The organism is Asanoa siamensis (genome assembly GCF_016862555.1).
Taxonomy (GTDB): Bacteria; Actinomycetota; Actinomycetes; order Mycobacteriales; family Micromonosporaceae; genus Asanoa; species Asanoa siamensis.
This window is the reverse complement of sequence record NZ_BONE01000010.1, coordinates 1-55899: the sequence shown is the minus strand read 5'-3', so window position 1 is coordinate 55899 and position 55899 is coordinate 1. Positions and strand designations below refer to the sequence as shown.

The 55899-nt window shown below is 72.1% G+C and carries 55 protein-coding genes and 1 tRNA gene; 21 read left to right on the top strand and 35 right to left on the bottom strand.

What is annotated here, in order from left to right; translation table 11 throughout:
* Nucleotides 1-635 precede the first annotated feature (635 nt).
* The 6 genes from Asi02nite_RS08775 to pepN form a co-directional block, all read right to left on the bottom strand.
* Nucleotides 636-1469, bottom strand: coding sequence for a ComEA family DNA-binding protein (locus Asi02nite_RS08775; protein WP_239126575.1), 834 nt, complete (start codon nt 1467-1469; stop codon nt 636-638).
* A gap of 181 nt (nt 1470-1650) precedes the next feature.
* On the bottom strand, nt 1651-2493 hold the full coding sequence (locus Asi02nite_RS08770; protein WP_203711681.1) for a DegV family protein: 843 nt from the start codon (nt 2491-2493) through the stop codon (nt 1651-1653).
* A 253-nt stretch (nt 2494-2746) separates the two neighbouring features.
* The gene (locus Asi02nite_RS08765) at nt 2747-3370 is read right to left on the bottom strand and encodes a histidine phosphatase family protein (RefSeq protein ID WP_203711680.1); all 624 of its coding nucleotides are present in this window, start codon (nt 3368-3370) and stop codon (nt 2747-2749) included.
* Nucleotides 3367-3792, bottom strand: a complete 426-nt coding sequence (gene rsfS, locus Asi02nite_RS08760) for a ribosome silencing factor (RefSeq protein ID WP_203711679.1) — start codon at nt 3790-3792, stop codon at nt 3367-3369. Before rsfS ends, Asi02nite_RS08765 begins: the two co-directional genes overlap by 4 nt.
* A gap of 78 nt (nt 3793-3870) precedes the next feature.
* A complete protein-coding gene (gene nadD / locus Asi02nite_RS08755) occupies nt 3871-4476 on the bottom strand; it encodes a nicotinate-nucleotide adenylyltransferase (protein WP_203711678.1) in 606 nt (201 codons plus the stop codon).
* 18 nt (nt 4477-4494) lie between these two features.
* Nucleotides 4495-6963: an aminopeptidase N gene (gene pepN, locus Asi02nite_RS08750; RefSeq protein ID WP_203711677.1), complete on the bottom strand. Its 2469-nt coding sequence runs from the start codon at nt 6961-6963 to the stop codon at nt 4495-4497.
* A gap of 102 nt (nt 6964-7065) precedes the next feature.
* Between pepN and Asi02nite_RS08745 the strand changes: the two genes are divergently transcribed.
* On the top strand, nt 7066-7287 hold the full coding sequence (locus Asi02nite_RS08745; protein ID WP_203711676.1) for a DUF397 domain-containing protein: 222 nt from the start codon (nt 7066-7068) through the stop codon (nt 7285-7287).
* A gap of 34 nt (nt 7288-7321) precedes the next feature.
* Here Asi02nite_RS08745 and Asi02nite_RS08740 read toward each other — a convergent pair whose 3' ends face one another.
* Complete coding sequence (locus Asi02nite_RS08740; protein WP_203711675.1) at nt 7322-7843, bottom strand: hypothetical protein; 522 nt, start codon at nt 7841-7843, stop codon at nt 7322-7324.
* Nucleotides 7844-8137: 294 nt separating this feature from the next.
* Here Asi02nite_RS08740 and Asi02nite_RS08735 point away from each other — a divergent pair, with 294 nt between their 5' ends.
* A complete protein-coding gene (locus Asi02nite_RS08735) occupies nt 8138-9052 on the top strand; it encodes a tryptophan--tRNA ligase (protein WP_203711674.1) in 915 nt (304 codons plus the stop codon).
* A gap of 59 nt (nt 9053-9111) precedes the next feature.
* Nucleotides 9112-10764, top strand: a complete 1653-nt coding sequence (locus Asi02nite_RS08730; protein ID WP_203711673.1) for a DHA2 family efflux MFS transporter permease subunit — start codon at nt 9112-9114, stop codon at nt 10762-10764.
* A gap of 63 nt (nt 10765-10827) precedes the next feature.
* Here Asi02nite_RS08730 and Asi02nite_RS08725 read toward each other — a convergent pair whose 3' ends face one another.
* The 5 genes from Asi02nite_RS08725 to Asi02nite_RS08705 all read right to left on the bottom strand — a co-directional run bounded on the left by Asi02nite_RS08725 (nt 10828) and on the right by Asi02nite_RS08705 (nt 15672).
* Nucleotides 10828-11289 carry a GNAT family N-acetyltransferase gene (locus tag Asi02nite_RS08725; protein WP_203711672.1) on the bottom strand — a complete coding sequence of 154 codons (462 nt, stop codon included), beginning with the start codon at nt 11287-11289 and terminating at the stop codon, nt 10828-10830.
* A 34-nt stretch (nt 11290-11323) separates the two neighbouring features.
* Nucleotides 11324-12775, bottom strand: coding sequence for a GTPase ObgE (gene obgE / locus Asi02nite_RS08720; protein ID WP_203711671.1), 1452 nt, complete (start codon nt 12773-12775; stop codon nt 11324-11326).
* A gap of 187 nt (nt 12776-12962) precedes the next feature.
* Nucleotides 12963-13217 (bottom strand): 50S ribosomal protein L27, encoded by a 255-nt coding sequence (gene rpmA, locus Asi02nite_RS08715; RefSeq protein WP_203711670.1) that lies wholly within the window; start codon nt 13215-13217, stop codon nt 12963-12965.
* 10 nt (nt 13218-13227) lie between these two features.
* The gene (gene rplU, locus Asi02nite_RS08710) at nt 13228-13542 is read right to left on the bottom strand and encodes a 50S ribosomal protein L21 (RefSeq protein ID WP_203711669.1); all 315 of its coding nucleotides are present in this window, start codon (nt 13540-13542) and stop codon (nt 13228-13230) included.
* Nucleotides 13543-13899: 357 nt separating this feature from the next.
* Nucleotides 13900-15672: an ABC transporter ATP-binding protein gene (locus tag Asi02nite_RS08705; RefSeq protein ID WP_203711668.1), complete on the bottom strand. Its 1773-nt coding sequence runs from the start codon at nt 15670-15672 to the stop codon at nt 13900-13902.
* Between the two features lie 72 nt (nt 15673-15744).
* On the opposite strand from Asi02nite_RS08705, the gene Asi02nite_RS08700 reads away from it, so the two are divergent.
* The gene (locus Asi02nite_RS08700; protein WP_203711667.1) at nt 15745-16317 is read left to right on the top strand and encodes a TetR/AcrR family transcriptional regulator; all 573 of its coding nucleotides are present in this window, start codon (nt 15745-15747) and stop codon (nt 16315-16317) included.
* A 105-nt stretch (nt 16318-16422) separates the two neighbouring features.
* On the opposite strand, the gene Asi02nite_RS08695 is transcribed toward Asi02nite_RS08700, so the two are convergent.
* The 3 genes from Asi02nite_RS08695 to Asi02nite_RS08685 all read right to left on the bottom strand — a co-directional run bounded on the left by Asi02nite_RS08695 (nt 16423) and on the right by Asi02nite_RS08685 (nt 21095).
* Entirely contained in the window at nt 16423-16980 is a 558-nt protein-coding gene (locus tag Asi02nite_RS08695) for a hypothetical protein (protein WP_203711666.1), read from the bottom strand.
* Between the two features lie 281 nt (nt 16981-17261).
* Nucleotides 17262-20231: an Rne/Rng family ribonuclease gene (locus Asi02nite_RS08690; protein ID WP_203711665.1), complete on the bottom strand. Its 2970-nt coding sequence runs from the start codon at nt 20229-20231 to the stop codon at nt 17262-17264.
* Nucleotides 20232-20375: 144 nt separating this feature from the next.
* Nucleotides 20376-21095: a TIGR03936 family radical SAM-associated protein gene (locus tag Asi02nite_RS08685; RefSeq protein ID WP_275410296.1), complete on the bottom strand. Its 720-nt coding sequence runs from the start codon at nt 21093-21095 to the stop codon at nt 20376-20378.
* A 119-nt stretch (nt 21096-21214) separates the two neighbouring features.
* Between Asi02nite_RS08685 and Asi02nite_RS08680 the strand changes: the two genes are divergently transcribed.
* Nucleotides 21215-22054, top strand: a complete 840-nt coding sequence (locus Asi02nite_RS08680) for a class I SAM-dependent methyltransferase (RefSeq protein WP_203711664.1) — start codon at nt 21215-21217, stop codon at nt 22052-22054.
* On the opposite strand, the gene Asi02nite_RS08675 is transcribed toward Asi02nite_RS08680, so the two are convergent.
* From Asi02nite_RS08675 to Asi02nite_RS08665, 3 genes are read right to left on the bottom strand one after another with little or no spacing between them, the layout of a single operon-like run.
* Nucleotides 22029-22601 (bottom strand): TetR/AcrR family transcriptional regulator, encoded by a 573-nt coding sequence (locus Asi02nite_RS08675; protein WP_203711663.1) that lies wholly within the window; start codon nt 22599-22601, stop codon nt 22029-22031. The genes Asi02nite_RS08680 and Asi02nite_RS08675 overlap by 26 nt on opposite strands.
* Before the next feature lie 56 nt (nt 22602-22657).
* Complete coding sequence (locus Asi02nite_RS08670; protein ID WP_203711662.1) at nt 22658-23089, bottom strand: GNAT family N-acetyltransferase; 432 nt, start codon at nt 23087-23089, stop codon at nt 22658-22660.
* Nucleotides 23082-25019: a TIGR03960 family B12-binding radical SAM protein gene (locus Asi02nite_RS08665; protein WP_203711661.1), complete on the bottom strand. Its 1938-nt coding sequence runs from the start codon at nt 25017-25019 to the stop codon at nt 23082-23084. The genes Asi02nite_RS08670 and Asi02nite_RS08665 overlap by 8 nt, the downstream gene beginning before the upstream one ends.
* Before the next feature lie 110 nt (nt 25020-25129).
* Here Asi02nite_RS08665 and Asi02nite_RS08660 point away from each other — a divergent pair, with 110 nt between their 5' ends.
* Nucleotides 25130-26146, top strand: a complete 1017-nt coding sequence (locus tag Asi02nite_RS08660) for a prenyltransferase (protein WP_203711660.1) — start codon at nt 25130-25132, stop codon at nt 26144-26146.
* A gap of 51 nt (nt 26147-26197) precedes the next feature.
* On the opposite strand, the gene Asi02nite_RS08655 is transcribed toward Asi02nite_RS08660, so the two are convergent.
* Nucleotides 26198-26593, bottom strand: coding sequence for a VOC family protein (locus Asi02nite_RS08655; RefSeq protein ID WP_203711659.1), 396 nt, complete (start codon nt 26591-26593; stop codon nt 26198-26200).
* Nucleotides 26594-26659: 66 nt separating this feature from the next.
* Between Asi02nite_RS08655 and Asi02nite_RS08650 the strand changes: the two genes are divergently transcribed.
* From Asi02nite_RS08650 to Asi02nite_RS08640, 3 genes are read left to right on the top strand one after another with little or no spacing between them, the layout of a single operon-like run.
* Complete coding sequence (locus tag Asi02nite_RS08650; protein WP_203711658.1) at nt 26660-27682, top strand: hypothetical protein; 1023 nt, start codon at nt 26660-26662, stop codon at nt 27680-27682.
* 29 nt (nt 27683-27711) lie between these two features.
* Nucleotides 27712-29181: a cryptochrome/photolyase family protein gene (locus Asi02nite_RS08645; protein WP_203711657.1), complete on the top strand. Its 1470-nt coding sequence runs from the start codon at nt 27712-27714 to the stop codon at nt 29179-29181.
* Nucleotides 29178-29939 (top strand): SDR family NAD(P)-dependent oxidoreductase, encoded by a 762-nt coding sequence (locus tag Asi02nite_RS08640; RefSeq protein WP_203711656.1) that lies wholly within the window; start codon nt 29178-29180, stop codon nt 29937-29939. Before Asi02nite_RS08645 ends, Asi02nite_RS08640 begins: the two co-directional genes overlap by 4 nt.
* A gap of 334 nt (nt 29940-30273) precedes the next feature.
* Here the strand turns inward: Asi02nite_RS08640 and Asi02nite_RS08635 are convergent, their stop codons facing one another.
* On the bottom strand, nt 30274-30978 hold the full coding sequence (locus Asi02nite_RS08635) for an LPXTG cell wall anchor domain-containing protein (protein ID WP_203711655.1): 705 nt from the start codon (nt 30976-30978) through the stop codon (nt 30274-30276).
* 186 nt (nt 30979-31164) lie between these two features.
* On the opposite strand from Asi02nite_RS08635, the gene Asi02nite_RS08630 reads away from it, so the two are divergent.
* Complete coding sequence (locus Asi02nite_RS08630; RefSeq protein ID WP_203711654.1) at nt 31165-32400, top strand: PQQ-dependent sugar dehydrogenase; 1236 nt, start codon at nt 31165-31167, stop codon at nt 32398-32400.
* Nucleotides 32401-32457: 57 nt separating this feature from the next.
* Here the strand turns inward: Asi02nite_RS08630 and Asi02nite_RS08625 are convergent, their stop codons facing one another.
* Genes Asi02nite_RS08625 through Asi02nite_RS08590 form a run of 8 tightly spaced genes read right to left on the bottom strand, consistent with a single transcriptional unit; the run spans nt 32458 to nt 40369 of the window.
* The gene (locus tag Asi02nite_RS08625) at nt 32458-34203 is read right to left on the bottom strand and encodes a hypothetical protein (RefSeq protein WP_203711653.1); all 1746 of its coding nucleotides are present in this window, start codon (nt 34201-34203) and stop codon (nt 32458-32460) included.
* Nucleotides 34188-34943: an ABC transporter ATP-binding protein gene (locus Asi02nite_RS08620; RefSeq protein ID WP_203711652.1), complete on the bottom strand. Its 756-nt coding sequence runs from the start codon at nt 34941-34943 to the stop codon at nt 34188-34190. Before Asi02nite_RS08620 ends, Asi02nite_RS08625 begins: the two co-directional genes overlap by 16 nt.
* A gap of 54 nt (nt 34944-34997) precedes the next feature.
* Nucleotides 34998-36116: a hypothetical protein gene (locus Asi02nite_RS08615; RefSeq protein ID WP_203711651.1), complete on the bottom strand. Its 1119-nt coding sequence runs from the start codon at nt 36114-36116 to the stop codon at nt 34998-35000.
* Nucleotides 36113-36712, bottom strand: coding sequence for a SigE family RNA polymerase sigma factor (locus tag Asi02nite_RS08610; protein WP_203711650.1), 600 nt, complete (start codon nt 36710-36712; stop codon nt 36113-36115). Before Asi02nite_RS08610 ends, Asi02nite_RS08615 begins: the two co-directional genes overlap by 4 nt.
* 60 nt (nt 36713-36772) lie before the next feature.
* Entirely contained in the window at nt 36773-37549 is a 777-nt protein-coding gene (locus tag Asi02nite_RS08605) for an ABC transporter permease (protein WP_203711649.1), read from the bottom strand.
* 15 nt (nt 37550-37564) lie between these two features.
* Nucleotides 37565-38338, bottom strand: a complete 774-nt coding sequence (locus Asi02nite_RS08600; protein ID WP_239126574.1) for an ABC transporter permease — start codon at nt 38336-38338, stop codon at nt 37565-37567.
* Nucleotides 38335-39333: an ABC transporter ATP-binding protein gene (locus tag Asi02nite_RS08595; protein WP_203711648.1), complete on the bottom strand. Its 999-nt coding sequence runs from the start codon at nt 39331-39333 to the stop codon at nt 38335-38337. Before Asi02nite_RS08595 ends, Asi02nite_RS08600 begins: the two co-directional genes overlap by 4 nt.
* 46 nt (nt 39334-39379) lie before the next feature.
* Nucleotides 39380-40369 (bottom strand): helix-turn-helix domain-containing protein, encoded by a 990-nt coding sequence (locus Asi02nite_RS08590; RefSeq protein WP_203711647.1) that lies wholly within the window; start codon nt 40367-40369, stop codon nt 39380-39382.
* Between the two features lie 260 nt (nt 40370-40629).
* Between Asi02nite_RS08590 and ileS the strand changes: the two genes are divergently transcribed.
* Nucleotides 40630-43746, top strand: coding sequence for an isoleucine--tRNA ligase (ileS, locus tag Asi02nite_RS08585; protein WP_203711646.1), 3117 nt, complete (start codon nt 40630-40632; stop codon nt 43744-43746).
* A 77-nt stretch (nt 43747-43823) separates the two neighbouring features.
* Complete coding sequence (locus tag Asi02nite_RS08580; protein WP_203711645.1) at nt 43824-44510, top strand: lysophospholipid acyltransferase family protein; 687 nt, start codon at nt 43824-43826, stop codon at nt 44508-44510.
* Between the two features lie 24 nt (nt 44511-44534).
* On the opposite strand, the gene Asi02nite_RS08575 is transcribed toward Asi02nite_RS08580, so the two are convergent.
* The gene (locus tag Asi02nite_RS08575; protein WP_203711644.1) at nt 44535-44999 is read right to left on the bottom strand and encodes a peptidoglycan-binding domain-containing protein; all 465 of its coding nucleotides are present in this window, start codon (nt 44997-44999) and stop codon (nt 44535-44537) included.
* 317 nt (nt 45000-45316) lie between these two features.
* Nucleotides 45317-45781: a DIP1984 family protein gene (locus tag Asi02nite_RS08570; RefSeq protein WP_203711643.1), complete on the bottom strand. Its 465-nt coding sequence runs from the start codon at nt 45779-45781 to the stop codon at nt 45317-45319.
* Between the two features lie 101 nt (nt 45782-45882).
* On the opposite strand from Asi02nite_RS08570, the gene Asi02nite_RS08565 reads away from it, so the two are divergent.
* Nucleotides 45883-46458, top strand: coding sequence for a hypothetical protein (locus Asi02nite_RS08565; RefSeq protein WP_203711642.1), 576 nt, complete (start codon nt 45883-45885; stop codon nt 46456-46458).
* Here Asi02nite_RS08565 and Asi02nite_RS08560 read toward each other — a convergent pair whose 3' ends face one another.
* The 3 genes from Asi02nite_RS08560 to Asi02nite_RS08550 all read right to left on the bottom strand — a co-directional run bounded on the left by Asi02nite_RS08560 (nt 46459) and on the right by Asi02nite_RS08550 (nt 49604).
* Nucleotides 46459-46956, bottom strand: coding sequence for a YcxB family protein (locus Asi02nite_RS08560; RefSeq protein ID WP_203711641.1), 498 nt, complete (start codon nt 46954-46956; stop codon nt 46459-46461).
* Between the two features lie 171 nt (nt 46957-47127).
* Nucleotides 47128-48087 (bottom strand): DUF4034 domain-containing protein, encoded by a 960-nt coding sequence (locus tag Asi02nite_RS08555; protein WP_203711640.1) that lies wholly within the window; start codon nt 48085-48087, stop codon nt 47128-47130.
* A 74-nt stretch (nt 48088-48161) separates the two neighbouring features.
* Entirely contained in the window at nt 48162-49604 is a 1443-nt protein-coding gene (locus Asi02nite_RS08550) for a DEAD/DEAH box helicase (protein WP_203711639.1), read from the bottom strand.
* Nucleotides 49605-49798: 194 nt separating this feature from the next.
* On the opposite strand from Asi02nite_RS08550, the gene Asi02nite_RS08545 reads away from it, so the two are divergent.
* The 7 genes from Asi02nite_RS08545 (at nt 49799) to Asi02nite_RS08515 (ending at nt 54146) form a co-directional block, all read left to right on the top strand.
* A complete protein-coding gene (locus tag Asi02nite_RS08545) occupies nt 49799-50140 on the top strand; it encodes a PadR family transcriptional regulator (protein WP_203711638.1) in 342 nt (113 codons plus the stop codon).
* 2 nt (nt 50141-50142) lie between these two features.
* Nucleotides 50143-50574, top strand: coding sequence for a hypothetical protein (locus Asi02nite_RS08540; RefSeq protein ID WP_203711637.1), 432 nt, complete (start codon nt 50143-50145; stop codon nt 50572-50574).
* Nucleotides 50575-50650: 76 nt separating this feature from the next.
* Nucleotides 50651-51382, top strand: a complete 732-nt coding sequence (locus tag Asi02nite_RS08535) for a DUF7873 family protein (protein WP_203711636.1) — start codon at nt 50651-50653, stop codon at nt 51380-51382.
* An 86-nt stretch (nt 51383-51468) separates the two neighbouring features.
* Nucleotides 51469-51588 (top strand) — tRNA-Gly (locus Asi02nite_RS08530).
* A gap of 162 nt (nt 51589-51750) precedes the next feature.
* Nucleotides 51751-52284 (top strand): DUF488 domain-containing protein, encoded by a 534-nt coding sequence (locus Asi02nite_RS08525; protein WP_203711635.1) that lies wholly within the window; start codon nt 51751-51753, stop codon nt 52282-52284.
* Nucleotides 52285-52359: 75 nt separating this feature from the next.
* Nucleotides 52360-52941: a TetR/AcrR family transcriptional regulator gene (locus Asi02nite_RS08520; protein WP_203711634.1), complete on the top strand. Its 582-nt coding sequence runs from the start codon at nt 52360-52362 to the stop codon at nt 52939-52941.
* Nucleotides 52938-54146: an MFS transporter gene (locus tag Asi02nite_RS08515; protein WP_203711633.1), complete on the top strand. Its 1209-nt coding sequence runs from the start codon at nt 52938-52940 to the stop codon at nt 54144-54146. Before Asi02nite_RS08520 ends, Asi02nite_RS08515 begins: the two co-directional genes overlap by 4 nt.
* On the opposite strand, the gene Asi02nite_RS08510 is transcribed toward Asi02nite_RS08515, so the two are convergent.
* Together Asi02nite_RS08510 and Asi02nite_RS08505 are read right to left on the bottom strand one after the other, a co-directional pair.
* Complete coding sequence (locus Asi02nite_RS08510) at nt 54130-54699, bottom strand: sugar O-acetyltransferase (RefSeq protein ID WP_239126573.1); 570 nt, start codon at nt 54697-54699, stop codon at nt 54130-54132. The genes Asi02nite_RS08515 and Asi02nite_RS08510 overlap by 17 nt on opposite strands.
* Before the next feature lie 29 nt (nt 54700-54728).
* Entirely contained in the window at nt 54729-55136 is a 408-nt protein-coding gene (locus Asi02nite_RS08505) for a RidA family protein (protein ID WP_203711767.1), read from the bottom strand.
* 59 nt (nt 55137-55195) lie between these two features.
* On the opposite strand from Asi02nite_RS08505, the gene Asi02nite_RS08500 reads away from it, so the two are divergent.
* On the top strand, nt 55196-55807 hold the full coding sequence (locus tag Asi02nite_RS08500; RefSeq protein WP_203711632.1) for a TetR/AcrR family transcriptional regulator: 612 nt from the start codon (nt 55196-55198) through the stop codon (nt 55805-55807).
* Nucleotides 55808-55899 lie beyond the last annotated feature (92 nt).

Below are 55899 nucleotides of genomic sequence, written 5' to 3'. Positions count from 1 at the left end.
GCGCGCGTAGGACGTTGCGCGGTCCTCGTGGCACGTCACCAAGCCCCCGCGCGTCGCCTCCAAACCCCCGTGGGACGTTGCGCGGTCCTCGTGGCACGTCACCAAGCCCCGGCGCATCGCCCCCGAGCGCCCGTGGGACGTGGCCCAGCCCTTGGGTGTCCCGCAGCCACGGTGCAACGTCCGCCGCCTGCGGTGGGGTGCTGCGCCGACCGCTGAGCCTGCGGACTGAGCGAGCCGCATGCGATCGCACCGCCTTTGCTCGCAGGGCCAACCCGGACGGTCCTGCCTCGCCCGATCGGAATCGGGGCGGACGCTGCACCCAGCGAAACCCGAGGGCCTCCCGTAGACCTGCACGGCCAGCCAGCATCAGCAACAGGACGGTCAGCACGGCTGCTCCCGCCGCCACCAACGCGCCGGTGCGCGCGCTCACGTACAGCGCCGCCAGCGCGCTGAGCCAGGTGCCCAAGGCCATGCCCGCCAAGCGCAGGTCCGGCGGCGGACGATCCTGCCCGTCAGCAGCGCCCGACCGCCCCGCCGACTCTTCGGTCGTCACGGCGCCACCAACTCTCGCCAGCCGACCAGGGCAGCCACCCAAGCGCGTGTGCGGCCACGGTGGCGAGGCCCGTTGCTGGCGCTCATACCGTCACCAGCTCTTTAAGGTCCTCGTAGCGGCTGGCCCCGATGCCGTCGACGTTGCGGAGATCGCCGACCGATTTGAAGCCTCCCTTGGCTGTGCGGTGGTCGAGGATGCGTTGCGCGAGGACCGGTCCGACGCCGGGCAGGCCGTCGAGCTCGGCGAGCGTCGCAGTGTTGAGGTTGAGCTTGCCGCCGGGTTGTTGGTTCGGGCCCGCTGAGGCTTCGGCCGGCGCGCCGGGCGGCGGCGTGACGGCGACCAGCACCAGCTCGCCGTCGGTGAGGCGGCGGGCGAGGTTGACCGAGGTCAGGTCCGTGCCGGGCAGGGTGCCGCCGGCCGCTTCCACCGCGTCGGCCAGCCTGGCGCCGGCGGGGAGGCGTACCAGACCCGGTTTCTTGACCTTGCCCGCCACGGCGACCACGATCTCGGCCGAACCGCTGGTCGGCGGCGCGCCGACGTCTGCGGCGGTTGGCGCGGAGACCGGCGCGACCGGCTCCACCTTGGGCCGGGCCCGGTAGGCGAAGAAGGCCGCGACCAGCACCACCACGGCCGCGACGACCGCGAGCGCCTTGACGCCGCGCCGGCCGGGGTCGAACGGACCCGGGCCGCCCAGTAGGCGTTCGGGCTCCGGAGCTAGGTCCTCGGCCGGCAGTGGGTCGGCCCGTGGCGCGGGCGTCTCCGCGCGCGGGAACGTCGTCGCGAACGTCGCCGGGTCGTCGAGTCCTTCGAACGGCGACCGCAGAGGACGGGTCAGCGCCGTGTAGGGGTCGGCGGGGTTCGGCTCGGCGTTCAGCCGCGCCAACCGTTGGCGTACGAGGGCCTCGTCATCGGACACGCGAGCGACGCTATGGCCGCCCTGTCACCGGACGTGTGCCATTCATCGCGGCCTGTGGATAACTCCGGCCTGTGGATAACTCAAATGACCCTCGCGAGTCTCCTCGACACTGGAGCCCGGTCAACGCGAGGTGGAAGGAGCGAGCCATGACACCGACGGACAGGCGTCCGCGCGGCGGAGGCTACGGACGACGATGTACGACCACGGAAGCCAAGCCGGGGCCGACGTGCGCGGCCACGGCGGCGCCGATCTCCGTCACGTAACAGTCGCGGAGCCTGTCGCCGAGGCGCTCCTTCAGCGTCGTCGCGAGTTGGTCGGCGCGCTCCGCGCCGTCGAGGTGGTGCACCGCCACGTCGACGGTCGCGTCGCCGGCGGACTCGACGGCCAGGTCGACGAGTCGGGCGAGGCCACGGCTCGCGGTGCGGACCTTGTCGCGTACGACGATGGCGCCGTCGACGACGTTGAGGATCGGTTTCACCGACAGGGCGGTGCCGAGCAGCGCTGACGCGGCGTTGATCCGGCCGCCACGGCGGAGGAACTCCAGGGTGTCGACGTAGAACAGGGTGGCCGTGCGGTCCGCGGTCGCGACCGCCGCCAGCCTGACGGCCTCCGCGTCGGCGCCGTCGGCGGCGGCCGCGTTCGCGGCCAGCGCGGGAAAGCCGAGACCCATACCGGTGGACTTCGCGTCGACGACAGCTACCGCCGGGCCGATCTCGGCGGCGGCCAGCCGGGCGGCGTCGACGGTGCCCGAGAGCTGGGCCGACAGGTGTACGGAGACCACGGCGGACGCGCCCTGGTCGAGCAGGCGCTGGTAGACGGCCGCGAACACGGCCGGCGATGGACGGGAGGTGGTGACTGAGATCCGGCGGCCGCCGAGCGCGCGGGCTACCTCGGCAGGGGTGACGTCGACCCCTTCCGAGCCCTCGACGCCGTTGATCGCGACGGTCAACGGCACCACCGTCAGCGCCGCCTCCACGGACGGTGGCAGGTAGGCGGTGGAGTCGGTGACGACCGCTACGGACATGCGGGCACGGTAGCCGAGATCAGCCACCCCTGCCGCCGATGCGAGAAAGAAGGCCGCCGAGCAACCGATCACGAATACGACAAAGCTCAATCACCCGGGATGCCCTGTACCGGCCGCACCCACCAAGAAGGACCTGCAACGGAGGCGCGGGGCGAGCGCGGACGCGGGAGGCCGCGGACGCGGGAGGCCGCGGGCGCGGCCCGCGGAAGGCGCAGCGCGGACACGAAGACGCGCCGCAGGCGATCAGCGCGGTTCAGTGCTCGCCGATCACACCCACGTTGTGGGCCATCAGCTGCCAGCCCGTGCCCCCCGTGCGCTTGGTGCGGTCGCGGAGTTCCGTCCAGTGGCAGTTGTGCAGCGACCCCAGCGTCCGGATCGCCTCGTTGGGCCAGCCCAGCAGCGCGCCGCACCCCTGCCGGGCCGCGCCACCATGGGTGGTCACCACCACGGTGCCACCCGGGGCCAGGGTGGCCGCGTCCTGGAGGGCCGCCAGCATCCGCTTCGCGAGGTCGTCCAGGCTCTCGATGCCCGAGCCGGGCGATGGGTCGCCGGCGCGCCAGCGGGCGTACTCCGCGGGATACCGGGCCTCGATGTCCGTCAGCAGTTCGCCCTGCCACTCGCCGAAGTGGCGTTCGCGTAGGCGCGCGTCCGACTTGATCGACAGGCCGGTCAGGGCCGCCAACGCCGAGGCCGTGTCGTGGGCGCGGGACAGGTCGCTGCTGACCAGCACGTCAGGCTTCAGGGAGGCGAGCAACGCGGCGCCGGCGGCGGCCTGGTCGCGGCCCCGGGCGTTCAGGGGCGCGTCGGTCTGGCCCTGTACGCGGCCGCCCGCGTTGTAGTCGGTGTTGCCGTGCCGCCAGACGAGCAGTCTGGTCATTCGGCCGGGCTCGCCTCGCCACCCGGGGTGGAGGCGTCAGCGGTCGCCGGGACCAGGTCGCGGTCCACGAACGGGATGGTCGGGCAGTCCTTCCACAGCCGGTCGAGCGAGTAGAACTCCCGCTCCTCGCTGTGCTGGACGTGCACCACCAGGTCGACGTAGTCGAGCAGCACCCAGCGACCTGCCCGCTCACCCTCGCGGCGGACGGGCTTGGCCTTCTCGGGCAGGGTGAGCAGCCGCTCCTCGATCGCGTCGACGATGGCGAGGACCTGCCGCTCGTTGGGCGCGGAGGCGATCAGGAAGGCATCTGTGATCACCAACTGGTCGGCGACGTCGATGATGACGATGTCTTGCGCCTTCTTGTCGGCTGCGGCCTGCGCGGCGGCGAGCGCCAGCTCGCGCGTGCGGTCGGAAGCGGTCACCGTGCTCCTCTGGTCGACGGCATTTCCCTCCAAGCCTCTCACACGCCGCGCGATCGGCCGTGGTCAGCGGACAGGAGTTCACGCACGGTACAGGTGACGCTTCGCGATGTACTGGACGACGCCGTCGGGCACCAGGTACCAGACCGGTTTCCCCGCCGCGACCCGCTGTCGGCAGTCCGTCGACGAGATCGCCATCGCCGGGACCTGGATCATCGAGACCGCGTCCTCGGGCAGGTGGTCGTTACTCAGGGTGAATCCGGGGCGGGTGACGGCGACGAAATGGGCGAGCTCGAACATCTGATCGGTGTCTTTCCACGACAGGATCCGCGCCAGGGCGTCCGCGCCCGTGATGAAGAAGAGCTGCGTCTTCGTGCCGTACATGGCACGGATGTCGCGCAAGGTGTCGACGGTGTAGGTGGGGCCGTCGCGGTCGATGTCGACGCGGCTGACGTGGAACCGCGGGTTCGACGCCGTCGCGATCACGGTCATCAGGTAGCGGTCCTCCGCCGGGGACACCGCCGTGCTCTCCTTCTGCCACGGCTGGCCCGTGGGTACGAAGACGACCTCGTCCAGGGCGTAGTTGTCGGCCACCTCGCTGGCCGCGACCAGGTGACCGTGGTGAATCGGGTCGAACGTGCCGCCCATGATCCCAACCCGGCGAACCCCGCCTAGATCGTCGCTCATCACCGGATCGTAAGCCCGTCACCGAGCCCGGGCAGCCAGTGCGAGACGAAGGTCATCGTCGTTGTCGATCACTATGCGGCGCAGCCCGGGCGTCAGGTCGTCGCTCGCGAGCATCGCCGCCGCGAGGTCCCGGGTCTCCGCCGAGACGTGGTAACGGGGAAACGCCAGGTCCGCGAGGCGCTCGGCGGCGTACGGGTTGCGGCGCCGCGCGGCCCCCGGCATCTCCCGGAAGTAGCGCGCGACGTAGGGCGCCGTCAGCTCGATCTGCTCCGGCTGGAACAGACCCCGCCCGTTGGCCTCGAGCAGCCGGTTGGACAGCGCGTCGTCGTTGATCACCGCGTGCCAGGCCGCCGCCTTCGCCGCCGGGTCGGGGCGGGCCGCACGCGCCCGCGCCGCCCACTCGGTGCCCGCCGCGCTGCGGTCGCCCGCCAGCTCGGCCTCGATCCGGTCGGCGTCGATCGCCCCGAGCACCGCCAGCCGGTGGACGACCCGCCAGCGCAGGTCGGTGTCGACCTGGAGGCCGTCGGGCACGCCCGAACCGTCGAGCCAGCCGAGCAGCCGCGGCGCGTCGACGGTCGTGTCGACGAGCGCCCGCATCGCGGCCAGCCGGCGCGACGCACCGGCGGCGGCGTTGCCCACCAACGTCTCGCACACCGCCGCCACCCGGGCCAGCGCCGCCGCCCGCTCACCCGGCGCGAGATAGCGGTCGATCAGGCTGCGCCCCTGCAGCAGCGCGTCCACGACGACGATCACCTCGGTCTCCGCCGGCAGGGCGGCGACCAGCAGGTCGACGAGGTCACCGACCGGGCGCTCCGCGTCGCGTACGGCGTCGACCGTCGAGGTCCAGAGCACGGCGCGGCTCAGCGAGTCGCGCAAGGTCGGCAGCACGGTGGGCACCGCCGCCGCCGACGTCGGGTCGAGCCGGACCTTGGCGAAGGTCAGGTCGCCGTCGTTGAGCAGCAGCAGGTCGGCGGCCGGCTCGCCGCGCAGCCCGGCCACCTCGGTGCGGGCGCCGTCGACGTCGACCTCGACCCGCCGGCGCAGCGTGGCCACGCCGTCGGGCCCGTGGTCGTAGAGGCCGAGCGCGACCCGGTGGGGTCGCAGCACGGCGCCGGACTGCAGCACGGCGAGGCCGTCGACGCGCAGCGTGTTGACGCCGGGCTCGCGCAGCCAGCGCGCCGCCCAGTCGGACAGGTCGCGCCCGCTGGCCGCGGAGAGCGCGCCCAGCAGGTCGGTCAGCGTCGCGTTGCCGAACGCGTGGGCCTCGAAGTGCGCGCGGATCCCGGCCAGGAACGCCTCGTCGCCCACCCAGGCGACGAGCTGGCGCAGGGCCGCGGCCCCCTTCGCGTACGAGATGCCGTCGAAGTTGACCAGCGCGTCAGCGGAGTCCGGCACGCTCGTGGGCGCGACGGGGTGGCTCGACGGCCGCTGGTCGGTCTCGTACCCCCAGGCCTTGCGCCGCATGCCGAACGTCGTCCACGCGTCGCGGAAGCGGGTCGCCTCGGCCGTGACCCGGGTGCCCATGTACTCGGCGAAGGACTCGTTGAGCCACAGGTCGTCCCACCAGCGCATCGTGACGAGGTCGCCGAACCACATGTGCGCCATCTCGTGCGCGATCGTCGTGGCGCGCAGCTCCCGCTCGGAGTCGGTGACCGCCGACCGGAAGACGTACTCGTCGCGGATCACCACCAGGCCCGGATTTTCCATGGCGCCCGCGTTGAACTCGGGCACGAACGCCTGGTCGTACTTGCCGAACGGGTAGCGGAAGCCGAACAGCTCGTGGAACCGGTCGAGGCACTGCCGGGTGATCTCGAAGATCTCGTCGGCGTCCTTGTCGAGGTGCTCCGCCGCCGAGGCCTTGCAGTAGATCGCCATCGGAATGCCGTCGTGAGTGGACTCGACCACGTGGTAGGGCCCCGCGATCACCGTGACGAAGTAGGTCGCCAGCGGCCACGTCGTGGCAAACTCCCACCTCGTCGTCCCGTCGCCCGGCGTCGTCGCGGCCACGGCGGCGTTGGCGGCAACCGTCCACCCGCTCGGCGCGGTGACCCGCATCGTCACCGGGGCCTTCAGGTCGGGCTGGTCGAAGCAGGCGAAGACGCGCTGCGCCTCGTCGAGGAACGACGTGGCGTGCAGGTAGACGCCGCCGTCGGCCGGGTCGACGAACCGGTGCAGGCCCTCGGACGAGTTGGAGTAGGCCATGTCGGCCTCGACCGTGAGCACGTTGTCGGCGCGCAGGTCGGCGAGGGTCAGCCTGTTGCCGTCGAGCGCGGCGGGGTCGAGGGCCACGCCATTGAGCGAAACGGCGTGCAGGCGTACGGGCTTGAGCTCGACGAACGTCGCCGAGCCGGGGTCGGCGGCCCGGAACGCGACGGTGCTGGTCGACCGGAAGGCGTCGCCGGTCGTGACGTCGAGATCGATGGTGTACGACTCGACGGTGATCGCGGCGGCCCGGTCGGTCGCCTCCTGCTGGGTCAGGCTGCGCATCCGCCTATCGTGCACGAACGTGCGCGGGTGGGGCGACCCGCCCCGAATGCGGTATAGCCTGACGGTCCGCCCCCGCGGCCCGAGCATCCGAGGAGCAGCGAGATGGCACACCATCCCAAGGGAGATTTCGACCTGGCGCGGGCCGAATGGCAGCGGGTCGGCGACGTTCCCGCCGACAACGGGTCGGTCGAGGTCGCGTTCGTCGACGACCTCATCGGGTTGCGCAACTCGGCCGACCCGCAGGGCCCGGTGCTGGTCTTCACGCAGGCCGAGTGGGACGCGTTCGTGGCCGGCGCCCGGGACGGCGAGTTCGACCTCGCCTGACCCGGCCGCACCGACGCGCCTGGCCACCGCCCGGTCATGCCGCCGCCAGCAGGTCGCGGATGAGTTGCATGTGCCGGATCCGCGGCACCAGCGCCCGCAACTGCAGCGCCAGGTTGGTCGCCGCCAGGATCGGCTCGTCGTCGGGCAGGTCGTAGCCCATCCGCTCCCGCAGCCAGGGTGACACCTGCGCCCAGCTGTAGTAGCTGGTGTCCTGGTCGGGCTCGAGCGGTGCCGGGAAGCCGCCCGGCCCGCGCCGGCCGACCGCCCACAGCCGGACGATCTCGCGCGAGCGGCCGATCCGCGCCGCGATCTCGGCCAGGGTGAGCCAGTCGCGGTCGGCCACGCGTACGACATGAAGGTCTGTCCGATTCTCGACCTGTTGGATCGCGGCCGCGATCGCGTCGGCCAGCGCGGCCGCCGGACGGTCGAAGGCCAGCCGGTGCGTGCCGTCGGCACCCGTCTCCAACCGCGGCGGCGCCGGTAGCACCGCCAGGCCGCGATGGTGGTTGAGACCGGGCGCCCGGTCGACGACCAGTAGGAAGTGGTGGACTCGCATCGCCGCCTCCCCCGCCCGGGCGCCCCGTGCACCCGTTCGCGACCGAGTCTCGCCGCCGTCCCGCGCGCCGGGAGGAGCCAGCGGAGGGGGCCAGCGACGCCGGTTTCGACCTATCGCGGTACGCGTACCGGCTGCTAGCGTTTGTCGGATGCGGACGCTGAGCTTCCTCGGCTGGTGGTCGCCCTAGAGGGCGGCCCCGCATCCGCGTGCCCACGTCAACGGCCGCCCGAGTCCGGGTGGCCGTCCACATTCGACCCCTGGCACCGCGCGGCTCCTCGCACATCGGAGGCAGCCATGACCACGAACCGCCGGCTCACCGGCTTCAAGCCGAGTGGCGACCTGCATCTCGGCAACCTGCTCAGCGCGATCCAGCCGATGGTCCGCGACCAGTACACGACCGACTCGACCGTGTTCCTCGCCGACCTGCACGCGCTCGCGCCGGGCCAGCCGGTGCCGGGCCGCGCGACGGTGCGCGAGACGACGCTGCGCCAGGCGACCGTGCTGCTGGCCGCCGGCGTCGACCCCGACCGCACCCTGTTCTACGCGCAGTCCCAGGTGCCCGACCACGCCGAGCTGCACCATCTGCTGGCACGCACGACATCGCGCGGTCGGACGCGGCCGCAGGCGGCCGACATCCTGCTGCACGACGCGGCGGAGGTGCCGGCCGGTGCTGACCAGCGGCAGCACGTCGCGCTGACCCGCGACATCGCGTCCCGGTTCAACCGGCGCTACGGGTCCACGTTCGTGCTGCCGTCGGTGGTCACGCCGCCGGTCGCCGCGCGGGTGCTCGATCTGGCCGATCCGACGGTCAAGATGGGCCGCCCGGCGTCGCCCGGCGTGATCGGCCTGCTCGACCCGCCCGAGCTGGTCATCCACACAATCGAGCAGGCGATGACCGAAGAGGACGGACCCATCGGGTACGACCCGGCGGCGCGGCCCGGGGTCAGCAACCTGCTGGAGATCCTGGCGGCCTGCGTCGGCGGTGCGCCGGCGACGGTCGGGGCGGACCTGCGGGGGCACGCCGAGCTCAGGCGCGTCACGGCCGAGGCGGTGCTCGGCCTGCTGCGGCCGGTGCGCGCGCGCCACGCGACGCTCGCCCGGGACCCGGGTTACGTGCGCCGGCTGCTGGCCGACGGGGCGGAGCGGGCGCGGGGGCGCACGGCGGAGACCGTCTTCCGGGTCAAGCGCGCGATCGGCCTGCTGACCTGACTGTCGTACGCGCGTGTTAGACCTATGGACGCCCATTCACGTCCCGAGAGGACCGTGTGATGACCGCACCGACCGCTCCCGCCTCCGGGCGCCAGGAAGCCAACCCCTGGTTGGTCCTCGCCACGCTCTGCCTGGGCTTCTTCATGATCCTGCTCGATACGACGATCGTGAACATCGCGATCCCGGACATGAGCACGAGCCTCGACGCGTCGCTCGACCAGATCCTCTGGATCGTCAACGCGTACGTGCTGGTCTACGCGGTCCTGCTGATCACCGCCGGCCGGCTGGGCGACTTGTTCGGGCCCAAGCGGCTGTTCGTCCTCGGGCTCGTGGTGTTCACCGTGGCGTCGGCCGCCTGCGGCCTGGCCAGCACGCCCGAGCAGCTGATCCTGTTCCGCGTGGTGCAGGGCGTCGGCGGCGCGCTGCTCACGCCGCAGACACTGTCCACGATCACCGTGCTCTTCCCGCCCGACAAGCGGGGCGTCGCGTTCGGCGTGTGGGGCTCGGTGGCCGGCATCGCCACGGTCGCGGGTCCGACGCTCGGCGGCTACCTGGTCACCGACTTCGGCTGGGAATGGATCTTCTTCGTCAACGTCCCGGTCGGCATCCTGACCGTGGTGCTCGCGCTGATCGTGATGCCGGACCTACGGCTCAACCGGCGCCACCGGCTCGACTGGACAGGCACCGCGCTCGCCACCGTCGGGTTGTTCCTGCTGGTCTACGGCCTGATCGAGGGCGAGCCGCACGATTGGGGCCGGGTCTGGGGTCCGATCACGATCACCGAGGTGATCGGCGCCGGTGTGCTGGTGCTCGCGGTCTTCCTGGTCCACCAGTACGTCACGCGCGCCGGCGAGCCGCTCGTGCCGTTCACCATCTTCAAGGACCGCAACTTCGCGGTGATGAGCTGGATCAGCGCGGCGATCTCGTTCGGCATGCTCGGGCTGTTCCTACCACTGGTCATCTACCTGCAGTCGGTGCTCGGGCTGACCGCGTTGCAGGCCGGGCTCGCGATCGCGCCGGCGTCGCTGATGTCGATGGTGATCGCGCCGTTCGCCGGTCGGCTGGCCGATCGCGCGATCGGCCGGTGGGTGCTGACCATCGGGCTGACGCTGTGGTGCGCGGGCATGGCGACGGTGGTCGCGCTGGCCGAGGTGGGCACCGGGCAGTGGGGGCTGCTACCCGGGCTGCTGATCGCGGGCGCCGGGCTCGGGTTCGTGTTCGCTCCACTGCAGACGATCGCGATGCGCAACGTGCCACCGCGGCAGGCGGGCGCGGCGTCCGGGCTGATCAACACCACGCGGCAACTCGGCGCGGTGATCGGTTCGGCGGCGGTGGGCGCGCTGCTGCAGGCGCAGCTCACGGTCAAGCTCACGGCGGCGGCGCGGGCAAACTCGGCCGACCTGCCACCGGAGGTCCGGCAGCCGTTCGTCGACGCGGTCGCCGGCGCGACGGGCGACAGCCTGCACATCGGCACGGGCCAGTCAGGCGCGGCGCTACCGGCGGGCGTGCCCGAGCAATATCGCCAGGCGCTGACCGAGATCGCGACCCGCACGTTCCACGAGGGCTTCACGTCGGCGATGAAGGCGACGCTCCTCCTACCCTTGGCCGTCCTGGCGATCGCGGCGGTGAGCTGCCTGCTCGTCCGCAACCGCCCAGCGACGGCCGAGCCACCCACGGACCCCCACCCGGCCGAGGCACCGGCCCAGGCCTGACCTCGCCCCGGGACGGACGCCGCTCGCCGGCGCACGGACCGCGCACGGCGGAGCGAGCCGCCGTCAGGCGGGTGCCGGTGCCTTGAGCGCTTTCTCGAAGCAGCGGCTGTAAGGATTGGTGACGTACTCGCCGTAGGTAGGGATCGGGCGGTAGCCCGCCTTGCGGTACAGGCCCAGCGCCGCCGGCAGGTAGCTGCCCGTCTCCAGCCGGGCGACCGTGAAGCCGTCCGCGGCCGCCCGGTCCTCGAGCACCGCGAGCATCGCCCGGCCGAAGCCGTCGCCGCGCCGGTCCGGTCGCACGTACATGCGCTTGATCTCGACCGCCGACCCGTCGAGCGCCTGCAGCGCACCGCACGCGACGACCTCGTCGTCGACCAGCAGCACCAGGTAGCGGATGTCGTCGTGCAACGGGAAGGACCCGTCGATCGCCTCGCTCGCCGCCTCGGCCGCGCGCAGCTCAGCCTGTTGGGCGGCGACCAGCGCGACCAGGTCGGGCTCGTCGCCCAGCCGGTTCTCCACTCTCACCGGCCGAACCTAACGAGGTCCCGTTTCGCGCCTGTTACGACTCGTCGTCGAAGTCGGTGCCGTACTCCGGCAGGTCAGGGGTCGGCTGGCGGCGCGCCTTGCGGGCCGCGAGCCGCTCCGAGGCCCGGGCCCGGGTCGGCCGTTCGGTGATCCGCGCGTCGGTGCCGCGCAGGCCGGCGGTCGGGTCGATGCCCGCACCGAGGGTCGGCTCCCAGTCGAACTCGCGGTCGCCGATCCGTACCAGGCTGCCCTGCACCGCGCCGGCCTTGGCGAGCTGGTCCTCGACCCCGAGCCGGTTGAGCCGGTCGGAGAGGTAGCCGACCGCCTCGTCGTTGTCGAAGTTCGTCTGCCGGACCCAACGCTCCGGCTGCGAGCCCTTCACCACGAACGCCTCGTCGACCTCGTCGAACTCGACGGTGAAGCCCGCGTCGTCGACCGCGCGCGGCCGCAGGATGATCCGCGTCGCCTCGGCCTCGGGCGCCGTGGCCCGCTTCGACGCGACCAGCTCGGCCATCGCGTAGGTCAGCTCGCGCAGCCCCTCCCGGGTCGCCGCGCTGACCTCATACACCTGGAAGCCGCGCTCCTCGAGATCCGGCCGGACGATCTCGGCGAGGTCCCGCCCGTCCGGCACGTCGATCTTGTTGATGGCGACGAGCCGCGGCCGGTCCTCGAGACCGCCGTACGCGGCCAGCTCCGCCTCGATCGCGTCGATGTCGGAGACCGGGTCGCGCCCGGGCTCCATCGTGGCCGCGTCGACGACGTGCACCAGCACGGCGGTGCGCTCGATGTGCCGGAGGAACTCGAGCCCGAGCCCCTTGCCGGTCGCCGCGCCCGGGATCAGCCCCGGCACGTCGGCGATCGTGAACGTGTGGTCGTCGAGCCGCACGACACCGAGGTTCGGCACCAGCGTCGTGAACGGGTAGTCGGCGATCTTCGGCTTCGCGGCGGAGAGCACCGAGATCAGCGACGACTTGCCGGCCGACGGGAAACCGACGAGCCCGACGTCGGCGACGCTCTTCAGCTCGAGCACGACGTCGAGCCGCTCCCCCGGCTCACCCAGCTCCGCGAAGCCGGGGGCCTTGCGGCGCGAGTTGGCCAGCGAGGCGTTGCCCCGGCCACCGCGGCCGCCGCGGGCCACCTCGATGGTCGTACCCGCGCCGACCAGGTCGGCCAGCACCTCGCCGTCGGTGGTCAGCACCACGGTGCCGTCCGGCACGCGCAGGACCAGGTCGCCGCCCGTGGCGCCGTCGCGGTTGGAGCCCGCGCCGCCCGCGCCGTTCGAGGCCTTCACGTGCGGCCGGAAGTGGAAGTCGAGCAGCGTGTGCACCTGCGGGTCGACGGTGAACGACACGCTGCCGCCGTGCCCGCCGTTGCCGCCGTCGGGCCCGCCGAGCGGCTTGAACTTCTCGCGATGGATCGACACGCAGCCGTGCCCGCCGTCGCCGGCCCGCAGATGCAGGACGACCCGGTCAACGAACGTAGCCACGGACCCTCATTTCATCGATCTATCCGCTCGGGCCCGCCGTGGGCGCGACCGTCGCTCCCGCCAGACATCAGGTCCGCGGTTGTCAATTGTGCCGCGTGCCGCGGCACAACCCGAAAACGCGAAACGGGCCGGGACACTGTGGTCCACGGCCCGCTTCGACGAGTTGCTGGTGTGGGTTAACCCCGCCTCAGGCGCTCGGCACGATGTTGACGGTCTTGCGACCGCGCTTGGTGCCGAACTGGACCGCGCCCGCGGCCAGCGCGAACAGCGTGTCGTCGCCGCCACGGCCGACCAGGTCACCCGGGTGGAACTTGGTGCCGCGCTGGCGGATCAGGATCTCGCCGGCGCTGACCACCTGGCCACCGAACCGCTTCACGCCCAGGCGCTGAGCCGCGGAGTCGCGACCGTTGCGCGAGCTGGACGCACCCTTTTTGTGAGCCATCGCCTACGCCCTACTTCCCGCTGGAGATGCCGGTGACCTTGACCTGGGTCAGCTTCTGTCGGTGACCCTGGCGCTTGTGGTAGCCGGTCTTGTTCTTGAACTTGTGGATCCGGATCTTGGGGCCCTTGGTGTGCGCGGCGATCTCGCCGGACACCGAGACCTTGGCAAGCTGCGCCGAGTCGGTCACCAGGTCGTCACCGTCAACGAGGAGCACCGCGGCGAGCGTTACCGCGTCGCCGGGCTCGCCGACGAGCTTCTCGACCTCGATCACGTCACCCTCGGCGACCTTGTACTGCTTGCCGCCGGTCTTGACGATCGCGTACATGGGACGCGGACTCCTGTCGTAGCGTGGCGGTGGCCGTTCGACGTCGGCCACAACACCTGAGTGCGAAAGCACGATCGGCGGGCACACGTGAACGCGGCGCACGGGAGTGCGCCACAGGCAAGCGTACGGCATACCCGACCGGCGCCCCAAACCAGGCCCCGAACGAGCAGCCCACGAGCCGACACCGCAAGCCGGCACGCTGGCCACTTCCCACGATAACCACGGACAACAGCCACCCCACCCCGCCAACGAGGTGGTGGGGCTCACGGCGGGGTGAGGTCGCGCCGGATGCGGCGCCGGGATGGCGGCGCCCGCCGGGATCGAGGCCGGGGTCGGTGCGACGGGCGAGCCTCAGGGTCAGACGGCGCCGATCGGGGTCGGGTGCGGGCGGGTCTCGGCGATGCGGAGCGCCTCGACCAGCTTGCGGTAGAGCGCGTCACCGGCCAGCAGCTCCGCGTGCGTCCCGCGGGCCCGGATGCGGCCCTCGTCCAGCACCACGATCGTGTCCGCGTCCAGGACCGTCGACAGGCGGTGGGCGATCGTCACCACCGCGCCGGACGACGCGCGCTCCCGGATGCAGTCGTGCAGCGCCGCCTCCGTCAGGCCGTCGACCTGGGCGGTGGCCTCGTCGAGGAGCAGCACGTCCGGCGTACGCAGGATCGCCCGGGCCAGCGCGATCCGCTGCCGCTGCCCGCCGCTGACCTCGTTCTCGGTCAGCGACGTGTCCAGCCCCTCCGCGAGCGAGTCGATCTTGTCGTCCAGCCGTACCGCCCGGAGCACCGCCAGCACCTCCGCCTCCGTGGCGTCCGGGTGCGTGAACAGCAGGTTGTCGCGGATCGTGCCGGGCACGACGGGGGTCTCCTGCTCCACGTACGCCAGCCGCGAGCGCACCTCGTCGTGCGTGAACGACCCGTACGGCCGCCCGTCGAGCAGCACCTCCCCGCTCTCCGGCTCCAGGAACCGCAGGATCAGCGAGAACAGCGTGGTCTTCCCCGCACCCGACGGCCCGACGATCGCCGTATGGCCGCGCCGGGGCACGATCAGGTCGATCCCCCGTACCGCCGGCTCGGTCCCTGGCGCATAACGGGCGGTCACCGAGCGGAACTCCAGAACCGGCGCGTCGACCGAGCCCGGAACAGCAGCCGACGCGCCCGGCGACCGCGGCTCGACCTCCATCGCCGCCACCTGCTGGATCCGGGCGGCGGCGGCCATGCCCGCCTGCAGGTTGGTGACGTTCTCGGTGAGCTCGCTGATCGGGCCCATGAGCTGGAACGCGTACAGCAGGAACGCGATGAGGCTCGAGATCTCGATCAACCCGCGATCGGCCCGCCAGGCGCCGAGGCCGAGGATCACGATGATCGCGAGCTGGATGCCGGTCCAGGAGATCGTCCAGACGGTCGCCGTGCGCCGCGCGGCCCGGATGCCATGCCTGGCGGAGTCGCGGGCGTCGGCGACGATCCGGTCGGTCTGCCGCACCTCGGCCCGGCTCGCCTTGACCGTCCGGATGGCCCGCAGCGTGCCCTCGAGCGCCCCGCCGAGCCGGCCCACCGACTCCTGCGCGGCCTCCTGCGCCTTCGCGATCGCCGGCATCAGCGTGATCATGATCGCGCCCACCACCACGACCGAGGCCAGCGTCAGCCCGAGCAGGACGATGTCGAGCACGCCCATCAGCACCAGCGTGGCCACCAGCGCGAGCGAGCTGTTGAGCAGGCCGACGAGGCTGGCCGAGGCACTGTGCAGCAGGCCGGCGTCGGACGTCACCCGGGTGACCAGCTCGCCGGTCGGCCGGCCGGTGATCTCCCGGACCCGGGCGGCGAAGTACTGCCTGATCATCGAGACCCGGGCGTCGAGCACCACCTTCTCGGCGACGGTGCCCATGATCACCCACTGCCACATGGAGATGGCCGCGCCGACCACGACGAGCGCGAGCAGCACCCCGACGGGCCGCCAGAGCGGCGCGTGGTCCTGGCCCAGCGTGTCGATCACCCACTTGGTGACCAGCGGCGTCGCCAGCCCGACCGCGCTGGCGAGCAGGCCGAGCAGGAACCCGGCGACCAGCACCCGCCGGTGCGGCGCGACGAACGAGACGAGCGTGCGAAGCCGCGCGAACCGCGGAGGCGGGACGGTCATGCGCTCTAGTGGAACGCGGATGTTCCACAAGAGTCAAGTGAGAATCCGAATTGAGACTGCTAACCTCAGCCTGTGCAGGTACATGAACGTGGTGCGCGGGCCCGCACCAGGCAGGCGATCCTGTCCGCCGCGATCGACGTGCTCGGGCAGAACCCCGGCGCCGCCCTGGGTGAGATCGCCACGGCCGCCGACGTGGGCCGCACGACCCTGCACCGCTACTTCCCGGAGCGCTCCGACCTGATGCGGGCCGTCGCCGCCGAGGGCAGCGCCCGACTCGACCACGCCACCGCCAGCGCGCGCCTCGACGAGGGCACGGGCTGCGCGGCGCTGCTCCGCCTCTGCCGCGAGTACTTCGACCTCGGCAGCCTCCTTTCCCTGATCTTCACGGACCCGGACTGCCTCAGCGAGTCGACCCCGATCGTCGACGACGGCTGCGATGACCGCTTCAGCGCGATGATCGACCGCGGCCACCGCGACGGCACGATCGACCCGGGCCTGCCCGCGCCGTGGCTGTCCAGCCTGATGTGGTCACAGCTCTACGCGGGCTGGGCCTACGTCACGCAACACGGCGCGTCCCGCCACGAGGTCCTCAACCTGCTGGTCCGCACGGTCGACGGCGCGGTCACCCCGCGCACGAGCGTCTAGGAGCCGATCCGGTCCCGGGTCCGCCGGGGGCACGACCGTCGCTCCCGCCGGACACCGCTACGCTGCGCTCCGCTGCCAGGTCCGCGGCGACACGGTCAAGACCGGTCAGTTCGGGCAGAGCGTGTCGAGGCGATCCTGGATGGCGCCGAGGGTGGCGTCGTCGATGGTCTCGACGTTCGAGGTCATGGTGTCGACCTGCCCGGCGAGCTGCGACAACGTGGTCTTGAGTTGACCGTCGGTCGCGGCCGTGGAGGCCTTGCGCAGGTCGGCGGCCCAGGTGTCCAGGGTGGCACCGAGCTTCTTCTCGGCCGCGGCCTCGGCCGTCTTGTCGTTCTTGCCCTGCGCCTCCAGCACCGCGGTGAGCTGCTGCACGAACCCGGTCGTGCCGCTCTCCGTGGCCTTGCGCGCGTCGGCGCAGACCTGCGTGGCGTTGCCGCCGGCCTTCGCCGTCGGCGCCGGGCCGAGCGTGATGTTCGGCGCCGGCGTGCCGCCCGGCACCGCCGCGCTCCCGGACGGCGCCGCCGAGGGCGCGGCACTCCCCGACGCACTGGCCCCCGGCGCGGCGCTGCCGTCACCACGACCCTCCACATCGCCGGAACACCCGGCGACGGCGACCAGAGCGACGGACACGACGAGCACGGCAAACTGACGACGCAGACGCATCGGGATGGTCCTCCGGGGGTGGCGGCGGGACGATGCCGCGACCCTAACGCGCATTCACGAACACCGCGACACTGCCCGCCACCGCACGCACGCCACCGCGTCGCGACGAAGGCGGGGCCAACGGCATCCCGCCCAACAACGCGAGGCGCGGCCCGGCCTGCCCCTCGCGCGGACGGCCACGCACGCCGCGACCCCCAGCGGTCGGGGCCCGGCACATCCCCACCACGCACGACACTGCCCGGTCACCGAGTGGTGGCCGGGCAGTGGTCGAGCGTCGGAAACTACGGGCGGGTGCGGCGGCGGGCGCCGCCCCGGCGGCCTCGGCGGCGGGATGTGCTGGCCTCGGCCAGGTCGCCGTCCTCGTCGTCGTCGCCGGCCGCGTCCGGGTCGTCGGTGCCGGCCAGGCGGCCGTTCGACGCCGGCGCGACGTCGGGCGCCTCCACCTCGTCGACCGGGTCCAGCACGACGTCGTCGTAGCGGGACAGGTCGTACCCCATGGTGTCGTCCTCGTCGGCGACCACCGTCGGCTCGATCGTGTCCGGCGCGCTCTGCGGCGCGGCCGCCGCCTTGCGCCCACGGCGCCGCGACGAGGACGTCGTGGCCGGCGCGGACGCCACCGCCTTGACCTTCTCAGCGCCGGAACCCGAACCGTTGGCGCCATGACTGTGCGACTGCGACTGCCCGCCACCCTTCACCGGCACCGGCTCGGTGTGGATGATCAGGCCGCGGCCCTTGCAGACCTCGCAGTTCTCCGAGAACGCCTCCAGCAGCCCGGCCCCGATCCGCTTCCGGGTCATCTGCACCAGACCCAGCGAGGTGATCTCGGTGACCTGGTGCTTGGTGCGATCCCGGCCCAGGCACTCGGTCAGCCGCCGGAGCACCAGCTCGCGGTTGCTCTCCAGCACCATGTCGATGAAGTCGATGACCACGATGCCGCCGAGGTCCCGCAGGCGGAGCTGGCGGACGATCTCCTCCGCCGCCTCCAGGTTGTTGCGGGTGACGGTCTCCTCGAGGTTGCCGCCGGCGCCCGTGTACTTACCCGTGTTGACGTCGACCACCGTCATCGCCTCGGTGCGGTCGATCACCAGGTGGCCGCCCGAGGGCAGGAACACCTTGCGGTCGAGGCCCTTGAGGATCTGCTCGTCGATCCGCTTCTCGGCGAACAGGTCGACGGTCGACGTGTGCCGGTGCAGGCGGGGCACCAGGTCAGGAGAGACATGACCGAGGTACGAGTCGACCATCTCGTACGCCTCGTCGCCCTGCACGACGATCTCGCGGAAGTCCTCGTTGAACAGGTCGCGGACGACCCGGATCAGCAGGTCGGGCTCCTCGTAGAGGAGCGCCGGCGCGCCACCGGCCGCCGCCTTCTCCTGGATGTCGTCCCACTGCGCCTGCAGGCGCTTGACGTCGCGCTCGAGCTCGTCCTCCGACGCGCCCTCGGCCGCGGTCCGGACGATCACGCCGGCGCCCTCGGGCACCAGCTTCTTCAGCACGTCGCGGAGCCGCTTGCGCTCGGTGTCGGGCAGCTTGCGGCTGATGCCGGACGCGTTGCCGCCCGGCACGTAGACGAGGTGCCGGCCGGAGAGCGCGATGTGACTGGTCAGCCGGGCGCCCTTGTGGCCGATCGGGTCCTTGGTGACCTGCACCAGCACCGAGTCGCCGGAGCGCAGCGCCTGCTCGATCGAGCGGGCCCGGCCCTCCAGGCCGGAGGCGTCCCAGTTGACCTCGCCGGCGTAGAGCACCGCGTTGCGGCCCCGGCCGACGTCGACGAACGCCGCCTCCATCGAGGGCAGCACGTTCTGCACCTTGCCGAGGTAGACGTTGCCGGCCATCGCGCCGGACGACGCCCGGGTCACGTAGTGCTCGACCAGCACGCCGTCTTCCAGGACCGCGATCTGGGTACGGTCGCCCCGCTGCCGGACCACCATCACCCGGTCGACGGCCTCGCGGCGGGCCAGGAACTCCGACTCGCTCAGGATCGGCGGCCGGGTGCGGCGCTGCTCGCGGCCGTCCCGCCGGCGCTGGCGCTTGGCCTCGAGCCGGGTCGAGCCGGAGACGCCCTGCACCTCGTCGGAGGTGCTGCGCGGCTCGCGGATCCGGACCACGGTGTGCACGCCGTCGTCGGCGCCCGTGTCGGCGTCGCCCTTGCGGCGCCGCCGGCGGCGCCGGCGGGTGACACCGTCGCCGTCCTCCTCGTCGTCGTCGGCGGTGGCCGCCGCGGGCTCCTCGACCTCGTCGGCGTCGTCGGCCGGGCCCTTGCCGCGACCGCGGCCGCGGCGGCCCCGGCGGCGGCGTCGGCGGCCGCTCTCGTCATCGTCGTCGTCGGCGTCGTCGTCGCCCTCGGCGTCCGCGGTGGGCTCGTCCTCGTCGACCGCCTCGACCTCGACCGGTGCGGCTTCCTCGCCGGTACGCCGCCCGCGCCGGCGCCGCCGGCCGGTGGTCTCGCCGGCGTCACTCTCGGAGTCGACCTCAGCGGCGGAAGCGGCCGGAGCAGCCGCGGCCGCCGGAGCCTCGACGGGCTCGGCGGGCGCGTCGACGGCCGCGGTGCCCCGGGTACGCCGGGTGCGCCGGACCGGTGCCGGTGCCGGCTCCTCGTCGGGCTCGGGCGCCATGAACAGCAGGGTCGCGGCCCGGCGCCGGGTGGGCGCGGGCTCCTCGACCTCGAGCGGCTCGGTGGTGGCCTCCTCGGCCTCCTCGTCGTCGACGGGCTCACCGGGCTCCCCGACCGCCTGGCTTTCCACCAGCGCGGGATCGGTCTCCGCGGTGGGTGCGGCGCCGGGCTCGACGTCGCCGACGCCGGCGATCGGCTCGGCGGCCGGGTCGGCCGACTCCGTGGCGATGACCCGTCGGGTGGACCGCCGGCGCCCGGGCGCGGGCTCGACGTCGCCGAGGCCAGCGGCCGGCTCGGCGGCGGGGTCGTCGGACTCCGCGGCGACCACGGCGTCGACGGCGCGACCCGCCGGGGCGGCGTCCTCGGTGGCGGCCTTGCGGCGCCGGGTCCGCTTCACCGGCGCGTCGTTCGTACCCTCTGCCGGGGACTCGCCCTCGGTGTCGGCTTTGGCGGTAGTTGTCGCCTTGCGTCGGCGCCTGGTCGTCGCCGGCGCCTCCTCGTCAGCGTCAGGGGCCGGCGCGGCCGCGGCGGCGGTCGACTTGCGGGCCCGGGTGCGCTTGACGGGTGTCGCGGGTGCCTCGGTCTGCGCGGCGGGCTCGTTGCCCTGGTCCTCGCCGCCCGTCGGCTCGTTCTCGAGCATGGACGTTCTCCAGTTCTGACAACCCCGGGCGCGGGTGAGCGCTGCCACGCAGGGTCGCCGCAAAGTGTTTCCGGCCGCGCCCGCCGCGCGAAGCGGCGGGCAGACCGAAGTCTGGCGGGCTAAACGCCGATCGCGTCGCCGCGGTCAGCGTTCACCGACGACAGCCCCGTCGTGGCCCGCCTCCAACGGATCCACGATCGCCCCCTGCGCGGTCAGCCGGCCCTGTGCCAGCCGGGTCGCGCGAGGCGGGACCGGCGGCTCCAGGTCGGCCACCACACGGAGGCCGGCAAGGACGTCATCGGGTCGCACGGACGGGGTGACCTGCCGCACGACTACGTCGAGTATCGCACACGGCTCGCCCGACCCCCCGGAAGCTGCCGGACCGGAATTGATCACCTCGATGGAGACCACGGCGGCCCTGGTGTCGAAGCTGCGGCGGCCCTGCTTCGTCTGCCGCTCGACCATGACTTCGGACGAATCCCGAAATTTCGTGACCGCGTCGGAAACCGCCGTATCCGTCAGCCCCGGCAGTTCCAGCCGCCAGCGCGACGCGTCGATCCGGTCGGCCAGCGACTCACCGCTCGCCACCGCCGCGTCCAGCACGTCCAGCCCGGGCGAGAGCGCTTCGTCCAGCGCGCTGCGCACCCAGTCGGGCTCGACCTCGGCCTGCAACCCGATCTCCAGGTATTCGGCCTCGCTGGCGGTGCCGGTCGGCGCCGCGCTGGCGTACGAGATCTTGGGGTGCGGGGTGAAGCCCTGCGAGAACGCGATGGGCACCCCGGCACGGCGAACCGCCCGCTCGAAGGCGCGCGCGAAGTCACGGTGTGAGGTGAACCGCAGCGGCCCGCGCTTGGCGTACCGGATCCGGATGCGCTGGACGACGGGCGCCTGCCCACCCTCCGGCTGTGGCTTCCTGCTGATCGCTGTGCTCCTCGCGTGTGCGGACCGTTCGCAACCATCCTCCCACCTACTACCGTCACGCCATGACGGACGTCGGCCCCAAGGCACGCATCGCGGGTGTTTTCGATCGCGCCGCACCCACGTACGAGCAGACCGGCGTGGAGTTCTTCGGCCCGCCGGGGCGCGCGCTGGTCGCCCACGCCGGCATCGCCACGGGCGAGCGCGTGCTCGATCTCGGCTGTGGCCGGGGCAACGTCCTCTTCCCCGCCGCGGCCGCGGTCGGCCCCACCGGCACGGTGATCGGCGTCGACTTCGCCCCGACGATGCGCCAACTCACGGCCGAGGCCGCGAAAGACCTGCCCTGGGTACGCGTGACCAGCGGCGACGCCGAGTTCCCCGCCTTCCGGCCCGGCTCGTTCGACGTGGTCACCGGCGGCTTCATGGTCTTCCTGATGAGCGACCCGGCCGCCGCCGTGGCCCGCTGGGCCCACCTGCTGCGCCCGGGCGGCCGGCTGGCCGTGAGCACGTTCGCCGAGTCGACGGCCGCCGGCCAGGCGTTCTACGCCGACCGCAACGCCGCCCTCGCGCCGTTCCAACTGCCCGACCCGGAGCAGGGCCTCGAGTCCAAGGAGGTCGGGGCCGCGCAGCCGGCGTGGGTCACGGGCCTGTTCGACGGCGCCTACCTGACCGACGTGACGACGGCGGAGTTGACCGTCCGCTCGGAGTTCCCGTCCGCCGACGCGTACTGGACCTGGTGGCTCTCGCTCGGGTCCCGCCGCCTGCTCGAGCGGGTGCCCGCGCGCCGGGAGGAGGCGGCCCGCGCGGCGATCACCGCGGTGCTCGACAAGCACCTCCGCCGGCCGGGCGGCGGCTACCGGGCGGAGACGCCCATGCGGCTCACGGTCGCCCGCCGGCCGGGGTGAACACCGAGTCGAGGTAGTCGTCCAGGCTGCGCAGCGCGACCTCGGCCGGGTAGGTGTCGGTGAGCAGGTAGAGCGCCAGGCCCTCGACCAGCGCGAGCAGGGTCGTCGCGGCGGGCTCCGGCATCAGCGTGGCGAAGAAGTCGCGCAGGCCGGCCGAGCCTCGCCGCTGCACCTCGGCGACGTGGGGACGGGTGGCCGCGTACGCGAAGAAGGCCAGCCCGACCTTGCCGTCGGCGCGCCGGGCGTCGTCGAGCGGCAGGAGTTGGGTGACCATCGTCCGGATCAGGTCGCGCGGCGCCGGGTCGGGGCCCAGCGCGCTGACCGCCGCCTCCATCCGCTCGGCGATGTGGCCGCTGACCACGTCGAGCGCGAACAGCATCATCTCGTCCTTGGTGCCGAAGTAGTGCTGCACCAGGCCCGTGGTCGCGCCGGCCTCGGCGGCAACGTGGCGCAGGCTCACCGCCTCCAGCCCGCGTTGCGCCGCGACCCGCATCAGCGCGTCGGCGATCAGCGTCCGCCGCTCGGTGGGGTCGACCCGTTTCGGCATGCGGCCATGCTTTCACATTGCGGTCGTATTGACCCTGAGCCGGGCCGCTGGCTTGCCTACGGCAGGCGCAGCCGCACCTCTCGAGCGCCGTCGACGACGTACCGCGACGCCTCGACGTAGCCCTGCCGCTCCGCGAAGCGCAAGCCGTCGACGTTGGCCGCGAGCACGAGGGTCTCGATCGCGACGGGGTCCAGCGCCCGGGCGAACGCCAGGGCCCGCGAGTGGATCAGCGCACCGAAGCCGCGCCCCCGGTGCTCGGGCAGCACCCGCGCGATCACGACCGCGACGCCGTCCGCGTCCGGGGGCCGCACGGTCGAGTTGCCGACCGCGACGGCGCCCAGGTACGCGAGCTCCAGGCGGTTCCGCTCGGCCCGTTCGCGCACGTCGGCGAGCGAGAGCGGGAAGGGCGGCACGACCGTGTTGTGGACACGGCGCCAGTCCTCGAGACCGGCGTCGTCGACCGGCGTGACGAACCGAAGCTCAGCCATTCCCGCTGCCGACCGGCGTCAGCGGCAGCAGCTTGCGGCCCGTCGGGCCGATCTGGATCTCGGTGTCCATGGACGGGCAGACGCCGCAGTCGAAGCACGGGGTCCACCGGCAGTCGTCCTGCTCGAACTCGCTCATCGAGTCCTGCCAGTCCTGCCAGAGCCAGTCCTTGTCGAGCCCGGAGTCGAGGTGGTCCCAGGGCAGCACCTCGAGCTCGTCGCGCTCGCGGGTGGTGAACCAGTCGAGGTCGACCCCGAAGGTCGGCAGCTCGGCCGCGGCGGCGTCGACCCAGCGCTGGTAGGAGAAGTGCTCGCTCCACCCGTCGAACCGGCCGCCGTCCTCCCACACCTTGCGGATCACGGCGCCGACCCGGCGGTCGCCGCGGGAGAGCAGGCCTTCGATCAGCGACGGTTGGCCGTCGTGGTAGCGGTAGCCGATCGCCCGGCCCAGCGACCGGTCGCTGTTGATCGCCTGCTTGAGCAGCTTGAGCCGGTTGTCGATCACCTCGGGCGTCGACATCGAGGCCCACTGGAACGGCGTGTGCGGCTTGGGCACGAACCCGCCGATGGAGACCGTGCAGCGGATGTCCTTGGACCCGGTGGCCGCGCGACCGGCCTTGATCACCTCGTGCGCGAGGCGGGCGATCTGCAGCACGTCCTCGTCGGTCTCGGTGGGCAGGCCGCACATGAAGTAGAGCTTCACCTGGCGCCAGCCGTTGGTGTAGGCGGTGACCACGGTGCGGATGAGGTCCTCCTCGGACACCATCTTGTTGATCACCTTGCGGATCCGCTCGGAGCCGCCCTCGGGCGCGAACGTCAGGCCCGTCCGCCGGCCGTTGCGGGACAGCTCCTGGGCGAGCTCGATGTTGAACGCGTCGACCCGCGTCGACGGCAGCGAGAGCGAGACGTTGGTGCCCTCATACTGCTCGGCCAGGCCGGAGCAGATGTCACCGATCTCGGAGTGGTCGGCGCTGGACAGCGAGAGCAGGCCGACCTCGGAGAAGCCGGAGAACTCCAGGCCCTCCTTGACCATCTGGCCGACCGTGGTGATCGACCGCTCGCGGACCGGCCGGGTGATCATGCCCGCCTGGCAGAACCGGCAGCCGCGCGTGCAGCCCCGGAAGATCTCGACGGCGTACCGCTCGTGCACGGTCTCGGCCAGGGGCACGATGGGCTTCTTCGGGTACGGCCACTGGTCGAGGTCCATCGTCGTGCGCTTGTGCACCCGGAACGGCACGCCCGCCCGGTTGGGCACGACCCGCTGGATCCGGCCGTCGGGCAGGTAGTCGACGTCGTAGAAGCGCGGCACGTACACGCTCTCGGTCTTGGCCAGCCGCAGCAGCAGCTCGTCGCGACCGCCCGGGGAGCCCTCTTCCTTCCAGGCCCGGACCAGCGCGGTGACCTCGAGGACCGCCTCCTCGCCGTCGCCCAGCACGGCCGCGTCGAGGAAGTCGGCGATCGGCTCGGGGTTGAACGCGGCGTGGCCGCCGGCCAGCACGATCGGGTCCTCGTCGGTGCGGTCCTTCGCCAGCAGCGGGATGCCGGCCAGGTCGAGCGCCGTGAGCATGTTGGTGTAGCCGAGCTCGGTCGCGAACGAGAGCCCGAGCAGGTCGAACGCCCGGACGGGGCGGTGCGCGTCGACGGTGAACTGCGGCACGCCGTGCTCGCGCATCAGGGCCTCGAGATCGGGCCAGACGGCGTACGTGCGCTCGGCCAGCACGTCGGGCTGCTCGTTGAGCACCTCGTAGAGGATCTGCACGCCCTGGTTGGGCAGGCCCACCTCGTAGGCGTCGGGGTACATCAGGGCCCAGCGCACGGTGGTGGTCTCCCACTCCTTGCGCACCCCGCCCAGCTCGCCGCCGACGTACTGGATCGGCTTGCTGACCAGCGGCAGCAGCTGCTCGAGCCGCGGCCACACGGTTGCGACGGTCATCGACCCCTCCTTCAATCCCAACCAACCAGGGTACGCGGCGCGTGGCCGCGGCCTTCCGCGCGTACACCGGCCGAGTTGAACGAGTTCAAGATCGGCGTACCATCGATGCCGTGAGCAGCCTCAGCGTTGCCGACCGGCTGTCGGCCTGGCGATACGCGTTCGCCACCACCAACCCGCCCGCCCAGGGCGTCGTCGACCCGGTCACCCGCTGGCTGGTCGTGACCCGCGCCGGCGTACTCCCGATGACCTTCGTTTCGGGTTTGATCGCCGTTCTGCTGGCTGCCGTGGCCGTCGTGTCCGTCGACTGGCTCAACATCGTGCTGGCCGTCGTCGGCATCGTCGTGGCGCACCTGGCCAACAACCTGATGAACGACCTCACCGACACCGACGTCGGCAACGACACGGCCGACTACCCGCGGGCGCTGTACGCGCCGCACCCGATCCTCGCCGGGCTGGTCACCCGCCGGCAGCTCGTCGTGGGCATCCTGCTCTGTCAGGTGATCGACCTGGCCATCATGATCACGCTGATCGTCCGGCAGGACTGGTGGATCGCGGCGTTCGCGCTCGGCGGGCTGTTCCTCTCCTGGGCCTACACCGCGCCGCCCCTGCGGCTCAAGAAGATCGGCCTCGGCGAGGCGGACGTGCTGGTCACCTGGGGTCCGCTGATGGTCGGCGGGGTCTACTACGCCGGCACCGGCACGCTGCCCTGGGCGGTCGTGGTCACGGCGCTCGTCTACGCGCTGCTGCCGACCACGGTGCTGATGGGCAAGCACATCGACAAGCTGCCGTACGACGGCCGGAGCGGGACCCGCACGCTGCCGGTGGTGCTCGGCGAACCGCTCGCCAAGGCGGCCACCGTCGGCATGATGGTCCTCTACTACGTGGGCGTGGTGGTCCTGGTGTCGCTGGGTGAGCTGCCCTGGCCGGCTCTGCTCACGCTCGGCGGCCTGCCCACCCTGGTCTGGGTGTGGCGGCGGTTCCGCGAGCCGAAGCCCGTGGACCCACCGCCGAACAACCCGGTCTGGCCACTGTGGTGGGCACCGCTGGCGTTCATCCACACCCGCCGGGCCGGCGCGCTGCTGATCCTCGGTCTGGCGGCCTGGGCGGTGTGGGTGGCGGTTCGCTAGTGGTAAGGAACGGTCCGTTGTTAACGCTATGCGTTAACAACGGACCGTTCCTTACGGGCGCGGGCCGAGGAGGTCCCACTTGTTGCCGGCGACGTCCTCGAACACCACGACGCTGCCGTAGGGCTCGTGGCGCGGCTCGCCGTGGAAGGTCACGCCGGCCTCGCGCATCCGCTCGTACGCCGCCGCGAAGTCGTCGACCCGCAGGAAGAAGCCGACCCGCCCGGCGAGCTGGTTGCCGACTGTCTTCGCCTGCTCGTCGCCGTCGGCCCGGGCGAGCAGGAGCCCGGTCGCGGCACCCGGCGGGCGCACCACCACCCAGCGCTTGGGCCGGCCGTCGTTGGTGGTCGACGGACTGTCCTCGACCAGGTCGAAACCGAGCGCGTCGACGAAGAACCCGATCGCCTCGTCGTAGTCGTCGACGACCAGCGCCGCAAGTTCGATGTGCATGGGGCGGAAGACTAGCTCTCTTCGTCTAACCTCGGGTCGGGCCGGCTGTGGGAGGAGCGCTTCGCGATGGCGGAAGAGGAACGGGAGCGCCAGGGCGGCGTGACCGAGCCGGTGACGCCGGTGGAGCCGGGGCCGAAGTGGAGCGGCGCCGCGCCCGTGCCGCCGCCCGGGCCCAAGCGCAAGCGCTGGCTCGAGGACGAGACGCGCTTCCCGCCACCGCCGCCACCGCCCGCGCAGCCCCGCGACCCCACGCTCGACCTGCCGACGGGGCGGCGGTTCGGCGACGACGACACCCCCGTCGACCCGTGGGCCGACGTCGACCCGCTGCCGTCGTACCCGATGGACGTGGCCTATCCCCCGACGCGGCAGGAACCGGCCGTGCCGCCCCCGGCACCTGCGTCGCCACCTTCTCCCCCGCCGTTGCCGGCGCCGGTCACGAAGCGCAAGGAGCGCACGGCCAAGCGGCCCGAGCCGGCCGGTCCGCCGCCGGGCTGGCGCCCACCGCCCGGCTACGTCGCCGTCCCGGTGCGCCGGCGCCGCCGCTGGCCCTGGTTCGCGCTGCTCTCGCTGCTCTGCTGCTGCGGCTGCCCGGCCTGGTTCGGCGAGCCGTTCTACTCCCAGTTCCCGGCGGACGCGGCGGTGCCGACCACGGTCGCCGGCCTGACGCTGCGCGACGACCCGCAGAGCCAGCGAGCCGCCAACGAGTTGAAGGCGGAAGTGTCCAAGTCGTACTGGTTCGTCGGCGGTTCCCCCTTCGCGGGCCTCTTCGTCGACGGCGACGGCAAGCGCACCACCGTCTTCGGCACGACCGGCCTGCACGTCTCCCCCGACAGCGACGTGACCAACGAGATCGGCCGGGTGACGCCCACCTACAACCTGCGCGACGTGCGGACGATGGCCGACACCGAGCGCGGCGAGAGCCGGCGCTGCGGCGTCGGCACCGACAAGGGCACCGAGGTCGTGGTCTGCTCGTGGGCCGACCACGGCAGCCTCGGCACCGGCGTCTTCACCCGGCTCGACGTCGACGACAGCAACGCGCTGCTGAGTCAGCTTCGCGACACGATCGTGACGCGCAAGGCGGACGGTTGAATCATCCGTAAGAGGGGCACAATGATCGGATGATCCGCCGGTGGTTGTTCGCCGACCAGTTGGGGCCGCACTTCCTCGACGCGCCCCGCCAACCCGTGCTGCTGATCGAGTCGAAGGCCGTTTTCCGCCGTCGCGCGTTCCACCGGCAGAAGGCCCACCTCGTGCTCTCCGCTCTGCGGCACCGCGCGGCCGAACTCGGCGACCAAGCGATCTTCCTGCGTACCGACACCTACGGCGAGGCACTACGCAAGGTCAGCGGCGAACCACTCGACGTATGCCATCCGACCTCTCGCCGGGCCCGCGAGTTCGTCCAGTCGCTCGACGGGGTGACGATGCTGCCGCCGCGCGGCTTCGCCACCCCGCCCGCCGAGTTCGTCGCCTGGGCCGACGAACGGCACGGCCGGCTGCGGATGGAGGACTTCTACCGCGACGCCCGGCGCCGCCACGACGTGCTGATGGACGGTGACGCGCCCGCGGGCGGCAAGTGGAACCTCGACACCGAGAACCGCCAGCCACCGCCCGCGTCGGGCGTCGAGGTGCCGGACCCGCCGATGCCGGTCGAGGACGAGATCGACGAGGGCGTACGCGCGGACCTGGACCGCTGGGAACGCGAGGGCATCCGGTTCGTCGGCAACGACGGCCCGCGGGTGTTCCCGGCGACCCGCCGCGAGGCGCTGGCCCGACTACGCCACTTCGTCGCGCACCGACTACCGGCGTTCGGCCCGTACGAGGACGCGATGCTCTCCGGCGACCCGTGGATGGCGCACAGCCTGCTCTCGGCGCCGATGAACCTCGGTTTGATCGACCCGCTGGACGCGGTGCACCGGGCGGAGGCGGCGTACCGTTCCGGCGCCGCCCCACTGTCCTCGGTGGAGGGTTTCGTCCGGCAACTGATCGGCTGGCGCGACTACATCTGGCACCTCTACTGGTACTTCGACGCCGACTACGGCGGCGCGAACGGCCTGCGCGCGACCCGCCGGGTCCCCGCCTGGTTCAGCGCGCTGGACGCGGACGCCGTCGAGGCGCACTGCCTGTCGGACGTGCTGGCCGGCGTCCGCGACCGCGGCTGGGTGCACCACATCCCGCGCCTGATGGTGCTCGGCAACTACGCGCTGCAGCGCGGCTGGCGCCCGGCCGACCTGGTGGACTGGTTCCACCGCTCGTTCGTCGACGGCTACGAGTGGGTGATGACGGCCAACGTCGTCGGGATGAGCCAGTACGCGGACCTGGGTGCGATGACCACGAAGCCGTACGCGGCCGGCGGCGCCTACATCAACCGGATGAGCGACTACTGCCGCGGTTGCCGCTACGACCCCCGCTCGCGCCTGGGCGTCAACGCGTGCCCGTACACGGCGGGTTACTGGGCTTTTCTCGATCGCAACCGCGGCCGCCTGCGCGGCAACGCGCGCCTGGGGCAGGCGATGCGGCAGTTGGACCGGATCGACGACCTGCCCGCGGTCCGCGCCCAGGAACGCTCGCGGGGTGACGAGGCGCCGTGAGCGCTCCCGCGTCCTATGTGGTCACGGGCGGCGCGGCCGGTGTGGGCCGGGCGATCGCGTCGCGGTTGCTGGCCGCCGACGCGGCGACGGTGGTGGTCCTCGACCTGGCCCCGGTGACCTGGTCACATCCGCGGCTGCTGGCGGTGACGGGCGACGCGTCCGACGAGGCGGCGGCGTCGGCGGCGGCGGACCAAGCGGAGGCGGCGGCACCGCTGGCGGGTTGGGTCAACAACGCGGCCGTCTTCCGTGACCTGTCGCTGGACACCGCCCCGGGGCCGGAGGTGGTCTCGCTGATCGCGGCGAACCTGGCGCCGGCGGTGGTGGGCTCGTCGGTGGCGGTCCGCCGCTTCCTGGCGGCGGGCAACGGCGGCGCGATCGTCAACGTCTCGTCGCACCAGGCGCAACGCGCGGTCCGCGGCGCCCTCCCCTACGCGACGGCGAAGGCGGCGGTCGAGGGCCTGACCCGGGCGTTGGCAGTGGACTACGGGGGGTCAGGCATCCGCGCGAACGCGGTGGCGCTGGGTTCGATCTCGACGGAACGCTACGCGGACTACCTGGCGGGCCTGTCTCCGGTGATGGCGACCCAGGTGGCCGCGCAGATGGCGGACCTGCACCCGCTCGGCCGGGTGGGGCGCGCGGAGGAGGTGGCGGAAGCGGTGGCGTTCCTTCTCTCTCCCGCCGCCAGCCTGATCACGGGCGCGGTGTTACCGGTCGACGGCGGCCGCGCGGCGCAGGGGCAGGATCCGGAGTCGCGCTGAGGCAGCGTACGACGAGGAAGGGCGGCAGGTCCGCGCGCCGCGGCAGGCGTTGGCCGGGCCGCGGTTCGGCGACGACCTCGATCACGAAGCACTCGGCGATCAGGGCCAGAGGTATGGCATCCGACCGTCCGCCGGCTTGTCCCATCGTCGGCGTCGGCCCACCGGCTGAGCTGTCGTGCAGCGTTGCCGCGACTTCGAGCGACGAGTCGCCAGGGTCGATCTCCACGGCGGTCGCTCCACAATGCACCGCCCCGACGGCGCCCCGCTAGGTGCGGCCGACGTACGGCGCGCGCCCGGCTCGACGGAGGGTCGGGCCGGGCGCGCGTCGACGGGGCTACGCCACGAAGCGGGCGCGGCGGCGGCGGCCGATCACGAAGACCGCGGCGCCGACGAGCAGCAGGGCTCCCCCGGCGCCGGCGAGGATCGCCGTGTTGGCACCGGTCACGGGCAGACCGCCGCCTTCGCCGCCCGGAGCGGCCGGGCTGCCCGAGGTCACCGGGCTCGGGCCCGCGGTCGGCGTGGTGGTGGGGGTGGCGCTCGGGTTCGGTGACGGCGTGGCCGCGCAGTCACGCGCCCGTGCGGCCCACATGTCCTCGTTCAGGTAAGCCAGGAGGGCGTCGATCGTCTCCGCGTCGAGCGCCTTCTGCGCGGCCGCGCGCACGTTGGTGCCGGCGCCCGTCATCGTCTGGTTGACCCGGAGCCGCAGGTCGATGAACCACGTGTTCTGCAGGTCCGTCTTGAGGAAGGCGCGCAGGTCATCCGCGGGTCCGTTCAGCCCACCCTGGAGCGCGGTGGACAGCCCGGACAACTGGTCGTTGGTCGCCGCGAAGAGGATCTGGTTGGCCAGCAGGCGAACCTGCGCCGTGTTGGCGGTGTCCAGGTCGATCTTGACGAGCTCGCGCATGTCCTTGTAGATCTTGCGCTCGACCGTCTGACAGGACTCGTTGAGGCCGGGCCGTTGCGTCTGAGCCGCCGCCGGTGCCGCCGGAACCATAAAGGCCAGCGCCACCAGAACGCCGGCAGCGATCTTCCATCGCATGTGGGTCTTTCCTCCCCGTTGAAGATCAAAGCATGGAGATATTACCGGCGGCGGCCAAAGAAGCAAGAAGATCCTCCACTATGGACAACACCCGCACCGCCGCCATGCTGGACATTGCCAGAGATCGATGTATTGTGGGAACGCTCCCACACCCGTTCCCCCACCTCCGCATCGAGGAGCTGAAAGATGTCGCGACGGCGTTACCGCCTGGCCACGCTGTTGGCCTTCGTTCTGGCCCTGTCCGCGCTCCTGCTGCCCTCCGCGTCCGTGGCCGGCCCGACCGCGGCCGGCGCGGCCCACACCCGCGCCGTGCCACTGACGCAGCTGACCGTCGTATCCGAGCAGGTCGCTTTCGGTCTGCAGCGGCCGATCGCGATCACCTCGCTGCCCGACGGCCGGATGCTGATCGCGGAGAAGCACGGCACCGTGCGCGCCTACCATCCCGACACCGGCCTCGCGGCCGAGCCGGTGCTGGACCTGTCCGCGCGCGTCGACACGTCCGACAACGAGCGCGGCCTGCTCGGCATCACGCCCGCGCCCACCTTCGCGCGGACCGGGATGCTCTACGTCGCCTACACCAGCCTGCCGGCCGGCACGTTGACCCTGGCGCGGGTGCCCCTCGGCGCTCCCGGGCGGTTGCAGGTGCTGCTCACCCAGGCGCACGCCGAGTACGGCAACCACAACGGCGGTCAGGTGGCGTTCGGTCGCGACGGCTACCTCTACTGGTCCCTCGGCGACGGCGGCCACGCGAACGACCCGTTCAAGGCCGGGCAGGACCTCGGCACGCTGCTGGGCAAGATCGTGCGGATCAACGTCAACCGCACCTGCGGCGCGAAGCCCTACTGCGTACCCTCCGACAACCCGTTCGTCCGCACGCCCGGCGCACGACCGGAGATCTGGCTCTACGGGCTGCGCAACCCGTGGCGGTTCTCCGTCGACCCGCTCGACGGCTCGCTCTGGATCGGCGACGTCGGCCAGGGCCTGGTCGAGGAGATCAACCACATCCGCCCGTGGCAGGGCGGGGCGAACCTCGGCTGGTCCTGCCGTGAGGGCACCCCGGTGTTCGACCCGCAGCAGTGCCGGGCGGGCGGAAGATACACCGACCCGGTCTTCGAGTACGACCATTACAACGACAACTGCTCCGTGACCGGCGGCGTGGTGTACCGCGGCTCCCGTACCCCCGAGGCATGGGGCACCTACATCGCGGCCGACTACTGCTCGACCCGGGTGTTCGCGGTGCGCCCCCGGCCGGCGGGCGGCTACGAGTCCGCGACGATCGGCTACTTCCCCACCCAGCCGACCGCGATCGCCACGGACGTGCAGGGCGAGCTGTACACGCTCAGCGACCTGCCGGGCTGGCTCAACCGCGTCCGCATCGAACGGGTCCAGCCGACCCCGGGCGGCGCGTCGGCGCACCGCTGACCCGGCCGCGGTCCGGTCACCGTTGGCGACAACGGTGACCGGGCACGCGCTCGACACCTATCCCGCGACCTTCGCGGAGGTCGGGCGCACCAGCCACGTGCCGACCGCGTACATGGTCGCGCCCAGCACCATGAAGGCGATCGCCACCGGGTAGCGCAGCCCGGGCGACATGTACGTGGCCACGAACCAGCTGTGCCGCAGCATGTTCCGCGACACGAACACCGCCGCCAGGACGCCCTGGGGGATCAGCGGGATGGCGCCCAGGCCGAAGCAGACCCAGGCCACCGCCTGACGGCCCGCCGGCAGGGCCGCGAAGCGCGTCCGCACCGAGCGTGAACCCGCGGCTCTGCGGCCCGTGCGCATCTCCTGCAGCAGCTCCACGCCGTGCGTCCGCAACCGCCGCGCCGCCAGCGCGCCGAAGCCCCGGTAACACGACAGACCCGTCAGCACACCGATCACCGGACCGGCCCAGCCGAACCAGTGCGCCGCCAACGCCGCCGGCACGGCCGTCGCCGCGACCAGCGCCAGCGCCGCGTAGGCCTGACCCGTCAGGCCCCCGTCGTCCTCGCTGGTGCGCAGCGGGTTGTTCGCCCGCCGGTGCGGGTCGGTGCCCGGCACCAGGCCGTACACGGAGATCAGCGGGACCAGGCCCACCGCCCCGCCGAGCAACGCGGGCAGCAGCGACAGGACCATCGGCCACGGGCCGCCCGCGACCGCCGTGCAGACCAGCGTCACCACCACGGCCGGCGGCGCGTGCACCACCAGCCAGGCCCACTGCCGGCCGCGTACGTCGGACCCGCCCGGTGTCAGCAGGTTCAGCCACAGGGCCGTGCCGTCCGTGCCGTAGACGTTGGCCGACATCGCCGCCGCCATCACGAGGAAGATCGGGCCCGCGTACGGCAGCATGCCGTCCCACGAGAGCAGCAGCGGGCTCGCCGCGAAGCAGACGCCGTACGCCAACGCGAACGTCACCTGGTAGTTCCGCACCAGGTCCCGCGACCAGGCCCGCAGCTCCTTGGCCACGACCGCTCCCGAAGACGAGGCGGCGGTGATGGGCCGGCGCCGGCCGGCGAAGGACACCCGTGTAGCACCGACCCGCCACGACAGCAACCCGGCCCACGCGGCCAGCAGCACCAGCACCAGCCCGGCCAGCGCCGGCAACGCCCACCACGTGCCACGGACGGCGAGCAGCCCCCAGCCCGACGGCAGATACCACACCACCGACGGGATGCCGGTCTGCCCCAGCGCCCAGAACACCACCCAGATCTGCCCGAGCCCGGCCAGGATCGCCCCGTTGACCACCCCTGTGGCGATCGCGCCGAGCCGGGACCGCAGGGCCAGGCCCACCAGCGCGACGCCCACTTTGGACAGCAGCACGAACACCGCGAGTTGCAGGACGAGCGCCGGCACGGCCACCAACGCGTTGCCGACACCGAGCCGCACACCGGCGATCACCAGCCCCACCAGCGCCACCAGGCTGATCAGCGGCGCCAGCCCCACGAACGCGGCCACCAGCAGGCCGAAGGCCATCGTGCGCGCCGGCAGCCCGAGCAGGGCGAAGTATTCCGGCCGCAGCGTCTCGTCGCCGCCGCCCATGAAGACGGGACCCAACAGCCAACCGAGCAACCACACCGCGTACGCCGCCGCCAGCAGGTCGAGGTCGCCGAACGCCAGGTAGAGCGTGCCGCCCGCGAGCACGGCACCGAGCACCGCCCCCGTGACGGCGGTCTGCGCGCGTTGCCCGCGCAGCGCGTGCCGCAACGCCGCGACCTTCATCGCGGCCATCGTCAGCGCGACAGCCACGACAGCTCCTTGACCCCGCCGTCCTCGTCGCCGACCAGGGCGACGAACGTGTCCTCGAGCGAACGCCCACCGCGCACCTCGTCGAGCGGGCCCGCCGCCGCCACCCGCCCGCCGTCGATCACCGCAACGTGGTCGCAGAGTTGCTCCACCAGCGCCATCACGTGGCTGGACAGCACGATCGAGCCACCACCGACGACGAAGCCGCGCAGGATCGTCTTGATGGTGGCCGCGGACACGGGGTCGACGGCCTCGAACGGCTCGTCGAGCACCAGCAGCCGCGGCGCGTGCAGCAACGCCGTTGCCAACCCGATCTTCTTGCGCATGCCCGTCGAGTACTCGATCACCAGGGTCCGCGGGGCACTGTCCAGTTCGAGCACCGCCAGCAACTCGTCGGCCCGCGCCGTCACCACGTCGCGCGGCAGCCCGCGCAGCAGGCCGAGATAGGTGAGCACCTCACGGCCGGTCAGCCGCTCCGGCATCGCCAGCCCGTCGGGCAGCACGCCCACCAGCGCCTTCGCGTCGTCGGGCGCCGACCACACGTCGGCACCGAAGATCCGTGCGTGACCGTCGTCGGGCCGCAGCAGCCCGACCGCCATCGACAGGGTGGTCGTCTTGCCGGCACCGTTCTGTCCGACGAGGCCGTAGAAGGACCCCTGCGGCACGACCAGATCGATCGCGTCGACGGCGAGCGTGTCGCCGAACCGTTTGGTCAGCCCATCGATCTCGAGCGCTGCTGTCATGCCCGCAGGTGTACCAGAACATGATCGTGAACGAGGTCCCGTGCCGCCCGGCGGTCAGCGAACCGTGCGCCACCCGGCCGGATCGGCGGGGTCGGCGAGCACGCGCAGGTCCGCGTACGCCGAGGTCGGGTCGGCGTTCCAGTTCTGGTACTCGGTGAACACCCGGGTGCCCGACACGTTCCACACCACCAGTGCCGCGCCGGAGTGCCGGGCCTCGTGGTCGTCCACCATGGTGTTCGGAGCGGCGTCGCGCGAGGTGCGGCCCGACGGGTCCGTGGTCCTGCGGACGCCGATCACCAGTTGGCGCGCCTCTCCGTAGCTCCCGTCCGCCTCCGCCGGGTCGTCGACGAGGATGATCTGGGCGCTCCACCGCTCGCCGTCGCGGCCCGGCCGGCCGGGCTTCGTGATCCGGACCAGCGTGCTGGCCGCGTGGAGGTCCGCGGTCGGGCCGGTGAGCGTGAACGGCAGCCGGACAGGCTCGGCGGCCGTCAGCCGCACCGACTCCGCCACCCTGCGGACGACGGCCGCGGCCGCCGCGGGGGTGTGGCCGCGGCTCCCGGCGTACGAGACCCGGGCCCACGCCTCGGGCGCGTACTCCCAGCGGAGCGCGCCGCACGAGCCCGACACCGCCGGGTCGCTCAGGCAGACCGCGGGCCGGCCGTTGACGGCGTCGGTCGGCCGTTCCACCGGGTCCGTCGGCATGCCCAGCGCGCCGCCGGCCAGAGCCGAGACCGGCTGGCCCTTCGCGAGCACCTTCACGACCAGGCCGAAGTCCTTCCCGCCGTCCTCCCACTCCTCGTCGAAACCGCCGAAGGTCTGCGCGGTCGGTTCGATCACGGCCTGCTCGTCGGTCAGGCCGTCCGGGACCCACCCGATGTGCAGCGTGCGCGTCAGGGGGTCGAAGCGCTCGGGCGCCTCGTACGGCTGCGCCGTCAACGCCGCGACCAGCACTCCTGTCGGCGCGGAACCGTGCAGCGGGGGCACGTCCGCGGTGTCGACCGTCCACGGGTTGACGGCCACGACCGCCGTGACGACCGCGACGATCCCGCCGCCCACCGCCGCCCGGCGCCGAAACCGCCGGCGGCGCCCGCGGGCGATGATGGCCGCCGTGTCCGGCCTCGCCGGCGCGGCGGCGTAGTCGAGCGCGGCCCGCAGATCCTCGATGGTGTTCACGGCCGTTCCCCTCCGTATGACTGGTCCGCGAGATCCGGTGCGACGCGCAGTTTGACCAGGGCCCGCGCGCAGGCGCTCTTGACCGTGCCGGCGGCGATGTCCAGGGTGCGCGCGATCTCCGCCTCGCTCAGGTCCTCGTAGAAGCGCAGGACGATCACCGCCCGTTCGCGGGCGGTCAACACCGCGAGCGCCCGCTGCACGGCGTCGCGCCCGACCACCTCCTCGGCGTGATCGGCGGCGAGGGCGGTGCCGGGCAGCGTCGCCGTCGGTTGCTCCCGCCCGAGACCACGCCGCAGCCAGTCGGTACGGGCGTTGACGAGCCCCGCTCGCACGTACCCCAGGGGGTTGTCCTGCCTGACCTTGGACCAGCGCAGGTACGTGCGGGTGAGGACGGTCTGCAGCAACTCCTCGGCCCGCCCGGCGTCACCGATGATCAGATCGGCGACGTGCAGCAACCGGCCGTAGTTGGCCGTCACGAACGAGGTGAACTCGGCCTCGACCGAGGGTCGCCCGACCGACGGACCGGGCGACGGCGGGTCGGTCCCCTCCGGGCGCTGGGCGGTCGACCTGCCCCGGGCTACCGACGATGTCCGCATGCCCTCCAAGACGCAGAATCGCCCGAACGCGTTCCGCGCGCCCCGATCGAAATCCGCCTACTAGAGGGTGTCCAGTGAGGCGCGGCGGCGGGACTCCGCTTCGAAGATCTTCAGGAGTACGGCCGCCACCACCGCGTAGGCGACACCCACCGTTACCTCCCTGACCAGCGCGGGCCCGGCCGCGGCGAGGCTGTCGCCGGCGACGAGGCGGCGGGCGGCTTCCGCGGCGTGGGTGATCGGCAACCCGCCGCCGACCACGCGCATCCACTCCGGCAGGTGCGCGGCCGGCACGTTGACGCCGGTGAGCAGCATCATCAGCGCCAGTGACACGTTGGAGATGAGCCACACGTCGCGGAACCGCAGCCCGAGCGCGCCCAGCGTCAGGCCGAAACAGGCGCAGGACAGCGAACCCACCGCGAGCGTCAGCACCAGCCCCGGCAGGGCCGACGCCGGGATCCGCAGGCCGAGCAGCAGCGAGCCGGCCGTCAGCGTGAAGACCGCGATCAACAGGCCGTTCCCGGCGTACGGGATGGCCCGGCCCAGGAAGATGAGCGTGCGCGGCCGCGGCGAGAGCAGCACATGGCCCAGCGTGCCCCAGCGGCGCTCGTTGGAGACCGCTATCGTGCCGCCGAACACGCACGCGAGCGTCGCGGAGAGCACCGCGTTGCCGACGATGTAGAAGGTGTCGTCGGCGACGCCGAGCTGCCGACCGAGATAGGCGAAGAACAAGAGTTGGAACAGCGGGCCGATCAGCAGGGTGCCGACGAACATCGACGGCCTGGCCCAGTTGAACAGGGCGCGGTAGGCGATGACGCCCCCGACGACGAGCAGGCGCATGACGCGAGAAACCAATCAGGCGAGGGCGAGCGTGGCGTTCGCGCGGGCGCGACGCTCCACGTAGGACATGACAGCGGCGCCGGCGACCAGGCACGCCGCGCTGATCGCGAGGCAGATCCCCAGCGACGGCCAGACCGGGCCGGCGCCGGTGACCGACTCGCGGACCGCGCGGGCGGCCCAGGTGGTCGGCAGCGCCGCGCCGATCGGGCCGGTCCAGCCCGGCAGCACGGTGATCGGCACGAGCATCCCGGAGACCAGCCAGACCGGGTACTCAAGGGCGTTGTTGACCGCGTTGGCGTTGGGCACCAGCACGAACGTCGACGCGAGCAGCAGGCCGAACATGCCCAGGCCGAGGATGGCCGCGGGCACGGAGACCACGAACGCCAGGGGGTGCGCGATGTCCAGTGGGATGCGGTAGACGAGACCACCCCAGAGCAGGGTCGCGACCATCGCGTACGTGCCGGTGACGGCGGTCGCCAGGGTGATCGGGAAGATCAGCAGCGCCGGCGGCCGGGGCGAGAGCATCAGCATCTCCAGCGTGCCCTGCCAGCGCTGCATCTGGATGGCCCCGCCGGATCCGAAGAGGACGGAGGTCCAGACCGCCATCATCCCCGCGCCGACGGCCGCCTCCAGCATCCTGTGCGGCTCGCTGCCGGCCCGGAACAGGTAGACGGCGAGCGTCGCCTGGACCAGCGGCACGAACAGCGCGGTGGCGATCTCGAACTGGGACCGGCTCATCTGCTTGACGTGCAGCAGCGTGCCGCGGGCGACCAGCCGGACGAGCCTCACGCGGCCACCGCCACGGAGGGCCGGTCGACGCCGTTGACGATCGCGACGTACGCGTCCTCCAGGGTGGGCTGGCGGGCGGTGACCCGGCCGAGCCGCACCCCGTCGAGCGCGCGGAGCACGTCCGACTGCACGTCGACGGCCGCCTCGGACGCGACGGTGAGCACCTGGCCGGCGCCGATCACCTCGACGCCGGCCGCCCGTACCCCCGGCAGCGCGGCTATGCCTTGCACCTGCGCGTCAGTGACGCCGAAGGCCTCCACCTCCAGCACCCGGCGGCCCTGCGCGTAGTGCTTGAGCTCGTCGGCGGTGCCCAGCGCCTGGATCTCGCCACCGGCGATCACCGCGATCCGGTCGCACAGCTCCTCGGCCTCGGCCATGTAGTGGGTGGTGAGCAGCACGGTCGTCCCCGTCGCGGCCAGGCCGGCGACCGTGCTGCGCAACTCCCGGGCCGCGACCGGGTCGACACCGATCGACGGCTCGTCGAGGAAGAGCACCTCGGGCTCGTGCAGCAGCCCACGGGCGATGTGCAGCCGCTGCCGCATGCCGCGCGAGTAGCCCTCGACCCGGTCGCGCTCCCGCCCCGTGAGCCCGACCAGTTCCAGCAGTTCGCCGATCCGCCGCTTCTGCGCGGCCGCCGGCACGCCGTACAGCTCGGCGAAGTAGCGCAGGTTGTCCAGCGCCGAGAGCCGGTCGTAGAGGCCGCGGTCGCCGCCGAACACGTACCCGATCCGCCTGCGTACCTCCCGGGTCTGCGTCACCACGTCGAAGCCGCACACCCGCGCGCTGCCGGCGGTCGGGATGAGCAGGGTGTTGAGCAGCTTGATGGTGGTGGTCTTGCCCGCGCCGTTCGGGCCGAGCAGGCCGAACAGCTCGCCCCGCCGGACGTCGAGGTCGACACCCCGGACGGCGTCGATCTCCACCCGGCGCGGGTTGAGCCACCCGGTGCGGGTGCGGTAGGTCCGGCGCAGAGCACGCGCCTCGATCGCGAGAGCCATGCCGGGGACGCTAGGTCCGCCGGCCGCCCAACGAAACGAATTCGGCTTACGCCGAATGCTGGCGCGCCGAGTCGTCGGCGAGCAGGTTGAGCAGGGCCGTGCCCGCCGGCTCCAGGGAGTAGAGCACCCGCCGGCCGGCCCGGCGCCGGTTGACCACCCCGGCCGCGGTGAGCGCGGCCAGATGCTCCGAGACCGTGCTGGGTGCGAGGCCCAGGGTCGCCGCCAGGCCCGCGGTGGTCGCGGGCCGGGAGAGCGCGTCGAGTACGGCGGCCCGCCCGCGTCCCAGCAGGATCCCCAGCCGATCGGGACGGGGCCGCGGCCGCCCCTCGGCCAGCACCGCCGCCCCGCGCGCCTGGTAGGAGACGGCGATGACCTCCGGATGGTCGGTCGAGCACATCAGCGTGCCGCGCGAGAAGATCAACGGGATCAGCAGCAACCGCTGGTCGACCGCCGCGAACGACTCCTCGACCTGTTTGACCAGGGTCAACGTCGGGCGCTCCCAGATCACCCGCTGGTGCAGGTCGGCGAGCAGCGCGTCGGGCCCCTCGGCGGCCAGGGCCCGGGCCCGGTGCAGCACCTCCTCGTCGAGGGCGGCCCGCATCGCCGGCCAGTGCGGCGCCATCGCGCCGGACCAGTAGGCGGCCAGAGCGTCCGCGACCCGCGAGAAGGCACGTTCCGGGTCATCCCGGAACGGCCGGATCCAGTCGGGCGGGTCGGCGCCGTAGTAGGCGGCGACCTGCTCCTCGACCAGGCTCGCCGGGGTCGCGCACAGCGCGTGCAGCTCCTCCTCGATCGTGGGCGCCGCCGAGGGCGGGATCGGGGTCAGGAAGTCGGGCGAGCGCGGCAGGATCCGCAGGTAGGCCCCGAGATCGGGCAGGTCCCGGAGGACCTCCCGGGCGCGGGCGGCCCAGGCGGTGTAAGGCCAGGGCACCTCGTCGCGCGCGAGCAGATAGAGCCCGACCACGGTCTCCCAGAGGGGGCTGGTCGCGATCCGGGTGCGCTCGAGGGTCGGGGCATCGAGCTCGATCCGGATCATACGACGCAGAATAAGTCGCGCGCGGTCGTTGTTGGTGGTCAGGTAGCCTTATGTGCACCTGGCGACGACCCGGCCATCACCGGTGAGCCTCCGGAAGAACGGATCTTCGGATCTCAGTAGAACCGGACGGGTTCGGCCCGTTACAGCCGGCCAACGAGCGGGTGGTCGCGGTGTGACCACCAAGCGGGGTGGTACCGCGGCCTTTGGGTCGTCCTCGCAGTCCACGACGTGTGTGAGCTGTTCGAGGAGATTGACCACCGATGGCCTATCCCAAGCACGAGAGCAGGCCGGGCGTCCCGGCGAGCCCCGACCTGCCCGCGGTCGAGCGGCGTGTGCTGGAGCACTGGACGGCCGACAAGACCTTCGAGGCCTCCGTCGAGCTGCGTGACGCCGGTGAGAACGGCGACAACGAGTTCGTCTTCTACGACGGCCCGCCCTTCGCCAACGGCCTCCCCCACTACGGGCACCTCTTCACCGGCTATGTGAAGGACGTGGTGCCGCGCTACCAGACCATGAAGGGGCGCAGGGTCGAGCGGCGGTTCGGCTGGGACACCCACGGCCTGCCCGCCGAGGTCGTCGCCGAGAAGCAGCTCGGCATCACCACCAAGGCCGAGATCGTCGACCTGGGCGTGGAGCGGTTCAACGAGGTCTGCCGCACGTCGGTCCTGCAGTACACGCAGGACTGGGAACGCTACGTCACCCGCCAGGCGCGCTGGGTCGACTTCGCCAACGACTACAAGACACTCGACCTGTCCTACATGGAGAGTGTCATGTGGGCGTTCAAGAGCCTGCACGACAAGGGCCTGGTGTACGAGGGCTTCAAGGTGCTCGCCTACTGCTGGCGCTGCGAGACGCCGCTGTCCAACACCGAGACGCGGATGGACGACGTCTACCGCGACCGGCACGACCCGTCGCTGACCGTCTGGTTCACCCTGGACAGTGGCGAGAAGCTCGCGGTCTGGACCACCACGCCGTGGACGCTCCCGTCCAACCTGGCGGTGGCGGTCGGGCCCGACATCGAGTACGCCGAGTTCACCGACGAGGCCGGCCAGGTCTACCTCGTCGGGGCGGCCCGCACCGACTACTACGCGCGCGAGTTGGAGGGGTTCACCCGCACCGGCACCCGGCGCGGCGCCGACCTCGTGGGCAAGCGCTACACGCCGCTGTTCGACTTCCTGGTCGACCAGGCCGGTCCGAACGCCTTCCAGATCCTCGGTGGCGAGTTCGTCACCACCGAGGACGGCACCGGGGCCGTGCACATGGCGCCGGCGTTCGGTGAGGAGGACCAGAACGCCTGCAACGCGGCCGGCATCCCGACGGTCGTGACGGTCGACGACCACACCCGGTTCACGGCACTCGTTCCGCCGTACCAGGGAATGCAGGTCTTCGAGGCCAACAAGCCGGTGACGCGCGACCTCAAGGAGCGCGGCGTGGTGGTGCGGCAGGAGACCTACACGCACTCGTACCCGCACTGCTGGCGGTGCGACACCCCGCTCGTCTACAAGGCCGTGTCGTCGTGGTTCGTCCAGGTCACGAAGTTCAAGGACCGGATGGTCGAGCTCAACCAGCAGATCGACTGGACGCCGGCGCACGTCAAGGACGGCTCGTTCGGCAAGTGGCTGGCCAACGCCCGCGACTGGTCGATCAGCCGCAACCGGTTCTGGGGCTCGCCGATCCCGGTGTGGAAGTCCGACGACCCCGCCTATCCGCGGGTCGACGTCTACGGCTCGCTCGCCGACCTCGAGCGGGACTTCGGGGTGCGGGTCACCGACCTGCACCGGCCGCACGTCGACGACCTTACGCGGCCCAACCCCGACGACCCGACCGGCCGGTCGACGATGCGACGCGTCCCCGAGGTGCTCGACTGCTGGTTCGAGTCCGGGTCGATGCCGTTCGCCCAGGTGCACTACCCGTTCGAGAACGCGGACTGGTTCGAGCACCACTACCCCGGTGACTTCATCGTCGAATACATCGGACAGACCCGCGGCTGGTTCTACACCATGCACGTGCTGGCCACCGCGCTGTTCGACCGGCCGGCGTTCCGCACCTGCGTGAGCCACGGCATCCTGCAGGGCTCCGACGGGCGCAAGATGAGCAAGAGCCTGCAGAACTACCCCGACGTGTACGAGGTGTTCGACACCTACGGCTCCGACGCGATGCGCTGGATGCTGATGTCGTCACCTGTTATGCGCGGCGGCGACATGCCCGTCACCGAGCCGGCGATCCGCGACTCGGTGCGGCAGGTGCTGCTTCCACTGTGGAACGTCTGGTACTTCTTCTCGCTCTACGCCAACGCCGACGGCTACTCGGCGGTGCGGCGGGTCGACTCGACGCACCTGCTCGACCGGTACGCGCTCGCGAAGACCCGGGAACTGGTCGAGACGGTCACCCGGCAGATGGACGCGTACGACATCTCGGGTGCGTGCCTGACGGTCCGGACGTTCCTGGACGCGCTGACCAACTGGTACGTACGGCGGTCGCGGGACCGGTTCTGGGCGGGCGACCGGGACGCGTTCGACACCCTCTACACGGTGCTGGAGACGCTGACGCGGGTGATGGCGCCGCTGGCGCCGCTGACCGCGGAGGAGGTCTGGCGCGGGCTGACGGGCGAGCGGTCGGTGCACCTGACCGACTGGCCGGCTTTCACGGAGTTCCCGGAGGACCACGACCTCGTCGCGGCGATGGACGCCGTGCGGGATCTCGTGTCGTCGGCGCTGTCGGTCCGCAAGGCCAAGGGGCTGCGGGTGCGGCTGCCGCTGCCGTCGCTGACGGTGGCCACGCCGGACGCGGCCCTGCTGCGGCCCTTCGCCGACCTGGTGACCGACGAGGTCAACGTCAAGTCGGTGGCGTTCACCGACGACGTGGCGGCGCACTGCGAGCGGGTGCTCACGGTCGTGCCGCGGGCGCTCGGCCCGCGGGTCGGTGGCGCGGTGCAGCAGGTGATCAAGGCGGTCAAGGCCGGGGAGTGGTCGCTCGTCGACGGCCAGCCGGTCGCCGCCGGGGTCACTCTCCAGGAGGGTGAGTACGACCTGAAGCTGGTCGCCGCCGACCCGGACAACTCGGCCACGCTGCCGGGTGGCGAGGGTGTGGTCGTGCTGGACAGCGCGGTCACCCCCGAGTTGGCGGCCGAGGGCGTCGCCCGCGACGTGGTGCGGGTGGTCCAGCAGGCCCGGCGCGACGCTGACCTGGACGTCTCCGACCGGATCCAGGTGGATCTCAACGGGTCCGCCGGGGTGCGGGACGCGGTCGAGGCCCACCGCGAGTTCGTGGCCCGGGAGGTGCTCGCCGACGCGATCACGTTCGGGTCGGGCGCCGAGGGCTTCGCCGGTGAGGTCGGCGACGGGGAGACCGTACGAGTGACAGTCACGCGTAGTTAGGGTCTTTTCTGCCACTCGCGGCGGCGGGCGGTGTCGGTTACGGTGACACCGCCCACGCCGCGAGACCCGGAGGACCCGTGCCCCTGCTCTACACGATCGGCTACTACACCGTGGGCACCGCCATGCGGCGTGGCTGGGCGCCGAAGGTCGAAGGGCTCGAGAACGTGCCGCCGACGGGCGGCGCGATCGTCGCCGGCAACCACCTGTCGGTGGCCGACGAGTTGATCCTGGGCTCCGTGATCCCGCGCCACATCGCATTCTGGGCGAAAGCGGAATACTTCGCCGGTACGGGCCTCAAGGGCTGGTTCAGCCGCTCGGTGATGACGGGCATCGGCGCGATCCGCGTCGAACGCGCCGGCGGCCGCGCGGCCCTGAGCGCCTTCGACGGCGCGATCCCGGTCCTGAAGTCGGGCGACCTGGTCGCGATCTACCCGGAGGGCACCCGCTCGCCCGACGGCCGCCTCTACCGCGGCCGCACCGGCGTGGCCCGGCTGGCGCTGGCGGCCGGCGTGCCGATCATCCCGGTCGGCTTCATCGGCACCGACGACCTGCAGCCCATCGGCCACCGGGTGCCGCGCTTCAAGCGCGGCACGGCCACGGTCAAGTTCGGCAAGCCGATCGAGGTGGCGGGCCGCGAGAGCGACAGTTCGTCGCTACGCCAGATCACTGACGAGGTCATGTCGGCGATCCAGGAGATGACGGGCCAGGAGTACGTCCCGAAGTACGCGCCGATGCTCCGGGTGAGCGGACCCCAGGCGGAGTAGCCGCCGGCCCCGGGGTCACCCTGGCTACGGGTTCCAGTGGTAGCGGCAGGCGAACGGTCGCTCGTCCACCGGCGTGCCCGGGAAGCGGAAGCCCCACAGCATCAGGGTGCGCGTCTGCGGGCCGTAGACACCATCGACCGTGAGTCCCTTGACGGCCTGGAACCAGGTCACCACGTCGCGCGTGCGCGGGCCGTACTGGCCGTCGACGTCGAGGCCGGCGTTGAAACAGTCGTTCAGCGCGATCTGCAGCATGACGACGCTCCAGTTGTGGGCACCGGACCGCAGGGTGCAGTCGATGTTGCCGCCGGCGCTCGGGATGTTGACCTTGTAGCCGGCCGTGCCGCCCGGCCGCTCGTAGATGCCCCAGACCTCGACCGTGTGATCGTTGCAGGCCGGGTAGGCGGCCTGCGCCGGCCCGGCGGGGCCCAGCACCGTCACCGCGAGGCCGAGACCCAGCGCGGCTGCCGTGATAAATCGAAGGATTCGCATGCCTGCGAGCGTAGGCAGGCGGCCTCGGCCCCGGAACCGACGTGTCGGGCAACGGGTGCCCGCGCGTCGTCGACCGGACACTCCCTGATCGCGCAGCGTGGAGTTCCCCGTACCCGCCCTCGTCGTCATGGATCCACACATGGTGGTGTGCTGTGCCCTGTGCGCCGTCACCTGTGCGGTGTGCTGGGCATGCGGTGTATCGCGGGGAGTCGAACCCCTGCGCCTGCCCCCGGCGCGCCAGGAGGGAGCCGGAATGCCCGCCGACCCTCGGGTTCGTGCGCGCCTCCATGACGACTACCTGCTCCACGCCGCGTCGCTCAGTCCAGCAGGTCGACCTCCCAGTTGGTCCGCTGGACGAGCGTGTCGACCTCGCGGAGCTGCCGCGCGACGTCGTCGGCCTGGCCGCGGAGCTCCGCGACCGGCAGCGCCGGCACCATCTTCAGCTCGGACCGCAACTGGCGGTAGCCACGCTGGCCCTCCCCGGCCGCGGCGTCGGCCGCGGCGGTGATCACGCCATGCCGCAGGCGCAGCACGTCGCGGCGGGCCAGGGCGTCCGTGAGCGTCCCGTCCCCGACCCGGGTGGCCGCGTTGGTGCGGTTGATGCGCCGGATCAGCGACTCCAGCTCGCCGAGCACCTGGCCGGCCTCGACCAGCAGCGCGGCGGCGTCCTCGGCCGGCGTCTCACCTTCCTGGTAGCGGGCGCTCGCGGTGGCGCGGGACCGCAACTGCTCGACGCGGCGGGCCGCCTCCGCCCGCAACGCGAGAGCCTCAGCGAGTTTCATGGCTGCCAGTATGGCCACCGACGATCACGCCCGCCTGCCAATATCCTGGCGGTGAGCGTCCGTACTCATGCGCGGCGCGCGCGATGCTGTGGAATCAGGTGATGGTCGAGACAGCGCGCCCCGCGTTGCGGGCAGCGGTGGCGGCAGGTGCGGTGGGCATCGTCCTGCCGCTCGTCGCGTGGGGTGCCGGGGTCGCGCTGGCCGCGAGCCCGGTGCTCGACTGGATCTGCCCCACCGGCGGCCTGGAATGCCTCGCGCCGCCGGTGTTCTTCGGTCTCGGGCTGGGCCTCGCGCTGGGCTGGCCCCTGCTGCACCTGGCAGGAGTCCGCCCGGCCTGGGCCGTGGCCCTGCTCGGCCTGATCCTGAGCGTCGCGCTGATCGCGATCATCCTGCGGGCGTGGCCCGCCCTGTTCCTGCCGCCCCTCGCGGTCGTCCTCTGCCCGCTCGGCTACGCGTCGGCCGCCTACGCCGTCGCCCGGCTGAAGGCCAAGGTGGTCAGCGCGTCGACCACCTGGTCGCCGCCGGCGACCTGCGATCAGTGCCCGCATCCGATCAGTGCGCACCAGGTCTGGGCGCCCGACGCGGTCTGCGACGGCTGGATGCACTGCACGGCCGACGGCTGCGTGTCCTGCTGGCACAGCTGGCCGCGGCGATCCGCGGGCCCGCCGGCGCGGTAGTCAGCGCGGCTGGAGGAGGGCGCGGTCGGTGAGGAAGGTGCGCAGCGTCTGGTCGTCGGCGTCCGTCATCAAGGTTCTCGGGATCACCGTCGCGGCCATGCGGCCTACGTACACGATCCAGAAATCCGGTGTTTCCACCACCTGGGAGACGCCTTCCCAGGCGATGCCGCCGGACTCCGTACCGCTGCGCATCATGATGTTGTCGTCCGTGATGTCGTAGCCGCCCTCGACCGCGTAGCGACCCGAGCGGCGGCGGGCGCGCCACCGCACCAGTGGCGCGTACACCATCGCCAACACGCCACCCACCAGCAACGCGATGTAGAGCGGCGCGACCTGGTCGGCCCACCCGAAGCCCTGCGACAGGGCGAGACCGATCACCCCGAGCAGCGCCAGCACCACGCCGGCATAGCCATATCTGCGCAGCCCGACACTGCTGAGCACGGCGGCCACGCGACCCGGATAGGCGGGATCGGCCGGTACGTCGAAACGGATGTGCACGTGAAAACGATAGTGCGCGGAGGCCCGAAGGAGGGTTCGCGCCATCGAACGATCCCGCGGCGACGCCGCGCCAGAACCGCCGACTGGGCGGTGGGCAACCAGTCGGTCAGGTGCGTCGCGCACGTCAGCCGGCCGGTGACAGGTTCAGCGCGCGACGGTGCCTGAGGCAAATCAACCGCGATGGGCGTACGACTCGTTCCGTGCCGTGGTGAAGGTCTTCGCCGGGTCGCCGAGGTAGTTCCACGTCCAGCCGCCGACCTGGTCGCCGAGCAGGTCGAAGACCTGGGCCGCGGCCGCGTGCTCGCCGGCCATGTTCAGGCCCATCGCGATCGCGTTCGCGCGGGGAACCCAGCCGAAGCCGGGCGCGAACGCCGGGTGGAGGACCGACTTGCGCGCCGCGGCCAGGATCTCGGCCCGTACCTCCGCCGACTGGATGTAACGCTCGTCCTCGCCGCGCGGCAGCGACAGCCACTTCTCGATGTGCGCGATGACCACGAGTTCCGGCAGCAGGCTGGCGTCCGGTGCGGCCGCGGTGGCCTCCCGGGCGAAGGCGAACATCTCCTCGTGGCTGCCGAACCACTTGGCGCACAGGTACTGCAGCCGATGCTCGTGCGCGACCACGTGGGTGGGATGCCGCTTCACGACCTCGTCGAACCGGGCCCGGGCCTCGTCGGCGGCCACCTGACGCCCGCGCGACGACATCACCAGCCAGGCCCAGGCGGCCACCTCGTCGGGGTCCCGGTCGACGACCTCGTCCAGCAGGTTCTCGGCGGCCAGGAGCCGGCGGGAGAACTCGCGGAACTGCTCGTCCTTCGTGTGCTCGGCCCGCTTGGCGCCCCGGGCCTCCCAGGCCCAGGACACGGCGTGGGAGCCCTGGACCAGCCGGCGCAGCGTCGAGTCGGGCTCGGCGGCGGCCCACTCGCCGATCCAGTCCTGCACGCCGCCGACGTCGCCCGCGATCTCCAGCAGGTAGGCCCGGGTGTCCGGATCGGGAGCGGCGACCAGGACATCCCGGGTCGCCCGCCAGTCCCGGCGGCTGAGCGCGTCGACGAGCGCCCGCGCCCGGGGGTCACCCTGCGCGGGATCGACGACGAGCGCGTCCGACCGCTGGCGCTTCCTGAACGGCCACATATGGATCACCTTCCACGTATCCGGCGACCCATCCTGTCCTACGGACACCCCAAGATCAAGTGCCGTCCGGCCCGTCAGCGGCGACCGACCCGGCTGCGGCTGGAGAAGCTCGCCGCGCTCGAGCCGCCGGTCGCGGGGGCCGCGGCGGCCGACGCTCGATTGCCGGACGTCCGGCCGCCGGTCGCGGGGGCCGCGGCGGCCGATCCTCGGTTGCCGGACGTCCGGCCGCCGGACGCGCGCGGGGTCGAGTGCCGGGCCGGTGCCCGGCGCTGGCGCGGCACGGACCGGGCCTCGGCCCGCGCCTCGGGCTCGGCGGGCGGCGCCACGAAGGTCCGCTCCCCCGGTGCCAGCGCGGACAGCAGCGGGTCCCCCGGCCGCAGCCGCGTCGTGGTCGGCTTGATGCCGGCCTCGCGGGTGAGGTTGCGGACGTCGTTGACCTGGCTGTCGCTCATCAGCGTCACCACCGTGCCCGCGGCGCCGGCGCGGGCGGTGCGGCCCGAGCGGTGCAGGTAGGCCTTGTGCTCCACCGGCGGGTCGGCGTGGATGACCAGCGTGACGTCGTCGACGTGGATGCCGCGCGCCGCGATGTCGGTGGCGACCAGCGTCCGCGCGCTGCCCTCCGCGAACGCCGCCAGGTTGCGGGTCCGCGCGCCTTGGCCGAGGTCGCCGTGCAGCTCGACCGCCGGTACGCCGCCCGCGACGAGCCGGCGGGTCAGGGTCTTCGCCCCGCGCTTCGTACGCGTGAAGACCAAGGTGCGGCCCGGCGCGGCGGTCAGGTCCGTGAGCACCGCGAGCCGGTCCTCGGACCGCACGTGCAGCACGTGGTGGGTCATCTTGGCGACCGGCGACAGGCGCGAGTCGACGCTGTGCGTCACCGGGTCGGTCAGGTAGCGGCGGACAAGCGCGTCGACCGCCGCGTCCAGCGTCGCCGAGAACAGCAGGCGCTGCCCGGACCGCGGCGTCTGGTCGAGGAACCGCTTGACCACCGGGAGGAAGCCGAGGTCGGCCATGTGGTCGGCCTCGTCCAGCACGGTGATCTCGACCTCGTCCAACCGGGCGTGACCGCTGCGGACGTGGTCGTCGAGCCGGCCCGGGCAGGCGACCACGATGTCGACGCCCTTGCGCAGGGCGGCGATCTGCGGGCCGGCGCCGACGCCGCCGAAAACGGTCATCACGCGCAGGGAGCACGCGTTGGCCAGCGGCGTGATGCTCGCCTCGATCTGGGTGACGAGCTCGCGGGTCGGCGCCAGGATCAGCGCGCGGGGCCGACCGGGGTTGCGCCGCCGGGGAGCCGCGGCCAGCCGGTGCAGCAGCGGGAGGACGAACGCGTAGGTCTTGCCGGAGCCGGTGCGGCCACGGCCGAGCACGTCGCGGCCGGCGAGCGCGTCGGGCAGCGTGGCGACCTGGATCGGAAAGGGTGCGACGACGCCGGCCTGGGCCAGCGGCGCGATGAGCGCGGATGCGAGCCCCAGCTCCGCGAAGGTGGGGGCGGAAGTGTGCGGGCGGCGGACCGCCATGAAGATCTCCGAACGTCAAGGGGGCGTACGGCCGGGCGCGGGTCGAAAGCCTGCGCGCCGCTGACCGACGCGGGTCAAGGGCCCCTGTAGCGCCTGAAGCTGTCGGGGCGTCGTACGCAATCTACCTGATCTCTCGTGCACAAGCGCGGCTTGACAGCGTTGACATATATCCGTCGCGGACATAGTTTCGGTCCATGGCCGGCACCAAGGCGCTCACCCCGGCGGTGCTGCACATCCTGCTCGCGCTCTCGGCCCAGGAGCGGCACGGCTACGGGATCATGAAGCAGGTCGAGTCCGACTCGCAGGGAAAGGTCCGGATGGGGCCGGGGACGCTCTACGGCTCGATCCGCCGGATGACCGAGGCGGGCCTGATCCGCGAGAGCGACAGGAAGATCGACCCGCACCTGGACGACGAGCGCCGCGTCTACTACGGCATCACCGCGCGCGGCCAGCAGGCGCTGGCCACGGAGTTGCGGCGCTACCGCCAGGTGGTCGCGGTCGCCCACGAGCGGTCCCTGCTCCCCGAGGGTGCCTGATCGTGGACGGGCAGCGACGCTGTTACCGGAGGCTGCTGCGGCTCTACCCACGGTCGTACCGTGAACGGTTCGCCGACAGCATGGAGCAGACCTTCGCGGACCTGCGGCGGGAGCGCGTCGGGCACGCCTTCGTCATCTGGATCTTCGTCGAGACGTTCGCGGGCGTCGTCCGGGAACGTGCCACGGACCTTGCGAGGTGGACCATGGTCAGGAACGCGGCCGACGTCTTCAGGCTGGTCAAATACTTGGCGCTGGCCGTCGGTGGCCTTACCGTGGCCGGCATCGTCACCGTCATGGTGCTGGCTCGCGGCACCGGGGAGGACATCACCGGCGTCGTCGCGCCGGCATTGCTGCTCGTCGCGCTCTCGGTGGTGACCGCCGTCGTCGCGGCGATCTTCCAGAGGCGCGGGAGGCGCGAACCCGTTTCCCGGTAAGGCCACAGGGGGCGAAACTGGGCCGCCGCGGAATACGAGCGGTGCTAGCGTACGGCTGCCCGGAAGGAGACCAGTGGTGGCGCGCCTCAACCAGATCATCGCCGTCGAGAAGAGTGTCAAGAGTAAGTCGTTCGCGGACCTCACCGACGCGCACCACGCCGTGCAGAAGACCGGTCCGCTGGCCGGCATCTCGCGGACCTACCAGCCCAAGGACGAAGAGGGCGAGCAGTTGCCGCCCGAGTCGACCCGCGTGCAGATCCAGGCCGAGGAGATCCTGCGGCAGGTCTCGCACACGCTCACGCGCCTGTTCGACGTGACCGCCACCAAGGACTGGGCCAACTGCACCGCCCGCGCCGACATCGTGGTCGACGGGCGCACCGTCGCCGCCGCCGTGCCGGTCACGTACCTGCTGTTCCTCGAGAAGCAGTTGGTCGACCTGCACACGTTCGTCAAGAAGCTACCGGTGCTCGACGCGGCCGAGTCGTGGGTGCGGGACGACTCGACCGACAGTTGGCGCACGGAACCCGTCCGCACGATCCGCACCAAGAAGGTGCCGCGCAACCACGTCAAGGCGGAAGCCACCGACAAGCACCCCGCGCAGGTCGAGGTCTACTACGAGGATGTCGCGGTCGGATACTGGACCACCGTGAAGTTCTCCGGTGCCCTGCCGGCCAAGCGGGTCAACGAGATCCTGGACCGGGTCGTGGCCCTGCAGGCGGCGGTGAAGTTCGCGCGCGAGGAGGCCAACAATGCCGAGGCCGTCGACCAGCGGGTGGGCGCGGCCGTCTTCGGTTACCTGTTCGGGTAGCCGTCCTGGATGCCCCTGTGGGAGCGCAGGGGTGCGCCGAAGGGCGCAAGGCTGAAGGTGAAGCTCAGTCTCACGGACGTGGTGCAGCGGAGCCGCGGTGAAGCTCAGACTCTCGCTCCAGCTTCAGCATTCGCCACCGAGCACCAAGTCGACCGGATGTGGACGATGATCGTCGGATGCTGGTTCAAGTCCAGCCCGCCGCTCCACCGCGCGGCGGTAGTTTAATGGCAAAACCCGACGTCGTAACGGATGATCCACACCCTTAAACGTGTTGGTGCGCGCAATTCGGTGGCACACGGAGGCCCAGGGATTGGACATATCCCTGGGCCTCGCCAAATCTCAGCGCCAAAACTGGGTACGGCATCGAGGTGGGCGCGCGACTGCTGACGGTGGGGCACGGAACGCTGAGCGAACGTGACCTGACCGGGTTGCTGGATAACGCCGGTGTGGCCCGCGTGGTCGATGTGCGCCGCTTCCCGGGCAGCCGGGCGCATCCGCAGTTCCGGCGCGAGGCACTGACCGACTGGCTGCCGGCGGCCGGCGTCGACTACCGGTGGGAGGAACGCCTCGGCGGCCGCCGACCGGTGCCGCCCGACTCACCGGACGTGTGGTGGCAGGTCGCGGCGTTCCGGGGTTACGCGGCCCACACGCGTACGCCCGAGTTCCTGGACGCGGTCGACGGGTTGCTCGCCGCGGCGACCACGACGACCACGGCGGTGATGTGCGCGGAGTCGCTGTGGTGGCGCTGCCACCGCCGCCTGATCGCGGACTTCGCGGTCCTGGCCCGCGGATCCGACGTGGCGCACATCCAACACGATGGACGGACGACCGACCACGTCGTCGCCGCGGGTGCGCGGCTGACCGCCGACGGGCTTCTCGTGTACGACGTGGTGCCCGACTGATCGAACGGCCGGTGTGAGCGGCGTCATCAAGAAACTATATGTACAGGCGTACATTCGATACGTACGTTCGTACATATGCGGACCGAGGGCGGCACGCGCCGGGCGCGGCGCTTCGATCCTGAGCGGCGTCAGCGCATTCTCGACGCCGCGATCGAGGTCATCGCCGAGCACGGCGTCGCCGGCACCACGCACCGGCTGATCGCCGCCGCGGCCGATGTGCCCCTTGGCTCGCTGACCTATCACTTCGCCGGGCTCGACCAGCTGCTCGCCCAGGCCTTCACCAGGCTCGCCGAGCGGCTTTCGCGTGCGTACGCCGCGCATTTCGACGGTGTCCGCGACCGCGACGGGCTGGTCGAGGCCGTCACCGACATGGTGCACGGCAACGCCGGCGCCGCGGCCGGGGAATGGGCCGTCAGCTATGAGCTCTACCTCGCCGCCCTGCGCGACCCCGCCCTGCGCAGCGTCACCGAGGAGTGGATGCGGACCAGCCGCACCGTGCTCGAGCGGTTCGTCGACCCCGACACCGCCCGCGGCCTCGACGCGCTCATCGAAGGCCTGCTCATGCACCGCATGCTCTCCACCACGCCGTTCCCCCGCGAGATCATCCGCGGCGCCGTCGCCCGCGCCGTCGCGCCACCCCCCGAAAGGCCCGCATGAGCGAGACGACCGTCAAGAACGCGACCGCGGCGACCTACGCCGCGTTCATCGGCTCCGGGTTCGCGTTCGCGAGCTGGGCCTCCCGGATCCCGCAGGTACGCGACAGCCTGGACCTCGACCCCGCCGCGCTCGGCCTGGTCCTGCTCGCGATCGCCGCCGGGTCCCTGGTCGCGCTGCCGCTCTCGGGCCCCGTGGTCACCCGGATCGGCTCCGCCCGCACCGTCATGGCGATGGCCGTCGTGCTCGCCGTCGGCGTCCTGACCGTCGCGTTCGGATCGCTCGTCGGCGTCGCGCCCGTGGTCGTCGGCCTGTTCCTGCTCGGCTTCGGCAACGGCGCCTGGGACGTCGCCATGAACGTGCAGGGCACCGTCGTCGAGCGCCGCCTCGGCCGCTCGATCATGGCGCGGTTCCATGCGGGATTCAGCCTGGGTACGGTCGCCGGCGCGCTGCTCGGTGCCGCGCTCGTCGCCCTCGACGTGCCCGTCGCCGCGCACCTGGCCGTCGTCGCGCTGCTCGTCGTCGCCGTCGTTCCCGCGTACGCCCGGCGGTTCGTCCCGGACCACGACGAGAGCGAGCCGGCGGAGCAGGTGGCCAAGTCCAGCCCGCTGACCGCCTGGCGCGAGCCGCGTACGCTGCTGATCGGCTTGTTCGTGCTGGCGTTCGCGTTCGCCGAGGGCGTCGGCAACGACTGGATCAGCGTCGCCGCGATCGACGGCCATCACGTCCCGGCCGCGCTCGGCACCCTCGCGTTCGCCGCGTTCCTCACCGCGATGACGGTCGGCCGGTGGTTCGGGCCCGGGCTCCTCGACCGCTACGGCCGGGTTCCGGTGGTCCGCGTCCTCGCGGTGATCGGCGTGGCCGGGGTCGCGCTGTTCGTCTTCGGGCCGACGCCGTACTACGCGTTCGCCGGCACCCTGCTCTGGGGCCTCGGCGTCGCCCTCGGGTTCCCGGTCGGCATGAGCGCCGGCGGCGACGACCCCCGCCGGGCCGCCGCCCGCGTCAGCGTCATCGCGTCGATCGGCTACTGCGCGTTCCTCGCCGGCCCGCCCGCCATCGGCTTCCTCGGCGACCGGATCTCGGTGCTGCGGGCGCTGGCCAGCGTCGCGGTGCTGCTCGGCATCGCCGCGCTGATCGCCACCACCGTCCGCCCGCTGACCCCGGCCGAGCCCACGCGGGCCGAGGAGACGCTCACGCCAGCCGCTTGACCACCCGGGCCGGCGAACCGACCGCGACGACGTCGGCCGGCAGGTCGCGGGTCACCACCGAGCCGGCGCCGACGACCGTGTTGGCGCCGATGGTCACGCCCGGGCAGACGATGACGCCGCCGCCGAGCCACACGTTGTCGCCGATGACGATGGGCTGCGCGGCCTCCCACTTGTCGCGGCGCGGCTGCGGCTCGAGCGGATGCGTCGCGGTGAGGAGCTGCACGTTCGGACCGATCTGCACGTCGTCGCCGATCGTCACGGTCGCGACGTCGAGCGAGATCAGGCCCCAGTTGGCGAACGTCCGGGCCCCGACGAACGTCTGGTAGCCGTAGTCGCAGCGGAACGGCGGACGGATCTCGCTGCCGTCGCCGAACCCGCCGAGCAACTCGGTGAACAACGCCCGCAGCCGCTCGTGCGCGCCCGGGTCCATCGAGTTGATCTCGTGCGTGAGCCGCTGCGCGCGCACCGACTCGCGGGCCAGCTCGGGATCGTCGGCGATGTAGGGCTCGCCGGCCAGCATCCGGTCACGCATGCTCTTCTCGGTGGGGCTCATGCCTGGAAGGTACGCGGGCGCGGCTCCTTTCACGCCAGGACCGCGGTGGCTTCGACCTCGACCAGGAGGTCCGGCTCGCCCAGGGCGGCGACGCCGAGCAGGGTGATGGGCTTGACCGGGTCGACCCCGAGCTTCGCGGCCGCGCGACCGACGCCCTCGCCCAGCAGCGGCAGCTTCTCGGGCGACCAGTCGACGACGTAGATCGTCAGTTTGGCGACGTCGTCGAACGAGCCGCCGACCTCGGCCAGCGCGGTGCCGATGTTGAGGTAGCACTGCTCGACCTGTGCCGCGAAGTCGCCCTCGCCGACCTTGCCGCCGTCGGCGTCGCGGGCGACCTGGCCCGCGAGGAACACGAGCCGCGAGCCGGTCGCGACCGCCATCTGGCGGTAGACGTCGGGCTTGGGCAGTCCCTCGGGGTTCAGCAACGTGACGGTCATGGCGTCCTCCTCGTCGATGGGCTTTTCCATAGCATAGCAATGCTATGTAGGATGATGCCATGGCGAGGACGAAAGATCCCGCGGTCCGCACCGCGCTGATCGAGCGGGCCGGGCAGATGCTCCGCACCCGGGAGCCGATCACCCTCCGCTCGCTGGTCGCCGGGACGGGCGTGTCGACGATGGCGGTCTACACCTATTTCGGGGGCATGGAGGGCGTCTGGCAGGCCCTGCGGCAGGAGGGCTTCACCCGCCTCGCGGCCGGGCTCGCCCGGGTGACCACGTCCGCTGACCCGGTCCGCGACCTGGCGGCCCTGGGCGCCGCCTACGTGCGCAACGCCCTCGACAACCCGGACCTCTACCGGGTCATGTTCGACGCGACGGTCGACCTCGAGGACGCGGCGGCCGCCGACGAGTCACTGCTCGGCCTGGTCCGGGCCGTCGACCGGGCACGGGCGGCGGGCCGTTTCGACGCGGGCGTCGACCCCGCGGACCTGGCGACCCAGACCTGGATCGTCGGACACGGACTCGCCTCGCTCGTGGCCACGGGCCCGCTCCCGCGCGAGGCCCTCGCCCACGGCGCTTCGTTGCTCACCGCGCTGTTCGTCAAGGCCGGCGACGACCCCGCGACCTGCCGCCGCTCGGTCGCCCGCGGCTGGAAGACCCTCTCGTAGGTTCTGTTTCGTATCTGGAGCCGGGCTGCGGCGGGCCCAGCCGACACCTGGACTCCGCCTCGCCTCGACCCCAGATACGAAACAGAACCTAG

Coding starts and splice junctions, on each gene's coding strand:
- Asi02nite_RS08770 (WP_203711681.1), bottom strand. CDS start 2,493: ATGTCCGTAGCGGTCGTCACCGACTCCACCGCCTACCTGCCACCGTCC.
- Asi02nite_RS08765 (WP_203711680.1), bottom strand. CDS start 3,370: ATGACCAGACTGCTCGTCTGGCGGCACGGCAACACCGACTACAACGCG.
- nadD (WP_203711678.1), bottom strand. CDS start 4,476: ATGAGCGACGATCTAGGCGGGGTTCGCCGGGTTGGGATCATGGGCGGC.
- pepN (WP_203711677.1), bottom strand. CDS start 6,963: ATGCGCAGCCTGACCCAGCAGGAGGCGACCGACCGGGCCGCCGCGATC.
- Asi02nite_RS08745 (WP_203711676.1), top strand. CDS start 7,066: ATGGCACACCATCCCAAGGGAGATTTCGACCTGGCGCGGGCCGAATGG.
- Asi02nite_RS08740 (WP_203711675.1), bottom strand. CDS start 7,843: ATGCGAGTCCACCACTTCCTACTGGTCGTCGACCGGGCGCCCGGTCTC.
- Asi02nite_RS08735 (WP_203711674.1), top strand. CDS start 8,138: ATGACCACGAACCGCCGGCTCACCGGCTTCAAGCCGAGTGGCGACCTG.
- Asi02nite_RS08730 (WP_203711673.1), top strand. CDS start 9,112: ATGACCGCACCGACCGCTCCCGCCTCCGGGCGCCAGGAAGCCAACCCC.
- rpmA (WP_203711670.1), bottom strand. CDS start 13,217: ATGGCTCACAAAAAGGGTGCGTCCAGCTCGCGCAACGGTCGCGACTCC.
- rplU (WP_203711669.1), bottom strand. CDS start 13,542: ATGTACGCGATCGTCAAGACCGGCGGCAAGCAGTACAAGGTCGCCGAG.
- Asi02nite_RS08705 (WP_203711668.1), bottom strand. CDS start 15,672: ATGACCGTCCCGCCTCCGCGGTTCGCGCGGCTTCGCACGCTCGTCTCG.
- Asi02nite_RS08695 (WP_203711666.1), bottom strand. CDS start 16,980: ATGCGTCTGCGTCGTCAGTTTGCCGTGCTCGTCGTGTCCGTCGCTCTG.
- Asi02nite_RS08690 (WP_203711665.1), bottom strand. CDS start 20,231: ATGCTCGAGAACGAGCCGACGGGCGGCGAGGACCAGGGCAACGAGCCC.
- Asi02nite_RS08680 (WP_203711664.1), top strand. CDS start 21,215: ATGACGGACGTCGGCCCCAAGGCACGCATCGCGGGTGTTTTCGATCGC.
- Asi02nite_RS08675 (WP_203711663.1), bottom strand. CDS start 22,601: ATGCCGAAACGGGTCGACCCCACCGAGCGGCGGACGCTGATCGCCGAC.
- Asi02nite_RS08670 (WP_203711662.1), bottom strand. CDS start 23,089: ATGGCTGAGCTTCGGTTCGTCACGCCGGTCGACGACGCCGGTCTCGAG.
- Asi02nite_RS08665 (WP_203711661.1), bottom strand. CDS start 25,019: ATGACCGTCGCAACCGTGTGGCCGCGGCTCGAGCAGCTGCTGCCGCTG.
- Asi02nite_RS08655 (WP_203711659.1), bottom strand. CDS start 26,593: ATGCACATCGAACTTGCGGCGCTGGTCGTCGACGACTACGACGAGGCG.
- Asi02nite_RS08650 (WP_203711658.1), top strand. CDS start 26,660: ATGGCGGAAGAGGAACGGGAGCGCCAGGGCGGCGTGACCGAGCCGGTG.
- Asi02nite_RS08645 (WP_203711657.1), top strand. CDS start 27,712: ATGATCCGCCGGTGGTTGTTCGCCGACCAGTTGGGGCCGCACTTCCTC.
- Asi02nite_RS08635 (WP_203711655.1), bottom strand. CDS start 30,978: ATGCGATGGAAGATCGCTGCCGGCGTTCTGGTGGCGCTGGCCTTTATG.
- Asi02nite_RS08630 (WP_203711654.1), top strand. CDS start 31,165: ATGTCGCGACGGCGTTACCGCCTGGCCACGCTGTTGGCCTTCGTTCTG.
- Asi02nite_RS08620 (WP_203711652.1), bottom strand. CDS start 34,943: ATGACAGCAGCGCTCGAGATCGATGGGCTGACCAAACGGTTCGGCGAC.
- Asi02nite_RS08610 (WP_203711650.1), bottom strand. CDS start 36,712: ATGCGGACATCGTCGGTAGCCCGGGGCAGGTCGACCGCCCAGCGCCCG.
- Asi02nite_RS08605 (WP_203711649.1), bottom strand. CDS start 37,549: ATGCGCCTGCTCGTCGTCGGGGGCGTCATCGCCTACCGCGCCCTGTTC.
- Asi02nite_RS08595 (WP_203711648.1), bottom strand. CDS start 39,333: ATGGCTCTCGCGATCGAGGCGCGTGCTCTGCGCCGGACCTACCGCACC.
- Asi02nite_RS08590 (WP_203711647.1), bottom strand. CDS start 40,369: ATGATCCGGATCGAGCTCGATGCCCCGACCCTCGAGCGCACCCGGATC.
- ileS (WP_203711646.1), top strand. CDS start 40,630: ATGGCCTATCCCAAGCACGAGAGCAGGCCGGGCGTCCCGGCGAGCCCC.
- Asi02nite_RS08575 (WP_203711644.1), bottom strand. CDS start 44,999: ATGCGAATCCTTCGATTTATCACGGCAGCCGCGCTGGGTCTCGGCCTC.
- Asi02nite_RS08570 (WP_203711643.1), bottom strand. CDS start 45,781: ATGAAACTCGCTGAGGCTCTCGCGTTGCGGGCGGAGGCGGCCCGCCGC.
- Asi02nite_RS08565 (WP_203711642.1), top strand. CDS start 45,883: ATGGTCGAGACAGCGCGCCCCGCGTTGCGGGCAGCGGTGGCGGCAGGT.
- Asi02nite_RS08555 (WP_203711640.1), bottom strand. CDS start 48,087: ATGTGGCCGTTCAGGAAGCGCCAGCGGTCGGACGCGCTCGTCGTCGAT.
- Asi02nite_RS08550 (WP_203711639.1), bottom strand. CDS start 49,604: ATGGCGGTCCGCCGCCCGCACACTTCCGCCCCCACCTTCGCGGAGCTG.
- Asi02nite_RS08545 (WP_203711638.1), top strand. CDS start 49,799: ATGGCCGGCACCAAGGCGCTCACCCCGGCGGTGCTGCACATCCTGCTC.
- Asi02nite_RS08520 (WP_203711634.1), top strand. CDS start 52,360: ATGCGGACCGAGGGCGGCACGCGCCGGGCGCGGCGCTTCGATCCTGAG.
- Asi02nite_RS08515 (WP_203711633.1), top strand. CDS start 52,938: ATGAGCGAGACGACCGTCAAGAACGCGACCGCGGCGACCTACGCCGCG.
- Asi02nite_RS08510 (WP_239126573.1), bottom strand. CDS start 54,699: ATGAGCCCCACCGAGAAGAGCATGCGTGACCGGATGCTGGCCGGCGAG.
- Asi02nite_RS08505 (WP_203711767.1), bottom strand. CDS start 55,136: ATGACCGTCACGTTGCTGAACCCCGAGGGACTGCCCAAGCCCGACGTC.
- Asi02nite_RS08500 (WP_203711632.1), top strand. CDS start 55,196: ATGGCGAGGACGAAAGATCCCGCGGTCCGCACCGCGCTGATCGAGCGG.